This window comes from Arthrobacter sp. Soil736 (assembly GCF_001428005.1).
Classification (GTDB): domain Bacteria; phylum Actinomycetota; class Actinomycetes; order Actinomycetales; family Micrococcaceae; genus Arthrobacter.
The window spans coordinates 1-57,671 of the sequence record NZ_LMSB01000016.1; the positions used below are offsets into that span (position 1 = coordinate 1).

Genomic DNA, 57,671 nt, shown 5'->3' on the forward strand with positions numbered 1-57,671 from the left:
CCGCCCAGCCACAACCGCCCGCCAGAACCAATGGCGAGACGACAACGAACTTTCTCCTGCCACGGCGCGGCAGCGACGCCTGACCGCTAGGTAGCAGCACGCGCCGTTCTCAGGGCTGAAAACGGCGCGAGCTGCTACCTAGTTGGGTGGGCTGGCGGCGGAGTCGGGCTGGAGGAGGAGCTGGGTGGCGCTGGTGGGGCGCCTAGTTCAGCAGGGCGTCGACGAAGCCTTCGGCCTCGAACGGGGCGAGGTCGTCAGCGCCCTCGCCGAGTCCGATGAGCTTCACCGGCACGCCGAGGGACTTCTGGATGGCGACGACGATGCCGCCTTTGGCGGTCCCGTCCAGCTTGGTCAGGACGATGCCGGTGATGTTGACCACTTCGGAGAAGACGCGAGCCTGGTTCAGGCCGTTCTGGCCCGTCGTGGCGTCCAGGACGAGGAGGACCTCGTCAACCTCCGCCAGCTTTTCGATGACGCGCTTGACCTTGCTGAGCTCATCCATGAGTCCAACCTTGTTCTGCAGGCGTCCGGCGGTGTCGATCATGACGACGTCGACCTCCTGGTCGATGCCCGCCTTGACCGCCTCATACGCGACGGACGCCGGATCCGCGCCGTGGATATCGGACTTCACGGTGGGGACCCCCACGCGCTGGCCCCATGTCGCCAGCTGTTCCGAGGCCGCGGCCCGGAAGGTGTCGGCGGCACCGAGCAGAACGTCCTTGTCCTCGGCGACAAGTACCCGGGCCAGCTTGCCCACGGTGGTTGTCTTGCCAACTCCGTTGACGCCCACGATCATCATCACGGCCGGCTTGCCGTCGTGCCGTTCGATCCGCAGGCTCCGGTCCATGTCCGGGTCCACGAGCTTGATGAGTTCCTCACGGAGCAGGGCCTTCACGTGCTCGGGATCGCGCGTGCCCAGCACCTTCACGCGCTCGCGCAGGGCATCGACCAGCTGCATGGTGGGTTCGGTGCCGAGGTCGGCGAGAAGCAGCGTCTCCTCCACCTCATCCCAGACGTTCTCGTCAATCTTGTCGCTGGAGAGCAGCGCCAGCAGCCCCTTGCCGAGCACGTTGTTCGACTTGACCAGGCGCTCCCGCAGCCGGGTGAGGCGTCCCGCCACGGGCAGCGGCGTCTCCACCGCTATGGTTTCCAGGCCGGCGACGTCGTCGGGGACCTCGGCTTCGAGGCCTTCGAAGCCTTCAAGGTCGACGGCGTCCGGCGCCTTGCGCTCGGCAGGCGCCGCCGGGCGGTCCTCAAGGAGGGTCCCTCCGCCGCCGAGCGGCGCCGCCGGATCGTTGGCGTCCCGGGTTCCGGAGTATTTGGTTCCGGACTTCCGGACCTTCATCAGTACCGGAACCAGGCCGCCGATGATCGCCAGGGCAGCAAGAATGGGCAGAAGAATAGGGAGGATGTCGTTCACTCCCCTAGCTTCTCACAACAGCCGCGGGCGGTGCGGACAACGCCTGCTGCCTAGACTTCGGCTCCCAGGCGCTGGCTGATGACGGTGGAGACGCCGTCGCCCCTCATGGTCACGCCGTAAAGCGCGTCCGCCACTTCCATGGTCCGCTTCTGGTGGGTGATCACGATCAGCTGGCTGGACTCGCGGAGTTCTTCAAAGATCGTAATGAGCCGGCCCAGGTTGGTGTCATCGAGCGCAGCCTCGACCTCGTCCATGACATAGAACGGCGAGGGCCGGGCCTTGAAGATCGCCACGAGCAACGCCACCGCGGTCAGGGAACGTTCGCCTCCGGAGAGCAGTGACAGCCGCTTGATTTTCTTCCCGGCGGGCCTGGCTTCGACCTCGATGCCGGTGGTCAGCATGTCGCCGGGGTCGGTCAGGACGAGCCTGCCTTCGCCGCCGGGAAACAGCCTGGCGAAGACGCGCACGAACTGGGCCGAGGTGTCGGCGAAGGCTTCCGCGAAGACCTTCTGCACGCGGTCGTCGACTTCCTTGATGATGTCCAGCAGGTCCCTGCGGCTGGCTTTGAGGTCTTCCAGCTGCGTGCTCAGGAACTGGTGCCTCTCCTCCAGCGCCGCGAACTCCTCCAGCGCCAGGGGGTTGACCTTCCCCAGGGATGACAGGTCGCGTTCCGCTTTGCGGAGCCGCTTTTCCTGCTCCGCGCGGACAAAGGGCCTGCCTTCCCCGATGGGCTTGCCGTCGTCATCAACCGGCGCCCTCAGTGCCGCCCACTTGTCCGCGGACGCGTCCGGCGGCACGGGCACCGGCTGGTCCGGCCCGTAGTCCGCCACCAGCTGGTCCGCGGTGAGCCCGAGCTCCTCCACCGACTTCGTCTCCAGCGCCTCTATCCGGAGCCTCTGCTGGGCCCGCGCCAGCTCGTCGCGGTGCACGAAATCCGTCAGTTCGGCCAGTTCCCGGGCCAGGGCGTCGTTGGCCGTGCGGACGGCTGCCAGCTCGCGGTCCCGCTGTTCCCTGTTCTGCTCGGCGAGGTCACGCTCGTGTCCGGCGAGTTCGACGGAGACGTCGCTGAACCGGATGATCTGCTCCACGGCTGCGGACACGGCTGCCGCCCGGCGGGCCTGGATCCGTCGACGGCGGGCCCGCTCGGCTGCCTCCTGCCGGGCCCGGCGTTCCGAAGCCGCCGCCCATTCCAGGGACGACGCCCTGTTGCGGATTGCCGCCAGCTGCTCTTCGCCGCTGCGCAAAGACAGCCGGGCGTCCATCTCGGCGGACCGGGCCAGGGACGCGGCGAGCGCCAGTGCGTCACGGTGTTCGGTGGACGGCTCTTCCTCGGCCGGCGCCTCCTGGGCCGCCGCCAGCCGGGCGGCGATCCCGGCCAGGGCTTCCTGCTCCGCCACGATGTTGTCCTCGGCCCGCGCCAGGGACGCGGCCAGCCGTTCGCTCTCCCCCACGGCGCTGCGCAGGACGGAGTTCAGGTGTCCCAGCCGTTCGGCCACTGCCGCGAGCCGCGCGTCGGATTCGTGCAGCCTTTCCAGTGCGGCGTCCGCCCGGTCCTGCGCCTCGGCACGCCGGGCCTCCGCGGCGGCGAGCGCAAAGCGGCTTTGCTCCAGTGCGGCCGTGACGGCCTCCAGCCGTGACCCGGCGTCGTCGACGGCGGCCTGCACCTCAAGCAGCGACGGCGCCTTGGCGGAACCGCCGGTGACAGTCAGTGACGTGAACACGTCACCCGCATGCGTGACGGCTGTGAGGTCCGGCCGCCCGCCGATCAGGCCCGCCGCCGCGTCCAGGTCCCCGACGACGGCGGTCGCCGCGAGCAGGTTTTGCACCGCCGCCGCAGAAGCACCGGCGGCGTCGACCAGGTCCGCGGCCCAGCGGGCACCTGCCGGCAACGTCCCGCGGTCCGCGGTCCGGTCACCAGCGGAGTATGCGCCCGGCGGCGATTCGAGCAGGAGCGTGGCCCGGCCGGCGTCGTCGTCCTTAAGCAGCCGCACCAGTGCCGCAGCCGTTTCGCCGTCCTGCACGACCACCGCGTCCGAGGCGCTGCCGAGGGCAGCGGCCACGGCTGCCTCATACCCGGCTTCCACGGTCAGGGTCGTGGCCAGCGATCCCACGATGCCCGGCAGCCCTGCCCCGAGGGCATGCTCGGAGCCGTCCTTGCGGTTGAGGCCGAGCTGCAGGGCGTCGCGCCGGGCCTTGAGGGCGTCGCGTTCACGCACGGCTTCCCGCTCCGAGCTCCGGAGCGATTCGATCTCGGCGAGGACGCCATCCAGTGCGGCGCTGGCGTCCTCGTACTCCGCGTCGAGGGACTCCTCGCCGTCTTCGACGCCCGCAACCTGGGATTCAAGCGCCGTGAACTCGCCCTGTGCCCGGCGCCGCCGCTCATCGCCGGCGGCCAGCGATTCGCGGAGCCTACCGACTTCAGCCTGCGCCGATTCCACGCGTGACCTCGCCGCGCCCACCTGGCCGGCCAGCCTGGCCAGGCCTTCACGACGGTCTGCCGCCGCGCGCAGCGTTGCCGTGAGGCGCTTCTCTTCCGCGGCTGCGGCGTTTTCCGCTTCGGTTTTCGCGGCCGTGGCCGCCTCGAGGGCACTGCGCCGGTTGACGATGTCCCGTTCGAGCTCCGCCTGCTCGTCCCGGACACGGGCGGCCTGCTTTTCCAGCTGCTCGGGGTCGCGGCCGGGATCCGGCGCCGCGTCCGCCGAGCCCAGCAGGCGGCAGCGTTCCTGGGCCAGTGATCCTAGCGAGCGCAGCCGCTCCCGGCCTGCGGAGAGCTGATACCACGTGTCCCGGGCGGCATTGAGGCGGGGCGTCGCTTCCGCCGCGAGCCGCTCCAGCACGGCCTGGCGCTGCCGGCCTGCCTCCAGGTCCTGCTCCACGACGGCGCGGCGTGCCTTGAGCGCGGATTCGTCGGCGACGTCCTGGGCGAGGGTGGTCCGCAGCTGGACGAGGTCATCGGCCAGCAGCCTGGCCCGGGCGTCCCGGACCTCGAACTGGACGGTCTGGGCGCGCCGGGCAACCTCCGCCTGCTTGCCCAGCGGCGTCAGCTGCCGCCTGATTTCACCCGTGAGGTCGCTGAGCCGCTGAAGGTTGGCCTGCATGGCCTCCAGCTTGCGGACGGTCTTCTCCTTGCGGCGCCGGTGCTTGAGGATGCCGGCGGCTTCCTCGATGAAGCCCCGCCTGTCCTCGGGCGTGGCATGCAGGACCTTGTCCAGCTGGCCCTGGCCCACAATGACATGCATCTCGCGTCCCAGGCCAGAATCGGAGAGCAGCTCCTGGATGTCCAGCAGGCGGCAGCCGGCCCCGTTGATGGCGTATTCCGAGCCGCCGGTCCGGAACAGCGTGCGGGAGATCGTGACTTCGCTGTATTCGATGGGAAGTGCGCCGTCAGTGTTGTCGATGGTGAGCGAGACGTGCGCCCGGCCCAGCGGCGGCCGGCCGGAGGTTCCGGCGAAAATGACGTCTTCCATCTTTCCGCCGCGCAGGGTCTTGGCACCCTGCTCCCCCATGACCCAGGCCAGGGCGTCCACCACGTTTGACTTGCCCGAGCCGTTGGGGCCCACCACAGCGGTGACTCCGGGCTCAAAGTCGAAGGTCGTTGCGGATGCAAACGACTTGAAGCCACGGACGGTCAGACTTTTGAGGTGCAAGGTTTTTCGGATCTCCTGAGTGGCGGCAGCGGCTGCTTGTGCTGCCCTAAATCTACTGCCACGCGGCCCGGATCCCCGGATTTACGGCCCGGAAGGGCCGGTGGCAATGGTCACCAGCGGCCGTTCCGGGGGCGCGGCTGGCACACGGGGCAGGTGTAGGAGGACCGGTTCATGAACTGCTCGCGCTTCATCAGGCTGACAATTCCTGCTGCGGCGCAGCGCCGGCATTCCTCCCCCTCCCTGCCGTAGGCATTGAGGGACCGGTCGAAGTAGCCCGACGCGCCATTGACGTTCACGTAGAGCGAGTCGAAGCTGGTGCCGCCGGCATCAAGGGCATCGACCATCACCTCGCGGGCCGCTTCGAGAACGCGCATGGCATCCGCCCGGCGCAGCGTGTCAGTGGGACGGGCGTAGTGAAGCCTGGCCCGCCACAGTGCCTCGTCGGCGTAGATATTGCCGATTCCGGAGACCAGGCCCTGGTCCAGCAATGCGCGTTTGAGGCCGGTCTTCCGGTTCCGGAGCCTGCGGTAGAAGTCTTCGAAGGAAAAGAAGGGGTCGAGGGGGTCGCGTGCAATGTGGGACGCTTCCTCGGCGATGACCGGCAGCGGTTCCTCGGCCAGTCCGCCGGGGCCGCCGTCGTCCGTGGGGATCAGCGAGGTGACGAACAGGCCGCCGAAGATCCTCTGGTCAACGAACCTCAATTGCGCGGGCATGCCGTCGCGCGGACTCAGCCGGAGGCGGACCTTCAGGTGTTTTTCATCCGGGACGGCGTCGTCCTGCATCAGCAGCTGGCCACTCATGCCAAGGTGGGCCATCAGCGCCACGGCGGGAAGGCCGGGCGCAGTGCCGGCCGTTTCCGTGCGGGGTGTACCGCCGGCCTTGCCGTCCTCCTGCAGGGGCATCCACAGGAATTTGCCCCGGCGGACCACGTCAAGGACTTTTGCGCCTTCAAGGTTCCCGGCGAAATCCTCGGGTCCCAGGGCATGGCGCCGGATGGACCTCGGATCCAGGACCTCGACGCCGGTGATGGTCCGGCCGCGGACCCAGCTCACCAGGCCGCGGCGGACCACCTCGACCTCGGGAAGTTCAGGCACCGGTCGCCTAGCTCCCGGCGGCGGATTCCGGCGGCTCCGCGGCGGTGTCCATGCCGGAAAGCTTGCGCCAGGCGTCGGCGGCCGCTTCCTGCTCGGCTTCCTTCTTGGAGTGGCCGGAGCCCGTGCCGTACGGCGTCCCGCCGATCTGCAGTTCCGCGACGAAGGTCCGCGCGTGGTCCGGGCCGGAGCCTTCCACCGCGTAGTAGATGGTGCCAAGCTGGCGGCCGGCCGCCAGCTCCTGGATGCTCGTCTTCCAGTCAGTGCCGGCGCCGAGCGCGGCTGCATCCTTGAGGAGCGGTCCGATCAGGCGCATGACGAGCTGGCGTGCGGTCTCGATGTCGTTGGAGACGTACGTCGCCCCGATGAGCGCCTCCATGGTGTCAGCCAGGATTGAGGCCTTGTTCTTGCCCTCGGTGAGCTTCTCGCCCTGGCCGAGGTAGATGTAGTCGCCGATACCGAGGCTGCGTCCGATGCCGGCAAGTGCCCGGGTGCTCACGACGGCGGACCGGCGCTTGGCCAGGTCCCCTTCGGGGAGCGAGGGATTGTCACGGTACAGCGCGTCGGTAACGGAAAACCCCAGAATGGAGTCGCCGAGGAACTCGAGGCGTTCGTTGGTGGGTATGCCGCCGTTTTCGTAGGCATAGGAACGGTGTGTCAGAGCAAGACGAAGCGTCCCGGCGTCAATTGAGACACCGAGACGCTTCAGAAGCTCTTCAGTTGAAGACATCCTAGTCAGCTTGTAGGCCGATTAGACGTCCGCGACCTTGCGGCCCTTGTACTCAAGGAACAGCGCAGTGCCAGCCGAGTCGGTGACGACCTTTGCCTGGTGCGGCAGGCTGTAAGTAACCTGGCCGTTCTCAATGGTCTTCACCAGGTGGGGGGCAGTCGCCTTCCACTGGGAGCGGCGGGCGCGGGTATTCGAGCGAGACATTTTCCGCTTGGGAACAGCCACGGCTAACTCATTTCTCTCTAGAAAAACACTTACAAATCAATTTTGCCGGTCAGGCTTAGCCAGATCAGCTAGGGCGGCCCAGCGAGGATCTACGACCTCGTGGTGGTGCCCCGGCTCGTCTTCCAGACGCGCTCCACATTCGGAACACAGGCCCTGGCAGTCTTCCCGGCACACCGGCTGGAACGGCAGCATGGTGACAACTGCGTCCCGCAACACCGGCTCAAGATCGATCAGATCGTGCTCGACTCGACGTTGCTCTTCATCGTCTTCCTCGTCGGAAGGCAAGGCGCCTTCGTAGAAGAAAAGTTCTTGCACATTGACCTCAAGGTCATACGCAAGGGGATCCAGGCATCGGCCGCATTCACCGGTTACTTCGGCGATTGCGGTTCCTGATACCAGAATTCCTTCGTGTACGGCCTCAAGCCTCAGGTCGAGTTCGATATCCGAGCCCTTCTGAACGCCAATGAGCGCCACGCCAAGATCTTCCGGCGCGGGTACATGTTCCGTCAGCGTACGCATGCTCCCCGGACTGCGTCCGAGGTCCTTGACATCAAGCATCAAGGGTGAACTTGCATCTCGTTTAATGAGAACTCCTGTTGAACATATGACCGACGTATTATCTTAGCCTGAACTCCTTGGCGGACTCAAACCGGACGCGTCCCCCGACAGGCGGGAGAATCACCGTCCAACCGGCCGGGGCCGGAATGTACCGCATAAGCCTACCCTCTTGGCGGCTGGCCGGGCGCAGGCGGGCCCGCGACAAGGCGTTTCAGGACCGACCTTGGCACGTACTCGGACACGCTCCCGCCCAGGCTGGCCACTTCCTTGATCAGCGTGGAGGACAAATGGAGGTAGTGCGCCTCCGCCGGCAGGAACACCGTCTCGACGCCACTGAGCTGGCGGTTCATGGTGGCCATGGGCAGTTCATAGTCAAAGTCCGACGACGACCGGAGCCCCTTGACGATGGCGGACACCCCTCGCTGCCGGCAGTACTCGGCCAGGAGCCCTTCGCCGACCGGCTCCACCACGATCCCGCGCAGCGAGGCCAGCGTCTCCTTGGCCATCTCAATCCGTTCCTCCAGCGGAAAACGGTACTTCTTGGCGTAGTTCGTTGACACGGCAACGATGACTTCATCAAAGAGGCTCGCGGCTCTGGCGATGACCTCGAGGTGTCCGTTGTGGATGGGGTCGAAGGAGCCTGGGCATACGGCGCGTCTCATGCTCCGAACCTACCGTATCTGGCGGCCGGGATACCATGACTTGATGCATCAGCCGCACCTGACAGCGGGGCTGAACGGACAGGCAGGAAAGCAATGACAGAGACACTTCCGGCGCCCTGGCAGCGTGCGGCCACCGGCGCCAACCTCCTGGCGGCCGACGGAACCCTGGGCGTCACGATCTTCGAAGAGATGACCACGCTGGCGGTCCGGACCGGCGCCATCAATCTCGGCCAGGGGTTCCCGGACGAGGACGGTCCGGCGGAAATCAAGGCAGCGGCCCAGGCCGCCATCGCCCAAGGTTCAAACCAGTACGCTCCGGGCAAGGGCATCCCGGAACTGCGCAAGGCCATCTCCGCGCACCAGAGCCGGTTCTACGGCCTCGAGCCGGATCCCGACACGGAAATCATCGTCACCACGGGTGCCACCGAAGCGATCGCAGCCTCCCTGATGGCGTTCGTCGGCCCCGGCGACGAAGTCCTGACCTTTGAGCCGTTCTACGACTCGTACGGCGCCATCATCGGACTGTCCGGGGCCACCCACGTCACGGCGCCGCTGCTGGCGCCTGATTTCCTTCCCGATCCGGTGGCCCTCGAGGCCGCCTTCAGCGCCCGCACCAAGGTGGTGCTGCTGAACAATCCGCACAACCCCACCGGTGCCGTGTTTCCCCGGGAAGTCCTCCAGCGCGTCGTCGACCTGGCGCGAAAGCATGACGCGCTCATCATCACCGACGAAGTTTATGAGCACCTCACCTTCGGCGTGAGCCACGTCCCGGTGGCCACTCTGCCGGGAGCGGCGGACCGGACCATCACCATCTCCTCGGCCGGCAAGACGTTCTCCTTCACCGGCTGGAAGGTCGGCTGGCTGAGCGGACCCGAGCAGCTGGTGTCCGCCGTCCGGACCGTGAAGCAGTTCCTCACCTACAGTTCCGGCACCCCCTTCCAGAGTGCGATCGCCACCGGCCTCGCGCTGCCCGATGCTTTCTATGACGGCATCTCCGCCACACTGGAGAAGAAGCGGGACATCCTCAGCGACGGCCTCCGCGCGGCAGGGCTGGACGTGTTCACGCCGAAGGGCACGTACTTCGTCAACGTAGACACCTCGCCGCTGGGGATCCTGGATTCCGTGGAGCTCGCCCGGCGCCTGCCGGCCCTGGTGGGCGTGGCTGCCATCCCCGTACCCGTTTTCTGCCACCCCGAGGGCGCGGAAAGGACGCGGAGCCTGCTGCGGTTTGCCTTCTGCAAGAGAACCGAGGTCCTTGAAGAAGCGGCGTCCCGGCTGGCCACGCTCCGGGACAGGCTCTGACGGTGGCTGAGGGCTCCTCAGCGTCACGATTCCTGCGGACCACGGGCCAGCATGCAGTCATAGAACCGGACACCTACACCGAGGGCGGCTTCGTGCTCAGCATCGGCGGGGCGGAACAGTCGCACGTCGATCTGGCCGACCCATCGGACATCTTCTACGAGTACCTCCGCCGGATCGGCCACATGGTGGACCTGGCTGCCCCCTGGGGTGAGCCGGTCACCGCCCTGCACCTCGGGGCGGGTGCCCTGACCCTGGCCCGGTACATCCAGGCGACCCGCCCGGGTTCGCTGCAGTACGCCGTGGAGCTGGAGCGTGAACTGCTGGACTTTGTGCTGGAGCAGCTGCCGCTGCCCGAGGGAACGCGGCTGCACACGATCATCGGCGACGCCCGCGGCGCGCTGGCCGAGCTGCCCGCGGACCTCCGTTTCGACGTCGTCATCCTCGATATCTTCTCCGGCCCCGAGGCTCCGGAGCACCTTGCCTGCACCGAGTTCTACGAGGAGGCCGCGGCCCTGCTGACGGAACGGGGCGTGCTGATCGTGAACGTGGGTGACGAGCCGGGCCTGACACTGGTCCGCAGCCAGGTGGCGGCCCTGCGGCGCGCCATGACGGACGTCGCGGCCTTCGCCGAAGCCGGCATGTTCACGGGCCGGTACCCGGGGAACATCATCCTGGCCGGCACCCGGAAGCCGTGGCCGGCCGAATGGACCGCAGCACTGGCGGCACGCGGACCGCACCCTGCCAAGGTGCTGGCGGGGGTCGAACTGGATCAGTTGTCGGCCTGACGGGCCTGAGGACGGCTCAGCCTTGGGACGGGCTCAGTCCTCCGGCACGGGTCCGACGTTGACCTGCTGCCCGCTGGCCGGTTCGGCGAACCACAGCCTGGTCTCGCCGTACTTCTTGTCCGCAAACCGTTCCAGTCCCGCCGGCCACTCCGGCTCATGTGACCGCGAGGACCGCTCCACCACAACCACGGCACCGGCCGCGAGGTGCGGGGCCAGCTTGCCCAGGACCGCGGCGAGCGCCGGCTGGTCCAGGGGGTAGGGCGGGTCCAGGAACACCACATCCCAAAGGGTTTCTTCAGCTATCCGGTCGAGGAAGGACTCAACCCGGGAACGGTGCACGGTGACGGTCTTCCGCCCCAGCACGCCGTTGATCAGGTCCGCGTTCCGCTGGCAGACGGCGCTGGCTTTGGCATCGAATTCCACGAGGTCGACGGCGGCCGCGCCCCGGCTGGCGCTCTCCACGCCGAGCGACCCGGAACCGGCGTAGAGGTCCAGCGCGCGCGAGCCGGACAGGACATTGAACGCGTCCAGCCGGGAAAACAGGGCCTCTTTGACGCGGTCCGTCGTGGGTCGCGTCAGGGACCCGGGCACGCTGACAAGCGGCGTTCCCCCGGCAGCACCGGCCACGATCCGGGTCATGCGGTAACCCGATTTCCGATGCGATCCGCCGGGACGTCCATGGTTCTAGCCGCGTTCAAGGAACGCCTCCTTCTCGGGGTTCAGGTAGTCGTCGATGGCCTCGGCAAGGGCCGGGTGGTCCAGCAGCGACGGGTCGCCGGCCACGATCTCCTGGGCATCCTGCCGGGCGCGGGCAATGATGTCCTCATGTTCCAGGACCCTGAGCAGCTTCAGCGTGGACCGGCCGCCCGACTGCGAGGCGCCGAGGATGTCGCCTTCGCGGCGCAGCTTCAGGTCCTCCTGGGACAGTTCGAAGCCGTCGGTGGTGGCGGCGACGGCGTCCAGCCTGCGGCGGCTCGGGTGGCCGGGCTCAAGCGTCGTCACCAGCAGGCACGTGCCCGGCAGGCCTCCGCGGCCCACGCGGCCACGGAGCTGATGGAGCTGCGAAATGCCGAACCGGTCCGCGTCCAGGATGACCATCAGCGTGGCGTTGTGTACGTCCACGCCCACCTCGATCACCGTGGTGGAGACCAGCAGCTTGGTCTTGTTGGCCGTGAACGATGCCATGGTCTCGGATTTCAGCGCAGGATCCTGCCGCCCGTGGAGCGGGGCCAGCGGAATCCCGTCCAGCGAAGGCTCCTCCCTGAGGTGTTCGACGACGGCGGTCACCGACGCCAGTTCGCGCCCGGGGCCGTCCCCCTCCAGTTCCCCGGGGGCTGGCTCCGCTTCGCCGGGACTGAAATCGCCGTCGTCGTCCGTCCCGATCTTCGGGCACACGACGTACACCTGATGCCCGGCGTCGATCTCTTCCCGTGACCGGGACCAGATCCGTCCGGCCCAGGCAGGATTTTCCGCGAGGCCCACGACGTGGGTGGTGATGGGTGCCCTGCCGGCCGGCAGTTCGTCCAGCACGGAGGTTTCGAGGTCGCCGAAAACGGTCATGGCCACGGTCCTGGGGATGGGGGTGGCCGTCATGACCAGCAGGTGCGGCGGCCTGCTGGCCTTGGATCGCAGGACATCGCGCTGCTCCACGCCGAAGCGATGCTGCTCGTCCACCACAATCAGGCCGAGGTCATAAAAGGAAACGTTATCGCTCAGCAGGGCGTGCGTGCCGATGACAATCCCGGCAGTTCCTGACGCGGCGTCCAGCAGTGCCTGCTTGCGTGCCGCCGTGGGCATGGAACCGGTGAGCAGGCTGACCTGGACGGTGTGGTCGCCGAAGCCGCCCAGCAGTCCGTCCCGGGCCAGCGTGCCGAGCGTCCGCCGGATGGAGTCGAAGTGCTGTGCGGCGAGGACTTCCGTGGGCGCCAGGAGGGCCGCCTGTCCCCCCGCGTCGACAACCTGCAGCATAGCGCGGAGCGCCACGATGGTCTTCCCCGAGCCCACCTCGCCCTGCAGCAGCCGGTTCATGGGTCCGTCCTGGGACAGTTCGTCGGAAAGCGTCTTGCCCACGGCGGCCTGCCCTGCGGTCAGCGTGAACGGCAGCTGGCGGTCGAAGGCGGCCAGGAGTCCGTCGGGCACGGGACGCCGGGCGGTTGCTTCCTCCGCGGCCAGCAGGGCGCGGCGGCGCGCCAGGGCGGACTGCAGGACCAGCGCCTCCTGGTAGCGGAACCGGTCCCTGGCCTTGCGCCAGTCCCCGGGTGTCTGCGGCGCGTGGATCAGGCGGTAGGCCTCGGGCATCGGCAGGAACCTCTCGCGGGCCGAGATGTCCGCGGGCAGCGGGTCCTGCAGGGCGTCCAGGTCCACGGTGTCCAGAAGGGTGGAAATGACCTTCTGGATGGACCAGCTGGTGAGTTTGGCGGTTGCCGGATACACGGGGATGGGCATGGCCGCGAGCTTTTCCGGGTCCATGCCGGGGGTGTCCGGGTCCTCGTCCAGCAGCAGGAAATCAGGGTTGGTCAGGCCGAGCGATCCCGCGAAGCGGGTGACCTTGCCGGAAAACATCGCCCGGCGGCCCGGCTGGAGCTCAGCCTTGGCCCGGAAGCCGTTGAAGAAACTGATCTTGAGGGTTCCGGGCAGGGCCGAGCCCGGCTGCCGCGGACCGCCCGCGTGGGCGCCGGCGTCGTCGGAAATCACGACGTCGGTGATCGATCCGCGCCGGGCCCGCATCTGCCGCGTGCTGTTGGAAATGACGCGCGCAATCAGCGTCACTTCCTCGTCCAGCGGGACCTCGCTGATCGGCGTGAGCTCCCCCCGGCTCAGGTAGCGGCGCGGAAAGTAGTTGAGCAGGCCGCCAACGGTGATGATGCCCAGATGTTTTTCGACGACGGCCGCGGAGCGCTTGCCTATCCGGCGCTCCAGGCCGAGTTCCAGCTCCGTGTTCATCGTCCCTCGCGGCTCCCGGCATCAGCCTCCACCGGATTGGGGTCCCGCGGAAGCGCCAGTTCGCTGACCGACACGTCCGCCGGATCTCCGAGTGAACTGATCGTCTCCAGCGCCGGCCCCGAATCCAGGACGTGGACGTGCACGCGCCAGCGGTACCGGCCGTCCGCGTCCGGGGAGGGGCCCACCTGGCTCATGATCACGGAATCACCGAGTTCATCCAGGCGCTGCCTGAGGGTGGCGGCATCGAGCGGCGACAGGCTGATGGTGCACATGACCTCCACGCCGTCGTCGTCCGGCATGTCCGCGTGGATATGCGGGTCCTGCAGATCGTAGCCGTGCAGGCCGTCCAGGAGTTCGCTCTGGAGCTCCACGCCCAGCACCGCGGACCGCAGGCAGTCGAGGATCAGCAGCATGCCAACGCCGCCGGCGTCCACGACGTGTGCGGCCTGCAGGGCGTCCAGCTGCGCTTCGGTGCGGACCACGGCCACAAGCGCTGCTTCGACCGCGGCGTCCAGGGCCAGGCCGAGCGCGTAGTTGCTGTCATTGCCGTTCTGGCCGGCGTCGACGGCGGCGGCAGCCCGCGCGGCCGCCTCCATGACCGAGAGCATGGTGCCGGGAACAGGATCGCTGAGCGCCGACCAGGCCCGGATCTGTGCCCGGTTGAGCGCGGCGGCGAGAGTCGTTGACGTGAGTCGGGTGTGCCCGGACAGCGGTTCGGCGGCCGCACACAGGAACACGGAGAACAGGGTTCCCGAGTTTCCCCTGGCCTGCTCCATGGCGGCCTGCCCGGCCTTGGCCAGGACGGCGCCGACGTCGTTCTGCGCCGGGTCCGGGGCCTGGCGCAGGTCAGGCGTCCGGGCGGGGTCCTGCATCTGGGCGGGATTCTGAATCCGGGCGGGGACCGGCGCGGCGTCCTGGAGCGAACGTGCGGCCGCCCTGACCGTGAGGTAGAGGTTGGTGCCAGTGTCGCCGTCGGCGACCGGGAAGATGTTGATCGCATTGAGGCGGTCGCTGTGGTTGCCCAGGGCGGTCTCGGCCTTGCCCAACCACCGCTTCATCGCTTGCGCGTTCGCGGCAATCTTAATCTGCAAAGTGATCCCATCCCACGGAGTCAGCGGGCCGGCCCGCGATTGTCACGCCTGCCGCTTCATTTGAACTGCAGGCCTGTACTGAGCCTATCCCAGCGAACCCCGGGGGCAGCTGAACGCCGGCGGGGAAAGTGGCGAGCAGGCCATGGTCCTCGCCGCCGCCAAGCACCCACGCCAGCGGGTCCGCGTTCAGGATGCCGGCGGCCGGCTGCAGGGGCGCGGCCAGCAGTTTCAGCGCCTTGGGGTCAAGGTCCAGCACCACGTTGCTGGCCAGAGCGAGCCTGGTGCCGTCGCGCACGAGGCCGTCGGAGATGTCCATCATGGCGGTGGCGCCGGATGTCCGGGCAAGGGGGCCAGCATCCAGCGGCGGCTCGGGACGGCATTGCAGGTCCAGGAGCGAGCGCAGTTCCGGCGTCAGGGAGCCCACCGGATGCTCCGACTCCAGCAGGGCCAGCCCGGCCGCGGCCGAGCCCGCCCGGCCGGCGATGGCCAGGGTGTCCCCGGCCCGCGCCCCTGACCTGAGCACCGGCTGCCCGCCGCTGAGCGTCCCCAGGACTGCGACGGTGACGGACAGCTCGCCGCCGCGGCCAAGATCGCCTCCCGCAACGGAACATGCCCCGGCACCGAGTTTGCCGATGGCGGCGGCGAGTCCGTCCGCCAGGTCCTCGACCCAGTCCACGGGGGTGTCGGCGGGCATGGTCAGGCTGACCACCAGGGAGGTTGCGGACCCGCCCATGGCATTGATGTCGCTGAGGTTCTGGGCTGCCGCCTTCCAGCCCACGTCATAGCCGGTGGTGCGGTAGCCGTTGTTCCACTGAAGCCGGAAATCCTGGTCCTGCACCTGGGTGTCGATGCTGATGACTGTCCGGCCGTCGGGCACGGCAACGATGGCGGCGTCATCGCCCGGCCCGAGGAGCACGGCGGCGCTGTGCAGGGCGTTCAGTTCCAGGCGCGGGAAGATCCGGGCCAGAAGCTCGGCTTCGGACAGTTCGGCGACAGTCGGTGGTGATTGGGGCACGCCACTACGCTACCGCCACGGACCGACATTGTTTCCCGGATGGCGTTTCCCGGAGGCGCCGGGGCTGGGTTTGGGACTGTCAGATGCCCTGCCGTCGGAGCGATAGGCTTAATGTATGCACCGCGTCCGCACCCCCGCCCCTGTCCGTCGGCTGAAGGTAGCGGCCGCGGTGGCCCTCACGGGACTTGCGCTGGGCGGCTGCGCCTCCGCCGTCGACGTTCCCCCTGCCGCGGATGCCGCGAACCCCGCGTGCGCCCCCATGATGGTGGCGCTGCCGGACGCCATTGGCGACGCCGGCCTGCGCAAGACCAACAGCCAGGCAACGGCCGCATGGGGCGATCCCTCCAAGGTGATCCTGCGCTGCGGCGTCAACGTCCCCGGGCCCACAACGGACCGGTGCGTCAGCGTCAACGATGTGGACTGGGTCATCAAAGAGGGCAATCCGGTGTGGACCTTGACCACATTCGGCCGGGAGCCCGCCACCGAGATCCTGATGGATCCGGACAAGATCAGCTCGGCCACGGTGCTGGCCGACCTATCCGCGGCGGCAGCCAAGATCAAGGCAAGCCGCAACTGCGTGGGCCAGGAAGATCTCCGGGACCTGCCCACGAGCAAGTAGGTCTCGACAGGCTCGACCAGCAGACCCCGGGCCTCGACCAGCGCACTTCTAGCGGAGGCCGGTCTTCCGGTTCAGGGCCAGGTGGATCAGTTCGTCGATCAGTTCCGCGTAGCTCAGCCCTGACGCCGCCCACATCTGCGGGTACATGCTCTTCGGCGTGAACCCGGGCATCGTGTTGATCTCGTTGATGATCAGCGCGCCGTCGGCCGTGTAGAAGAAGTCCACCCGGCTCAGGCCCTCGGCTCCGACGGCGTCGAACGCCACCGCGGCAAGCTCGCGGACCCTGGCAATCGCCTCGTCCGGCATGTCCGCGGGGCAGCTGAGGGCGGCTGCGTCATCCACGTACTTGGCGTTGAAATCGTAGAATTCGTGTTCGCCTTCGGCCACGGAGATTTCGCCGGGCAGCGACGTCCGCGGCGCGTCTGAGCCGCGGCCCTCCAGCACCGCGCACTCGATCTCCCGGCCCACGATGCCGGCCTCGATCACGAGCTTGGGGTCGTGCTCCCGGGCAGCTTCGATCGCGGCGTCAAGGTCCTCGAGGGAGTCCACTTTGGAGATGCCCATGGACGATCCCGCGCGCGCAGGCTTGACGAACACCGGGAACCCGAGCAGATCCACGCGCTTGCGCACCGACTCCGGATCGTTGCGCCACTGCCGGTCCGTGACCGCAATGTACGGCCCCACGCGCAGTCCAGCAGCCTCGAAGACCACCTTCATGAAGTGCTTGTCCATGCCCACGGCCGACGCCAGGACTCCGGCACCCACGTAGCGGGTATCGGACAGCTCCAGCAGGCCCTGGATGGTGCCGTCCTCGCCGAACGGGCCGTGAAGCAGCGGGAAGACGACGTCAACGGTGCCCAGTTCCTGGGGAACCTCGTTGGGGGACGCCACGATCAGCTGGTGTTCCCCGCCGATCTGCGCCAGGGTCACCGTCTGGGACGACGGCGCAACTTCGGGCAGCAAGGATGAGGACAGCGACCATTGCCCGGTGTCCCCGGCCGCGAGGACCCACTGGCCGGACTTGGCAATCCCGATGGGAATCACGTCGTATTTGTTCCGGTCGATGGCGCCCAGCACACCGGCCGCGGTGACGCAACTGACCGCGTGCTCGCTCGAACGCCCGCCGAAGAGGACGGCGACTCGGGGCTTGCTCTGGGTTGGCTTGTCCGCTGCGGTCAAGTTTTCTTCCGACACTGTTAGTAATCGCCTTCGGATTTAAGTTCCCGGGCCAGCAGCAGCGGCCCCAGTTGGTCAACGGACAATTTTCCGGCCAAAACGGCGACGACGGCCGCCGTGATGGGCATCTCGACGCCGAGCTTACCGGCAAGTTCGTGAACTGCCTGCCCTGACTTGATACCTTCGGCCGTCTGGGTCATTTTTTCGGCCACTTCGTCCAGGGTGAGGCCCTGGCCGAGCAGGCGGCCGGCGGTGTGGTTCCGGGACAGCGGCGACGAGCACGTGGCCACGAGGTCTCCCAGCCCGGCGAGGCCAGCCATGGTGTGGGCTGAACCGCCCAGGGCGAGGGCCAGGCGCGAGGTCTCGGCGAGTCCCCTGGTGATCACCGAAGCTTTGGTGTTGTCGCCCATCTGCTTTCCCTCGCAGATTCCGACGGCCAGGGCAATGACGTTCTTGACGACCCCGCCGATTTCAACGCCCACAATGTCGGTGGTGGTGTAGGGGCGGAAATACGGGGCCGTGCAGCTCCTCGCGATCCAGCCGGCCACCGCGGAATCAGGGCAGGCCACCACCGAAGCGGTGGGCTCTTCCCGTGCGATTTCCATGGCCAGGTTGGGCCCGGACACCACGGCGATGCGGCCGGCGGGGATGTCCAGTTCCTCGCAGATCACTTCGCTCATGCGGGCGTCGGTGCTGAGCTCGAGGCCCTTCATGAGGGACACCACCAGGGCATCGGGCTCCAGGAAGGGCTTCCATTCCCGCAGCTGCAGGCGCAGCGACTGCGCGGGAACAGCGAGGACCACGAGGTCGGCTCCGGTCAGTACCTCAGCGACGTCAGTGGACGCGGTGATGCTGGGCGGAAGTTCGACGTCGGCCAGGTACTGGGGGTTGCGGTGGTGCAGGTTGATTTGCTCCACGACTTCGGCCCGCCGGCCCCAGAGCCTGATGCGCCGCTCGACGCCCGAGGCCGTGGCGGCGTCGGCCAGGATCTTGGCGAAAGTGGTGCCCCATGAACCAGCGCCGAGCACCGCCACGGACACCGCGGAGCCCGACCCGCTCTGCACTGGCGTCACTTGCCGCCCCGCTCAACATCGCGGCCGTGCTTCTTCTGGTTATGGGCAGCCGGGTCCCAGCGCTGGGCCGGCGGCTGCTCTGCGCGGAGTTCGGCCAGCAGGCCGGTGACGGCGACCATGATCACCTCGGTCGCCTCCATGAGGGTGGCCTTGTCCCGGGGACGGCCCTCGAAGCGGGACAGATCCACGGGATCGCCGATCAGGATTCGGGACGTTTTCCTTGGAAACAGGTGGAACCTCTTGGCGTACCGGGGGAAGACCTCGTGGGCGCCCCAATGGGCCATGGGCACCACCGGGATCCCGCCTTCAAGCGCCAGCCGGGCGGCGCCGGTGTGGCCCTTCATGGGCCAAAGGCCCGGATCCCGGGTCAGCGTGCCCTCCGGGTAAATGACGATGGCGCCGCCCTCGGCCACGATCTCCTTGGCGAGCTGCAGCGAGCGGTTCGCACCCGCCGTCGAGCGTTCCACCGGAATCTGCTTGACGGCGTGCAACAGCCTGCCGAGCACGGGCACCTTGAAAAGGCCGGCCTTCGCCAGGAAATGCGGGGCACGCTTCTGGTTGTACAGCATGTGTCCGACCACCAGGGGATCAATCTCGGTGCAGTGGTTGGGCGCGGCGATGAATCCGCCGGCGGGAAGTTTTTCGGTGCCTTCCCACTTCTTGTTCATCATCAGGTTCAGCAGGGGCCGGGCAATGCCGGCAATAATCACGAATGTGATGTGGCTCTTGGCCGATTCCTTCACAGGGGCACCGCTACTTCGCCGACGTGATGTCGAAGTCGGCGCCGAGCCCTGCCAGCTTTTCGGTGAACCGCTCATAGCCGCGGTTGATGATGTCGATCCCCGTCACCCGCGACGTGCCGGTGGCCGCCAGGGCGGCAATCAGGTGGCTGAAGCCGCCACGCAGGTCCGGAACGTCGATGTCCGTGCCCTTGAGCTGCGTCGGACCGGAAATGACGGCTGAGTGCAGGAAATTCCGCTGGCCGAAGCGGCACGGCACGCTGCCCAGGCACTCCCGGTGGACCTGGATGCTGGCGCCCATGCGGATGAGGGCGTCCGTGAAGCCGAAGCGGTTCTCGTAGACCGTCTCGTGAACGATCGAAACGCCCTCTGCCTGCGTCAGTGCGACCACCAGCGGCTGCTGCCAGTCGGTCATGAAGCCGGGGTGGACGTCCGTTTCAAGCACCAGCGGCGAAAGCTTGCCGCCGCGGTGGTAGAACCGGATGCCGTCGTCGCCGATGTCCATGCCGCCGCCCACCTTGCGGAAGGTGTTCAGGAAGGTCATCATGTCCCGCTGGCAAGCGCCCTCGACGAAGATGTCGCCGCGGGTCACCAGGGCGGCGGAAGCCCACGACGCCGATTCGTTGCGGTCCGAGAGGGCCCGGTGGTTGTAGCCGCCGAGGTCGCGGACTCCCTCGATGCGGATGGTGCGGTCCGTCTGGACGCTGATGATGGCGCCCATCTTCTGCAGCACGGCGATGAGATCGACGATCTCGGGTTCGGTGGCCGCCCCCGAGAGCTCCGTGATGCCTTCCGCGCGGGTTGCGCTGAGCAGGACCTGTTCCGTTGCGCCCACCGACGGGTAGGGAAGGGAGATTTTCGCCCCGTGCAGGCCGCGGGGGGCCGAGATGTGGATACCGCCCGGCCGCTTTTCCACGACGGCGCCGAACTGGCGCAGCACGTTCAGGTGGTAGTCGATGGGACGGTCGCCGATTTTGCAGCCGCCGAGATCCGGAATGAACGCTTCGCCAATGGCGTGGATCAGGGGCCCGCACAGCAGGATCGGGATGCGCGAGTCACCGGCGTGGGCGTCAATCGCCGTGCTCGGCGCCGTCTTGGCGTCCTTCGGGTCCAGGGTCAGATCGCCGGTCACGGGATCCTTCACCACGGTCACGCCGTGGAGCTGAAGCAGGCTGGTGACAACCTCGACGTCCTTGATTTCCGGAACGTTCCGGAGCACAGAGGGCTCGTTGCCCAGCAGCGCGGCCACCATTGCCTTGGGCACCAGGTTCTTGGCACCGCGGACGCTGACACGGCCAGTTAGCGGGACGCCTCCGCGGATTGTCAGAACACTACTCATTTACCGGTTTCCTCACGACTACTCGCCCCCAAATCCTTACAAAGGCTCCAGCTAAGCATATGAGCTTGCGTTACCGAACCGAAATACGGGACGCACCGGGCGCGGCCCGGCGGGAGGCCGGTGCGGATTTCCGGTGCAGCAAAAAGGCCCGCCGCAGGTAGCTGCGGCGGGCCCCCTGAATGGAACTCCGGCGGTCAGGACAGCCGGGCCGGCAGCGTCTTGGGCTTGAACGACGGCCGGGTGGCTTCGTACGCGGTGATGTCTTCCTCGTGCTGGAGGGTCAGTCCGATGTCGTCGAGGCCCTCGAGCAGGCGCCAGCGCGTGTAGTCGTCGATCTCAAACGGAGCTACCACGTTGCCGCAGATCACGGTCTTGGACACGAGGTCAACCGTCACCTCGGTGCCGGGCGCGTTTTCCAGCGTCTTCCAGATGAGCTCGATGTCGTCCTGGGCCAGTTCGGCGGCCAGGAGCCCCTGCTTCCCCGAGTTGCCGCGGAAAATGTCCGCGAACCGGGACGAAAGCACAGTCTTGAAGCCGTAGTCCTTGAGCGCCCAGACGGCGTGCTCCCGTGAGGAGCCCGTGCCGAAGTCCGGCCCGGCCACCAGCACGGAACCGGCGTTGAACGGTTCCTGGTTCAGGATGAAGGACGGGTCCTTGCGCCAGGCCGAGAACAGGGCGTCCTCGAATCCGGTGCGGGTGATCCGCTTGAGGTACACGGCGGGGATGATCTGGTCCGTGTCGACGTTGCTCTGGCGCAGCGGGACGCCGATTCCGGTGTGGGTGGTGAACTTTTCCATGGAGTCTTCCTAGGCTGCGTCGGTCGTCTGAAGGGCTGCGGATTCCGGGGCAGGATCAAGGTCCGACGGCGAGCTCAGCGTTCCGCGCACGGCCGTGGCGGCCGCCACCACCGGCGACACCAGGTGGGTGCGTCCGCCCTTGCCCTGGCGCCCTTCGAAGTTTCGGTTGGACGTGGAGGCACAGCGCTCCCCCGGCTCCAGCTGGTCCGGGTTCATGCCCAGGCACATGGAGCATCCGGCGAACCGCCACTCCGCGCCAAAGTCCTTGAACACGCGGTCCAGGCCCTCGGCCTCTGCCTCAAGGCGGACACGGGCCGAGCCCGGCACCACCAGCATGCGGACCTTGGGATCCTTCTCGCGGCCGCGGATGACGTCCGCCGCCGCCCGCAGGTCCTCGATGCGGGAGTTCGTGCAGGAGCCCAGGAAGACGGTGTCCACCCGGATGTCCTTCATGGGGGTTCCGGCCTCCAGGCCCATGTACTGCAGGGCGCGCTCGGCAGCGGCCTTGGCGTTCTCATCGCCGAAGTCGTTGGGCGAGGGCACCTTGTCGGAGAGCGAGACGCCCTGGCCCGGGTTGGTGCCCCACGTGACGAACGGCTCCAGCGTGTTGGCGTCGAGGTCTACCTGGGCATCAAAGACGGCGTCGTCGTCGCTGCGAAGCGTGCTCCAGTACTCGACGGCGGCATCCCACTCCGCACCCTCCGGCGCGTGCGGACGGCCCTTCATGTATGCATAAGTGGTCTCGTCCGGCGCTACGAGGCCCGCGCGGGCGCCGGCCTCGATGGACATGTTGCAGATGGTCATCCGGGCTTCCATCGACAGGGCGCGGATGGCCGAGCCGCGGTACTCCAGGACATAGCCCTGGCCGCCGCCGGTGCCGATCTTGGCGATGACTGCCAGGATGATGTCCTTGGCCGTGACGCCGGGGCGGAGGGTGCCTTCAACGTTGATGGCCATGGTCTTGAACGGCTTGAGGGACAGCGTCTGGGTGGCCATGACGTGCTCCACCTCGGACGTGCCGATGCCCATGGCGAGCGCGCCGAACGCGCCGTGCGTGGAGGTGTGTGAATCGCCGCAGACCACTGTCATGCCCGGCTGGGTGAGCCCGAGCTGCGGACCCACCACGTGCACGATGCCCTGTTCGGCGTCGCCCAGGGAGTGCAGGCGGACCCCGAACTCCTGGCAGTTGTTGCGCAGCGTCTGAATCTGCGTCCGGCTGGTGAGATCGGCGATAGGCTTGTCGATGTCCAGCGTCGGAGTGTTGTGGTCCTCGGTGGCGATGGTCAGGTCCGGGCGGCGCAGTTTGCGGCCGGCCAGGCGGAGTCCCTCGAAGGCCTGCGGCGACGTTACCTCGTGGACGAGGTGGAGGTCGATGTAGAGAAGGTCCGGCTGGGCGTTGGCGCCGTCGCCGTCGCCTTTGCGCACCACGTGCGCGTCCCAGACTTTCTCGGCCAATGTGTTCGCCATGACCATCTCCCTTCACTGCTGTTGACTGTTACTTCCACTGAAACAGCAGAGCCCTGTAATACGCCAGCCAAATGATTTGCATCTCAGATATTGAGACGGCAATATCATTACATGGACAATTCTAGTGGCGTCGGTGTCATTGATAAAGCGGCCCAGGTGCTGGATGCACTCGAGGCCGGGCCCACCACCCTGGCGCAGCTGGTGGCTGCCACCGGACTGGCACGGCCCACGGTGCACAGGCTTGCCCTGGCCCTTGTCCACCACAGGCTCGTGAGCCGTGACATCCAGGGGCGCTTTGTGCTGGGCAGCCGCCTGGTGGAGCTTGCGTCCGCCGCCGGCGAGGACAGGCTGATCGCTTCCGCGGGGCCGGTGCTGATGCAACTCCGCGACGCCACCGGCGAAAGCGCGCAGATCTTCCGCCGGCAGGGTGACTGGCGCGTCTGCGTCGCGTCGGCGGAACGTCCGATCGGCCTCCGCGACACCATTCCGGTGGGTACGCAGCTTTCCATGAAGGCCGGTTCCGCCGCGCAGGTGCTGCTTGCTTGGGAGGACCACGACAGGCTCCTCGAAGGACTGCAGGCCGCGCGCTTCACGCCCACCGTCCTGGCCGGAGTACGACGGCGGGGCTGGGGCCAGAGCCTCGGCGAACGTGAGCCGGGGGTCGCCTCAGTCTCTGCACCCGTGCGCGGACCCTCCGGACGGGTGATCGCCGCGGTGTCCATTTCCGGGCCCATTGAGCGACTCACCCGGCAGCCTGGCCGGCTGCATGCCGAAGTTGTCTGCAACGCCGCCCGCGTCCTCACGGAAGCACTCCGCAAGAACAACGACTGACGCTTCCCGGCGCCGGCCGCGTCGGCTCCCGGCGGGTTTCCGCTGCCAGTAGTCTGGGCGGATGACGAGCTACGCAGTGTTCCTCCGCGGCATCAATGTGGGCGGCATCAACATCAAGATGGCGGACCTCAAGGAGGCCCTGAAGTCCCGGCCGTTCGCCAACGTGAGGACGCTCCTGGCCAGCGGCAACGTGGTGCTGGCCAGCGAACTGAAACCGGCCGCGGTCAAGAAGGAATTCGAGGCATGCCTGCGGGAGGCCTTCGGCTACGACGCCTGGGTGGTGGTGCTGACGGCGTCCCGGGTGGCGGAGCTCGTGGAAGCCTGCCACTACCCGGCGGACGACAAGACCACGCACACCTACATCACGCTGGCTTCGGACACCGCCGCGCTGGACGAGCTCTTCACCGCCGGCGAGTCGCTCGGCGGCGTGGAGCAGACCCGGCTGGGCCCGGAGGCGTCGGCCTGGCTTGCCCCGGCAGGCGGGACCCTGGACAGCCCGTTCAGCAAACTCTCTGCCAAACCGAAGTACAAGGCCTCGACCACAACGCGTAACCTCCGGACCATGGTCAAGGTCCGGGACGCCGCAGCGGCCATCGAGCCCGCCGCAGGCTGAACCGCACCCACACCACAGTCCAGGCAGAAGGACCCGCTGTCAGTGACGGCGGGTCCTTCTATTGGTGGTTCGTGCGGTATCAGCGTACGTCCGCACCCCGGGCTGGCAATGCGCTTACGCGCCTGGCTGGTCGAACCGCTGCCCGGCCGGGTTGGACGGCAGAATCATGAACACCAGCAGTGCAAGTGCGCCCAGGAATGGCACCAGTCCGACAAGCACCAGCCAGCCGCTGAAGTTGCCATCGTGCAAACGGCGCACGACGAGTGCCAACGACGGAACGATGGTTGCCAGCCCCCAGATGACGAGCAGGATGTAGCCGAAGATGGCACCAGGGCCGGGAGCCGGGGCGCTGCTGAGGCTTGAGGCCGCCGTCGTCGCGGCGGCGCCCGCTCCGATGATGATGTTCAGGACGATGCTCACTGCAACGGCTACAAGGGTCCACCACCAGTATTCGCTCCGGCTGGCCCGGCCGGAGAACGTGGCGTACTTCTTAAAGAACCGTTTGATGGCTACCGGGAACGGTGCCCCATAGTACGGTGCCCAGAGCGGCGGTTCGCCGCCCTGCCACGACTGCGGTGCCTGTTGCTGCGGGTATTGCGGATAGCTCATGGTGTTCCCCCAATGGTTTCAGAGTGATGAGACGAGCTCATCGTACGGTCCGCCGGGGGCAGACCACCGTTTTGATGGACAAAATTTACTACGATTTACGATTGCCCGGACGAAGGGCGGCACCGTGGCGCCGCGCCCGTGTGGGCGAGGACTACTTGACGAGGCGGAGCACCGGGCGGCGGAAGCGGGTGTAGGCGGGCCGGTCCAGGGGAGATCGCGAAACGGGCCGCGTCGAAAGGTGCGGCGCCCTCAGCTGTGTCAGCGGTCTGTCGGTATGGACGAGGTCAGATCGGTCGAGCGTGCGACGTGAAGCGTTTCCAGCTCCGGGATGCCTCCACTTCGGAAAGGATCCGGGAGGGCCCTCCCCTAGTGCGCGCTGTACAGGTATGCGAGGTCGTTGAGGGTCTGGAGCGTCAGTTCCTGTGCACGGGCGACGGAGACTTCCTCCTCGTTTGTGAGGGCCTTGAGGTGTTCAACATCCAGGGCAGCCCGAACCATCTGCGCTTTGAAGAAAATCTCGCGTACCGTCAGAAGGGCGGAACGGAGGTGCCTTCGCTCCCGTCGAAGCCCGGTCCGCCAGGCAATCCCGAAGACCGCAGCACCCTGCTGTGCAGCTGGCACGGTTTGGTTCCCAACGAAGAACTCAGGCAGCCAGCCCCGCTCCGGGTGCTCTACCCACCGGTACCCCACGAGGATGAGCCCAAGCCTACGGGTCCGGTAGAGGGCAGTGACGTTGAGGATCTTCCGTCCGTCATCCATTTCCGAATATCCGAGTACCACGCTGCTGAGCTTCTCGTGCTTGCAGGCCTCGATGAACTCCTGAACGTCCTTGTCCCACAGACGGTCCGTTACGCCATTTTCCATAAGTTTGCCCATCCCCCCGAATCAACGATACCGGCCCGCTTGCGGCAAGATTCGGAGACTCGCCATCATGACTCACGGTGCCATTTTCGGGGACCGACGCCGTCCCCGCCGCACACATGAGCTGGCGCCCTAGGCCGCTGCGGCGGCCTTCACGGCGGCGTTGAAGGATTTCAGGCGGCTGATTTCCACCTCCACGGGCTCCACCACAAGCTTCCCGGCGACGGCGGCGACGGCGGACTTGAGCCGTTTCCTTGCGGCGGCAGCACGGAGGCGTGCCGCTGCGGCTGTGATGAATTTTGCGGTGATCGCGAGGAAAATGCCCAGCGCCGCTCCCCCGGCAATCATGAGCGTAGGAAGCGGCCAGCCCTCCACCCGGGGCACGTCCGGGACCGGAAGCTGAAGGTAGCCGAGGACGGCCAACACGCCCAGCCATCCCAGCCCGCCCACGGCGGTGAGCAGCGCGAGCCACTGGATCACGTTGAAAACCGCCCACCACCATGATTTCTGCCCGGCTTTCAGGTCGGCACGGGCAATGGCCTGGTCCAAAGCGTCCGGCAGGCGTTCCCTGCCCTCACGGGCTGCCCCCCGGATGGACGCCCGCCACGGGCCGGGAGCCCCGTCGCTCGCTGCATCGGCGAAGTCCCGGACCGCAGCATCGGTCCGGGCGCGCTCCGGCGCTCCGGCGGGAGGCAGCGAGGTCCGGCTGACTTCGGCCTTGGAAGTGCTGCGCAGATTGAGCCGGCGGAGCGGATCCGGCCGAAAGCGAACCAGCCATCTGGTGACGGGCCAGCCCGTGCGCCTCGTGGACTCGTGCTTGTACGACCGCGGCACGGCATCAACCACCAGGGGCACGTTGGCCGCACGGGAGAGTTCTTCCGCCAGCCGCGCCCCGGTTCCGCTCTTTACGCCCGCGGGCTCGCCGGGCCCCGAGGCGTCCATCAGCCGCCCGGCTACCTGGGACACATCGGCCGATAGCCGCAGCGCCAGGGCTTCGCGCCGGGCAACCACCTGGCGGATGGCTGCCCGGACCTTGTCCACTCCGGCACCGGTCAGCGCCGAGGCCGCCAAAACCTGCACTTTGCCGAGTCCGTCCCGGGCCAGGATTCCCCTGAGCGACTCCATGACAGGTTTGACGTCGGCTTCGGGGAGCCGGTCGATCTGGTTCAGCACCACCAGCGTCACTGCGCCGTGAGACGCCAGCGGCGCCAGGAAGTCATCATGGACGGCGGCGTCAGCATACTTCTGCGGATCCAGCACCCACACCAGGACGTCCACCATGCCCACCAGGCGCTCCACGGTCTGGCGGTTGGCAGCCCGCGTCGAATCAAAATCGGGCAGGTCGAGGAGGATGAGGCCGCTGGCCTCATCGGCGAAGCCCTCCACGGCGTCGGCATGATGGCGCTGGCGCACGTCCAGCCAGTCCAGCAGCGGTTCGCTGCCGTCCGCTCCCCAGACACTCGCCAAAGGTTCCGACGTGGTGGGCCGGCGGGCGGCCGCCGTCGCGATTTCAGCTCCGTTGACCGCGTTGAACAGGGTGGATTTGCCGCTTCCGGTGGCACCGAAAAATCCCACCACTGTGTGGTCCGCGGACAGGGACCGCCGCGAACTGGCGCGCTCCAACACGTGGAGTACATCGTCCAGGGTGGCGTCCGGCAGGACACCTTCGGCCAGCTCCCGGGCGTCATTGAGCGCCTCGAGGCGGCGCTGCAGCCGGGATGCTTCCTTGGTTCCGCCGTGGCGGCTCATGCGGCGCCCGCGAGCCGCTTCAGTGCCTCTGCGTGCCCTGCGAGGACGTCGGCCCCGGCGCCCGAGTCCGGGTCCAGCCGGTCCAGGAAGCGACGCTGCTCGGCCTGCAGCAGATTCTGGCATCGGGTGTGCAGGTCGTCCCGGGTGGTCCGCGCAAGGCGCCGCACGGCGTCTTCACCGAAAACCGCTTCCAGCAGTTTTTGTCCGACGACGGCGGTGCCTCCTGCGACTCCGATCTCAAGGCCCGTCAGTCCGGCAGTCATGGAGAACACCACGATCATGAGTGCCGCACCCAGGCCGTTGACGCCGAAGGACAGCCACCTGGCCTGCGCCCGCTTGCCCTGCCCCTCTGTCCGGATAAGCTCCATCAGGCTCCCCTGCCACGCCCGGATCTCCTCGGCCACCGCGTCGGCAAACCCCGGGCTGGTTCCTGAAAGGTCATCCGCGCCCAGGAGTCGGCGGCCCGCGGGGTCCGAGCGCCAGCGCTGGTCCGCGTCCTCCGCCGCGTTGGCGGCTTCATCGACGATGACTGCCTGCAGTCCCGTTTCAATGGCGGTTTCCACCCTGATGGCCGGCGTCGGTTCGCCGCGGAAGAAGGCGCCTACGCGGTCACGAAAGCGGCCGATGTTCTGCTCCAGGCTGCGGAAGAACTCCCCGGTGCCGACGAAATCCTGCCAGCGGGCCAGCACCTCACCGCGCAGCAGGGCGCCGTCCTTGGTGGCATCGAGGATCCTGGCGACGGCGTCCCGATAGGCGGCCCGGGCGTCCGCACCCAGGCGCCCGGCGGCCCGCCCTTGTTCCGCCGACTCCTCGGCCACGAGCCGCACCCTCTGACTTAGTGCCTTGACTGTCCCGTTGAGCGTCCGCCGGGCGATGTCCGCCCTTCCCGCGGCATCCGCGGCGAGATTCCGCAGCCACGTTCCAAGGGCTTCGGTGGCCGCAGCGGGCAGCATGCCAAGCCTGTCGAGGGCCACCTCCGGGATGACGAAGAGGCCGGCGTTGCCAAGGCCTTCCCTTTCCAGCATGGCCCGGAGGTCCTCACTCACTTCAGCTTCCGCCGCTGGCGGGACGCGGTCGAGCACCACCGCGACCATGATGTCCCTCGAGGCTGCGTCCAGCAGCAGCTTCCAGGGAACGGCGTCCGCGTAGCGGTTTGCGGTGGTGACAAAGACCCACAGATCGGCGGCCGCCAGGAGTTGGCCGGCAAGCTTCCGGTTGTCATCGGAGATGGAGTCGACATCCGGCGCGTCAAGCAGGGCGATCCCTTCCGGCACGGCCGGATCCCCCACCAGCACCAGCGACGAAATCGGGGCCGCATCGGGAGCTGGCCCCGCCTGGCTGGCCGGCACGGGGGCAGCAACCACGGCGCCCCGGATCCGGCCGAGGCTCTGCAGGACGCGTTGATCCTCGAACCAGGGGGCATCTGCGGGATGGTGCAGGAGAATGGGCTGGCGCGTGGTGGGCCGGATGGCTCCCGCCCGGGTCACCGGGTGGCCTACGAGCGCGTTCACGAGCGTTGATTTGCCAGCCCCCGTAGAACCGCCGACGACGGCCAGCAGCGGAGCGTCCAGGCTGCGGTACCGCGGAAGGATGTAGTCATCGAGTTGGGCCACGCAATTGCGGATGTCCACCCGGGCCCGCTCGACGCCGGAAGCTCCAGCGGCAGCGATGCGGAGGACAGATCCCGCCGAACGGCTTCCAAGAGGGCGACGGCGGCAGCGGACTGCGCTTCCTTCTTCTGCCCGTTGGCCGGAGGGCGCTCGTTGGAGGAGATCACAGCATCATCATGCCAGTTCAGGCACTGCTGTGGATCAGGCGGGCCGTGGCGGCAGAACAAAGAAAAACCGGCCCCGGGCAGATGCCCGGAGCCGGTTAATTGGTGACCCCAGCGGGATTCGAACCCGCGTTACCGCCGTGAGAGGGCGGCGTACTAGGCCGCTATACGATGGGGCCGTGTACCTTCCAACCAGCAATTCTGCCGGTCAAGCTAAGTGATTGTTTCACACACTCAGCACGTGTTTCAAATCGAAAAGCTTGACTTGAAACTCCCGATAATCTGCGGAATTCCGCGGATTTTCAGAGCTGGGATACCAGGACTCGAACCTAGAATGACGGTACCAGAAACCGTAGTGTTGCCAATTACACCATATCCCAATGGAACTTTCGGGCCGGTCGAAAAGGCCTAAACCTTCGCTCCGAGCGCCTCAGCACGAGTAATTACTTTACCCGAGAGTTTTGCCCCGCACAAATCGGCCCCGGCATCCCTCTGGATACCCCGCGCCGGGACGGACTTGGCCGTCCGCGCCCCTCTGAAACAAGGAAAAACCTTGCAAATCCGGCGTTAATAAGTTTACGCTCGGTAAGTTACCAGCGAGTAACCACCTTCTCCCCGATGTCATAGCGGGCCGACCTGCGAGCAATCGCGGTTGTTAGCTGCATCACAGTTGCGGGATATGGCCGGCGGCAATGCCGCCGCCGGCAGGACCGTCGAGAGGAACCACCTGTGTCGGAACCATCTGTGTCGAAATCGCTTGTGCCGGTACCACTTATGCCGGAATCGCCTGTGTCGGAACCGTCCGGGCCGGAACCGCGTCAATCGACGGGCCGTGCCGCCGTGGCGGGCAGGCCCTGGCCCCGGACCCAACAAGTCGCCATCGCGATCCTTGCCCTGCTGCTCGTGGCACTGCTGGCGTTCTATACGCTCGTGACCGGACGCGTCGCCGACGGCTCGGCCAGGCTGCGGGACGGGGCCGGCCTGGCCTCCACGGGCGCCGAACAGTTGAAGACAGGCGCCGGCCAGCTCGCCAGCGGTGCCAGCCTGGCGGACGCCGGTGCCGTAAAGCTCGCGGAAGGCGCGGACAAGATCCACTCAGGAATCAGCAGCAAACTCGCTCCGGGGGCTGACAAGCTTGAGGCCGGCGCTGCCCGGCTCGCCGCAGGCGCCGTGAAAATCGAGAACGACGTCAACAGCAAACTCGCCCCGGGCGTCTACAAGGTCGACGACGGCGCCCACAAACTCGCTGCCGGAGCCGTCCGGTTATCCGCCGCCCTGACACCGACAGCGGCGGGCAATGCCCCGGACAACCTGGCGGACGGCGCCACCCGGCTCGACGGCGGAGCAGCGCGGCTGGCGGACGGAACCGCTGAACTGGCCGCCGGCACCAGCCTGCTGGCGGCCGGCACAGTCCAACTCAGGGGCTACCGCGGCGCGAACGGCGACCCCGCGGCAGGCACCGGGACGGCTGCAATCGCACAGGCGCTGGAACTGTTGGAGGCAGCTGCCTCAGATCCCGCGCAGGGCCTGGTTCCCTTGTCCGTGGTCAAGGACAAGATCGCAAAGATCAGGGCAGGTGCGCAGAAGCTGGACGCCGGCGCTTCCCGGCTGCAGTCCGGAGCGGCACGGCTCAACGCGGGCGCGGCACGGCTGGACTCGGGTGCCGGAGAGCTCCATGCAGGAACCGGAAGGCTGACGGCAGGATTCGCCACCCTGGCCGGCAGGCTCAACAGCCGGGACCCGAAGAGCCCCGGCGTGGTGATGGGCACCGAACTCCTGGCCGAGGGCACGTCCAAACTCCGGGTGGGCATGGACGGCGTTCCCGGCAACTCCGCACGTCCCGGACTGCTCAAGGCCGCTGCCGGGATGACCGAGGGCAGCCAACGCCTGGCCGACGGCACTGTGGCACTGAACGCGGGCATCAAGGGAGATCCGGCTAATCCGGGCAGCCCCGGCCTGCTCAGCGGTTCCCAGACCCTCGCTGCCGGCGCCTCCAAGCTGTCAGACGGCAACACCAGGCTTGCCGCCGGTTCCACACAGCTTGCCACCGGCGCGGACAGGCTCGCTGACGGCAACGCCCGGATCGCCGAAGGCACGGGCACCCTGTATTCGGCGGCCGCGGCGGTGTCTCCCGGAAGCATGGTCCGGCAGTCCGATGCCGCCCTGGCCCTGGGCCTCGTGGGCGTGCTGGGCCTCGGCTCGGTCGGCGCGTTCCTGGCCCTGAAGTCAAGGCGGCCGTTGCGGAAAACCCCCTAAACCGCCCGGGGCCGGGCACGGGCACAACCGTGCCCGTGCCCGGTCCCATCGCGGCCGCGCAGGTCCGGGGCGTGCCTTACTCCGGCAGTGCCAGCCACCCCAGCAGCTCCAGCAGGGAGCCGATCTCGTGTCCCTGAAAATCCGGCTCCGGCTCCCCGCCGCGGTTCAGCCAGACGCCCAGGAGGCCTGCCGCCGTCGAGCCTTCAGCGTCGAGCAGCCGGTTGTCCCCCACGTAAAGGGTTGTGTCCGCGGAACTGCCAAGAAGCCGGACACCCTCCAGATAGATGGCGGGGTCAGGTTTGGGCACACCCACGGTGTCCGTCCCCACGAGGATGCCGATGCGTTCCAGTCCGGCGCTGTCCAGCTTGACGCGCTGGTAGTCATGGACGTTGTTGCTCACCGCACCATAGGGAACTCCTGCCGAGTCCAGTGCGTCCAGGAGCGGGGCGACGTCCTCGAACGCCCTGACATAACTGGGCTGGAGGCGCGAATACGAACTGAGCCAGTGCCGGGACTCCTCACCTTCGCCGAGCTCGACGCCGAAGTGGCCCAGCGCCGCCCGACCGCGAAGCAGCCGCTGCTCGTTAAAGGTCAGTTCGCCGGCAAGGTAGCGGTCGTAGTAGTGCGTGGTCTCGTGCGTGAAGATCCTGCCGAACTTCTCCCACCCCGACTGGTCCAGCCGGGGCAGGAGGTGTTCGCTGACATCGCGCAACGCCGTGGTCATGGCGTACGCAAGGTCCACCAGCGTGTCGTCGATGTCGAACAGGACACCGCTGACGGCACCGGGCGGCCGTCGGTGCAGGGCGCCGCCGGTTTCCGCGGCAGGTCGCGTCATCAGCCGAGGAAGGCGCGCAGGCGCGCCAGCGACGAGTCCCTGCCCAGGATCACCATGGATTCGAACAGCGGCGGAGAGATCCGCCGCCCGGAGATTGCGGTGCGGACGGGTCCGAACGCCAGCCGCGGCTTGATGCCAAGATCCTCCACGAGCGCCTGCTTCAGCGCGGACTGGATGTTCTCCGCGCTCCAGTCCTCGACGGGCTCGAGGGCGGCCAGCGCCGCGTCCAGCACTTCAGCCAGGTTTGCCGGCAGGCCCTTACGTGCGTCATCCGCGATGTCGATCGCGTCGTCGTTCTTGAAGAGGAAGGCGAGCATCTCCGGAGCCTCACCCAGCAGGGAGATGCGCTCCTGGATCAGCGGCGCAGCCTCGGCGAGGATCTCCTCCTGCCGTGCGGTAAGGCTCTCGCCCACGAATCCGGCGGCGCGCAGGTACGGGACGAGGCGTGACCGGAAATCCTCCGGCTCAAGCATGCGGATGTGCGTGCCGTTGATGGCTTCGGCCTTCTTGATGTCGAAGCGGGCCGGATTGGCGAGGACGTCGTTGACGTCGAAGTGCTCGATGAGCTGCTCCACCGTGAAAATGTCCTCGTCGGCGGACAGGCTCCAGCCAAGGAGGGAGAGGTAGTTCAGCAGGCCTTCGGGGATGAAACCGCGGTCCCGGAGCAGGAACAGGTTGGACTGCGGGTCGCGCTTGGAGAGCTTCTTGTTCCCCTCGCCCATGACGTAAGGCAGGTGACCGAAGACGGGCATGTAGCTGGCCACGCCGATTTCCATCAGCGCGCGGATCAGCACCACTTGGCGGGGTGTGGAGGAGAGCAGGTCCTCGCCACGGAGGACGTGCGTGATGCCCATCAGCGCATCGTCGACGGGGTTGACAAGGGTGTATAGCGGGGACCCGTCGGCACGGACAATGACGTAGTCCGGAATGCTGCCGGCCTTGAACGTGATGTCGCCGCGGACCATGTCAGCGAAGGTGACATCCTCGTCCGGCATCCGCACGCGGAGCACGGGCTGGCGGCCCTCGGCCTTGAACGCGGCAATCTGTTCTGCCGAGAGGTCTCGGTCGAAGTTGTCATAGCCCAGCTTGGGGTCCCGGCCGGCGGCGCGGTGGCGCGCCTCGACCTCCTCGGGCGTGGAGAACGCCTCGTACGCGTAGCCGGCGTCGATCAGCTTGGCGACCACGTCTTTGTAGAGGTCCAGGCGCCGCGACTGGCGGTACGGTTCGTGCGGTCCGCCGACCTCCACGCCCTCTTCCCAGGTGATTCCGAGCCACTTCAGGGCCTCCAGCAACTGCTGGTAGCTCTCCTCCGAGTCGCGGGCAGCGTCCGTGTCCTCGATGCGGAACACGAAGGTGCCGTTGGTGTGCCGGGCATGGGCCCAGTTGAACAGGGCCGTGCGGATCAGTCCGACGTGCGGGGTGCCGGTCGGCGAGGGGCAAAACCGGACACGCACCGGGGTTTCGGCGGTGACTTCGCGGCTCATTTCACTGGGGGCGGAGCTGGAGACGGGGTTGGGCGCAGAGGGAGTAGTCATAGTGACACCAACTTTACCGCGTGCACCATGCCGGACTGGCGGCTGAACCCCGCTGCGAAACAGGACAGCCGCCACGTGGATCAACGTGGCGGCTGTCCTGAATCGGCGCGTGGGTCAGCGACGGACCACCGGGTTCGACAGGCGGCCGATGCCCTCGATCTCGACGTCGTACCGGTCTCCGGCCTGCACCAGGTCCACGCCGGCCGGCGTTCCCGTCATGATGACGTCACCGGGCAGGAGCGTGAAGGCGCTCGAGACGATGGAGACGAGTTCCCGGACGCCGCGGATCATCTGGTTGGTGCTGCCGTCCTGGCGGAGCTCCCCGTTGAGCCAGCCCTTGATGGACAGGTCTTCGGGGTCCAGTTCGGTTTCGATCCACGGGCCCAGCGGGGCCGAGGTGTCGAAACCCTTGGCGCGGGCCCACTGCAGGTCGGTTTTTTGGACATCGCGGGCAGTGAGGTCGTTGCCGCAGGTGTAGCCGAAAATGACGTCATCCACGCGTTCCTCGGGAACGTCCTTGCAGATGCGGCCGATCACGACACAGAGCTCAGCCTCATAGGAGACCTCGTCGGAGAACTCCGGCAGCACGATGGGATCGTTGGGGCCCACCACCGAGGTGTTCGGTTTCAGGAACAGGAGGGGCTGCTGCGGCACCTCGTTGCCGAGTTCGCGGGCGTGTTCGACGAAGTTCCGCCCCACCCCGATCACTTTGCTGCGCGGAATGATCGGCGCCAGCAGGCGGACGTCCTCCAGCTTGTGGCGGACGTGCGTGCGCTCCACACCGTGGAAGAAGGGGTCGCCGTTGATGACAGTGACTTCCTCACTGCCAGGCTGGCCTTCAACAATGCCGTAGAGGGGATCAGAATCGACTACAAACCGGGCAATACGCATGGTTCCAAGCCTACAGTCTCCGCTCTGCTCTCCTGCCGCACCGCCTCAGGTCCGGTCACGCAGGGAGCGCAGGTATTCAAGCTGGGCCGCAACGGAATTCTCGGCTGCGCGCCGGACTGAGGGATCGACGTCGGAATAGACAACGTCGGTGACCTCAGTGACGCCGGCGTCCCCGCCGAGGTCCGAGAGCGCCGCCCTGATCTGGGCAAGCCGGTCCAGCCGGTGGTCACGGTAGGCGCGGACCACGGAATCGAGGGCCGGCAGGACCGGCCCGTGAGCCGGCAGGACGGTGACCGGGCCCAGCAGTTCCAGCCGGTCCAGCGAGGACAGGTAGTCCCGCAGCGTGCCGTCCGGGTGATCCAGCATGGTGGTTCCACGGCCCAGGATGGTGTCGCCGGTGAGCACAGAGCCGGAAGGGCCGTCGAAGGGAAGATGGAAGCAGACGGAATCGGAGGTGTGTCCGGGGGTGGCCACCACCCGGATTTCGGTCCCCCCGGCCGCGATGGTCTCCCCGGGCAGCAGCGGTGCCCCCGCGTGGCAGTGCGCCGGATCGGCGGCGCGGACGGGAGCTCCGGTGAGTTCGTGCAGCCGTGCCGCCCCCGCCGTGTGGTCCGCATGCCGGTGCGTGACCAGGATAAGCTCCACCGAACCGCTGGCGGCCAGTTCCTGAAGGTGCCGCTCGTCGGCCGGCCCCGGGTCCACCACGACGGCAGCCGCATGACCTGCCTCGGCAATGACGTAGGAGTTGGTGCCGTCCAGGCTCATCGGCCCCGGGTTGGGGGCCAGGCGGTACCTGGTCAGCTGACTGCTGACGGTCAGGGCGGGCGTGGTGTCCGGATTCACGCTCTTATTCTTGCATTTCCGCTAACACCACTCCGCCAATGCGACGGCGGGTGGCCGGCGGGCCGCCGTCGCAGCTCCGCCGGCCACCCGCCGTCGTACTTATGGGAAATCCTCAGGCCAGCCGGGTCAGCCAGCCGTGCGTGTCCGCGACCTTGCCGGTCTGGATTCCCAGCAACTGCTCACGGATGGCCATGGTGGTTTCGCCCGCCTTGGCATCCTCCGAACCGATGAACTCGGTGGCATCCTTGAGCACGCCGATGGGCGTGATGACAGCGGCAGTACCGCAGGCGAAGACCTCGGCGATGTCGCCGGAGGCAACGCCGTCACGCCATTCATCCAGCGTGATCTTGCGTTCGGCAACCTCGCGGCCCATGTCCTTCGCCACCTGCATCACCGAGGAGCGGGTGACGCCCTCCAGGATGGTTCCGGTCAGTGCCGGCGTAACGAGCGAGCCGTCCTTCATCACGAAGAAGACGTTCATGCCGCCGAGTTCCTCAACAGCGTTGTCGTTGAACTGGTCCAGGAACAGCACCTGCTTGCAGCCGTGGGACTCGGCTTCCTGCTGGGCGATCAGCGACGCCGCGTAGTTGCCGCCGCACTTCGCAGCGCCTGTGCCGCCGCGCCCTGCCCGCGCGTACTCGCGGGAGATCCAGATGGAAACCGGCTTCAGCTCGCCGCCGAAGTAGTTGCCGGCGGGTGACGCAATAACCCGGAAGGAGACCTCACGGGCTGCGCGCACACCCAGGAACGCCTCGGTGGCAATCATGAACGGACGCAGGTACAGGGCTTCGCCGTCGCCGGACGGGACCCATTCCTTGTCCGCGGTCACGAGTTCGCGGATCGCTCCGAGGAAGTACTCCTCCGGAAGCTCCGGGAGGGCCAGTCGGCGGGCGGACTTGTTCAGGCGGGCGGCGTTGGCCTCGGGCCGGAACGTCCAGATGGAGCCGTCGGCGTGGCGATAAGCCTTGAGCCCTTCGAAGATTTCCTGGCCGTAGTGGAGCACAGCAGCGGAAGGGTCCAGGGAGATGGGTCCGTAGGCCTCAACCCGGGCATCATGCCAGCCGCCCTTGCCCTCGGCGTCGACGCTGTAGTCGACGATGGCGGTGTGGTCGGTGAAATAGTTGCCAAATCCCGGGTTCGCCAGGATGGCAGCACGTTCTTCAGCGGACTTCGGGGTTGCCGAGAGCTGCTGGGTGAATTCGACGCCATGGGCAGTCTGAGTCATGGTTCCTCCACGGTCGGCTGCCTGGTATCTGAACGTGGTTCAGCGTCGGACCACGGCAGCAATTGGTGATTCAGGTCAAGCTTACGCCTGCTGGCAGGGGCTAAACGGCCGCGGCGATGGCATCGCCAATGGCGCTTGTGCTCCGCGATTCGCCGTTGCGGCCTTCGACGTCTGCCAGCACCGCGGACTCGATCCTGCGGGCCGCAGCGGAGTAGCCCAGGTGCTCCAGCAGCAGCGCGGCGGACAGGATGGCGGCCGTGGGATCCGCCTTCTGCCGGCCCGCGATGTCCGGCGCCGAGCCGTGCACCGGCTCGAACATGGAGGGGGCAGTCCGGTCCATGTTGATGTTGCCCGAGGCTGCCAGTCCGATGCCGCCCGTCACCGCCGCCGCGAGGTCTGTGATGATGTCCCCGAAGAGGTTGTCCGTGACGATCACGTCGAAGCGGGCGGGATCGGTGACCATGAAGATGGTGGCGGCGTCAATGTGCAGGTAGTCGTGCGTGACCTCCGGGAACTCCTTTGCCACAGCTTCGACCGTGCGCTTCCACAGGTGGCCCGCGTAGACGAGCACGTTGTGCTTGTGGACGAGGGTCAGCTTCTTGCGGGGCCGTTCGTTAGCGCGCCGGAACGCGTCGCGGACCACGCGCTCCACGCCGTACGCGGTGTTCAGCGATACTTCCGTGGCCACTTCGTGGGGCGTTCCGCCGCGCAGGGTCCCGCCGTTGCCGACGTACGGGCCCTCGGTTCCTTCGCGGACCACAATGAAATCGATGGTTCCCGGATTGGCCAGCGGGCTGCCCACGCCGCCGAAGAGCCTTGAGGGGCGCAGGTTGACGAAGTGGTCGAGGCTGAAGCGCAGCTTGAGGAGCATCTCACGCTCGATGATTCCGGAGGGAATGCGCGTGTCCCCCGGTGCCGCACCGACAGCGCCGAAGAGGATCGCGTCGTGGGTCCTCAGGTCTTCGAGAACTGCGTCGGGGAGCGTCTCGCCCGTCTCCAGCCAGTGCTGGGCGCCCAGCTTGTAGCGGGTCTGTTCAAGGGTGACGCCTTCGGCGGCAACGACCTTTTCCAGGACCTTAAGGGCTTCTGCGATGACCTCGGGGCCAATGCCGTCGCCCGGGATGACAGCAAGATTGATGGTGGATGCGCTCATGTTTTTCAGCGTAGCCAAGTGATCCACATTCTGGTCAAACCGTCTCATTATACGAACGCGTCCTTGCGTCGGCGGCCTGGGGTCCACGGCCGCCCGCCGACTACCGGCGCGGAACCGGCGATGCGACCACCGCCACGTTCTTGCCCCACAGATCTCCGGTGTAACAGCTGATCAGGACCAGCCGGTTGGGAACGACCGACCAGATGGGGCTGTCCTTCAAGGCCGACTTTGTGTACGTGGTGACTGAATCGACCTTGTATGTCAGTACCCCGGCGGACGTTCTAACGGTGAATGTCTGGCCCGGAGCCGCGGCCGTGCTCAGGTGGTTGAACGGCGCATCCGCTCCTTCCCAGCTGTGGCCGATGACATACGTGGTGTTGGCCGAGCCTGCACCCAGCTTGCCGAAAGGTGTGAGCCAGTAGGCGTCCATCGTCTCCGGCGGCACGATGGTCTGGCTCTTCTTGTCTCCGCTGCTCGGCTTCAGGGGATGCACCACGACGTCAAAGTCCGCCGCCGGATATGAGATGTGTACGGGAGCATAGGCCGGCCGCGGAGGAGCCACCGGGGCAGCGGGAGCCGCGGTCTTACCAGAAGGAGTCGCCAGGGCTGTTGCCGTCGGCGTCGGAAGGCCTTGACCCTCCTCGTCGGATATTACTGCTGACGCGTCCTCGGGGGGCCTTTCGTGGTGGCCGCCGGAACCGGCGCCATAGACAAGCCAGGCCGCCAGCAGTCCCATTCCGCAGATCGCCAGCACAATCAGGTCCGCAAACTGCAGCAGCCGCCCGCGCGTTCCGGTGGCACGCGTGGCGGTGCCTCGCGTGCCGGGCCTGCCGGTGAAACGCCTGGCAAATGAGCTCAGCCGCCAGCTTCGCGGCCACCGGAAACGGCGATGACTGGCCATGCGATGACTCCTTGGCTCAGAATCGGGCGGATCAACAACCGGGCGGATCAACAACAGGCGGGCGCGGGTGCCGCGTTCCGACTCGCGGCACCCGCCAGGCATGGTGCTGCTCAGCCTTCAGCCTCGTTGGCACCCTCTTTCCTTCTCCACAGCACCAGCACGGACACGCCCACGAACAGGCCTGTCGCTAGGGCAAGCCCCGCGGGGATTTCCGCGTCCGTCCTGCCTACTGCTGTTTCAAGGTTGAATCCGACGTTCGGCGCCGCGGGAGCGGCAGCGGGGACGCTGACTGCCGCCGCGGGCTTGGCCGCCGACTTGGCTGCCGGCTTGACTACCGGCTTGACTACCGGCTTGACCACCGGCACCTCGGCGGCCGGCTCCTCGGCGGGCGGCTCTTCGGCCGGCGGCTCTTCGGTGCCGCCGCCCGGCTCCTCCGGGTCGCAATCCTGGTGGCCGACGCCGTTGCCGTTGCCGCCGGCATTGCCGTTCTCGCCGCCGTTACCGTTGCCGCCGGCATTGCCGTTCTCTCCGCCGTTACCGTTACCGCCGGCGTTGCCGTTCTCGCCGCCGTTACCGTTACCACCGGCATTGCCGTTCTCGCCGCCGTTACCGTTACCACCGGCATTGCCGTTCTCGCCGCCGTTACCGTTACCACCGGCATTGTTCTCGTGGCAGACCTTCTCGTGATCGCCCTGCCCGTTGCCCGGCGCGGCACCCGCCGGAATCGTGACGCCCAGGAGTCCAAGACCCAAAAGCCCCACAGCCGCGATAGTTCGTCTCATTTCGTGTCCCTCCATACTTCTGGTTCAAACCGACCAGACCACGGGGTATTTCTGCCTTCCAAGGGACCACTGTTCGAACTCAAACGGTGGGATCAAGGGTGATGGATACTCCCAAGGGTGTGGTTAGTCTGCTTGCCTTTTCAGCGTAGGATGCGTCGCTGCACCAGTCCCGAGTAGCCAGTACGCCTTCTTTGACGGCCAAGTACTTGGTAGTGGCGGGTTTGTCACCCACTTGTACTTGGCCACCACTTGGAAACCGGCCGAATAGGCATGCAGACGAAGAAAAAACGCCCCCTTGCCCAGGTAAACCGGGGCAAGGGGGCGGGGGACGGCAGGGACGTGCCGCCGGAAAAGGACAGGGTCAGACTTCGGCCGGCTCCTCGTATTTCGGGAAGACCGGCGCGGGTGCCGGCAGTTCGGTGCCCGCAGCGATCGGCGTCGAAATGGCGGTGAACTGCCGGGCGTCGCCCTCCGGCTGGCCGAGCGTCGCCAGCAGGGCGGCCGTCGCCGTCGGCATCACCGGCTGCGCGAGGATGGCCACGATTCGCAGTACCTCAAGGGTCACGTACAGCACCGTCTGCATGCGTTCGACGTCGGTCTTCCGCAGGACCCAGGGGGCCTGCTCGGCGAAGTAGGCGTTGGTGTCCCCCAGTACGCCCCAGATCGCTTCGAGCGCGCGGCTGAATTCCTGCTTGTCGAAGGCGGCGCGCGCCTGGTCCAGGAGGGCGTTGGCCCGGGCCAGAATGGCCGTGTCCTCAGGTGTGAACTCTCCGGGAACAGGAACGCGGCCTTCGCAGTTCTTGGCCACCATGGACAGCGACCGCTGGGCGAGGTTTCCGAAATTGTTTGCCAGGTCCGAGTTCATCCGCCCCACAATGGCTTCGTGGTTGTAGCTGCCGTCGGCGCCGAAGGGAACCTCACGCAGGAAGAAGAACCGGACCTGATCGAGGCCGTACTGGGCCACGAAGTCGGCCGGCGCCACCACGTTGCCCAGCGACTTGGACATCTTGACGCCGTTGTTCTGCAGGAAGCCGTGGATCATGACGCGTTTGGGCAGCTCGAGGCCCGCGCTCATCAGGAATGCCGGCCAGTAAATCGCATGGAACCGTGAGATGTCCTTGCCGATCACGTGCACGTCGGCGGGCCAGTACTTCTTGAACGATTCCGAATCGACGTCAGGGTAGCCGGCACCGGTGAGGTAGTTCGTCAGGGCGTCGACCCACACGTACATGACGTGCTTTTCGTCCCCGGGAACGGGCACGCCCCAATCGAACGTGGTGCGGCTGATGGACAGGTCTTCCAGGCCGCGCCGGACGAAGCTGATGACCTCGTTGAAGCGGGACTGCGGGGCACCGAATTCAGGCTGTGCCTCGTACAGTGCCAGCAGCTTGTCCTGGTAGGCGGACAGCCGGAAGAAGTAGCTCTCCTCGGCGGTCCAGGTCACCGGGGTGTCGCTCTCCTTGGTGTACCGGGCGCCGTCCTCCTTGACCACGGTGTCGTCTTCCACGTAGTAAGCCTCGTCGCGGACGGAGTACCAGCCCTCGTACTTGGACAGGTAGATGTCGCCGTTGGCTTCCATCCGGCGCCAGATTTCCTGGCACGCGGCGTAGTGGTCCTCGTCCGTGGTGCGGATGAAGCGGTCATGGGAAATGCCCAGGTCCTGCTCCATCTGCTTAAAGGCCGCGGAGTTCCGGTCCGCCAGTTCCTTGGCCGTCAGGCCTTCCTTCTCCGCCGACTGCTGCATCTTCAGCCCGTGCTCATCGGTGCCGGTCATGAAGAAGACATCGTGGCCGTCCAGTCGCTTGAACCGCGCCATGGCATCGGTGGCAACGACCTCGTAGGCGTGGCCGATGTGCGGCACGCCGTTGGGGTAGCTGATGGCCGTGGTGATGTAGAACGGGCGCTTTTCTGAAGAAGTCACGGGCGGGAAATTACCTTTAGTGCGGAGGGATGAAGCTAGATCAGTTCGGTCAGGGTATCGCTCAGCCGGACCAGTTCGTGGTCATGTGACGCAACCAGTACGGCAATACCGTCGGACGTCGTGTCCTTCAGGATGCTGATGATGCGGTTGGCCGAGGCCCGGTCAAGGCTCGCGGTGGGCTCATCAACCACCAGGACGCGCGTACCGAGGATCAGGGCGCGGGCAATCGCAACGCGCTGCCGTTCGCCGCCGGACAGCTGCGCGGGGCGGTGCCGCATCCGCCGGCCGAGGCCTACGAGGTCCAGCAGGTCCTTGGCCATGTCGCGGCGCTGTTCCACTTCGCCGTCCGGGACGGCGGGCAGAAGGACATTTTCGAGGGCGCTCATGCCGTCGATCAGTGCCCCGCCCTGGTCAACGTAGCCGATCAGGGCACGCCGCCGGTCGGCGATCTCGTCGTCGCCCATGCTTTCGAGGGACTCGCCCTCCCACAGCACCCGGCCCGACGTCGGCAGGGTAAGCCCCGCACCGACGGTCAGGATGCTGGTCTTGCCTGAGCCGCTCCGGCCGGCAACGCAGTGCATCTCGCCTGCGTGGAGGGTCAGGTCGAAGCCCTCCACCACGCTCACGGCTTCGGCTCCGCCTTTTCCGCCGCCGTAGCGGATGGTGATATTGCCCAGCTCGAGCGGGGTACCGTGATCGGCGGCCTTGACGAGGGTGTTGGCGCGCGTCTGGAACGAGCCCCCGCCGTCGTCGTTCCCGCGCTCCCGGCGAAGGTTCAGGTCGTTAGTCATTGGACCACTTTCGTTGCAATCGGAATCCAGCAAAGTACAGCCACGAGCCCGGCCACGGCGGCCCAGAGTGCGGCATAGGGGGCAAGGAGCAGGCCGACGCCGAGGGCACCGAGCACGCCCAGCGGAACCGCCACCGCTCCCACCAGGGCATTTTCGAAGAACCGGACCTGGCCGAGCATGTCGGGGTTCCAGCCCATGGCCTGCAGCGTTCCGAGGTACTGGCGCTTGGCCTGCAGCTCGAAGCGGCCTGTGACGAGGGTCAGCACGAGCCCTACCGCCACTCCGGAGAGGCCCAGGACGATGCTTGGCAGGGCCACGCTGGCGGCGGCCAGTCCGCTGAGCGCGCTGGCTCCGGCGGCCCGCGGTATGTCGATCAGCAGGGCGACGAGACCGCCCACGGCGGCACCGAACACGCCGACCGCAACGGCGAGGGAAATCGCGTTGAAGCGGTTGGTGGTCAACTGGCGGTTGGCGAAGGTCAGCGGCGAATCGACGGCGATGAGCCGCTCGTCATGCTGCGGTTCCTGGTCAACTTCCTCGCGGTGGCGCAGCATCTGGGCGGCGAAGAAGGCCGCGGCCAGATAGAGGACCAGCACGGATGCCGAGACAATCACGGTGGCGAGGTTCCAGCTGAGCAGGCTCAGGACGACGCCCGCGACTGCCAGCAGCCCCGCGCCCACGGCGAATTCCTCCAGAACCCACGAGCGGATGCGCCGCTGGGTCCAGCCCATGGCGCGCAGGGTTCCCGCCTCGCGGCGCCGTTGCCGGATGTAGCTCACAGTCGATGCGCCGGTGAGGAGCGCGGCACCGCAGAGAGTCAGGAAGAGCAGGGTGAGGTTCGTGGCGGTCAGTGAGCCGGACACGGCGTCGGCAGCGTCCTGCCTGACCCACGACTGCTGGACGGTGCCCAGCGCAGACTCCTTGCCGGCGTCGTCCCTGGAGTAGCCGGGAACGAAGATGTTGGCGTCTTCTCGCGCGGAACCGGCCACAACCGTGGCTTCCAGGCCCATGTCCCGGATCTCGTTGGCGAGCTTCTCCACGTCCGGCTGCGCCTGCTTCCAGCTGCCCGGGGCGCTGGCGCGCACACGCACGGCGTCAATGACTGACGCGTTCTTCTCGTAGCCGCGGGCAGCCGCCAGGCCGTAGTAATCCGTGATGGCCCCGGCGGACTGGCTGACCAATCCGGTGGCGCTCAGGGACGGCTTGAGCGCGGCATCCGGGACATCCTTGCCCTCGGCGTCCTTGGTCAGGGTCATCGGCGTCGGGTCGTAGCCGCCCAGGGGAAGCCGGTTGACGTCCCCGGCCGCCGCCTGCACGGCGGCGGGATCGAACGTGCCATAAACCATGGCGAGGGGCGTCGCCAGCTTCTTGCCCGTTTCGAGGTTCTCCCGGTAGGAGCGCTCGTCCACGGGGTTGCGCTGGGTCTGGTCCACCGGTTCCCCGCCGGCCGTCTTCTCCGGAAGCCGGTTGACGGTAACCCATTCACCGGGCGTCGCGGTCTTCTCGGTAGCGCCGTTGCCCGCGGTTGAGCCGTCGGTGTACTTGGGCGCGGAGGCGAAGTTGGTGCTCCACGTTGCGGGGCTGTAGAGCCCGCGGCTGAAGTTCGCGGAGTTGCCGAGCAGCTTGGAGTAGTCCGTGGAGCCGGGCCAGGACAGCGCGAAGGGCGACTTGGACACGAACGGAAGGTAGTCCTTGTCCAGGGAGCGGTCCGCCGTCCCGATCTCCTTGACCACGTTCCCCGAGTCATCGATTTCCTCGATCTTCACGGAGTACTTCAGGTCAAGGGAAGTGCCGGAGCGGACAATCAGCGGAATGGCCTGGGAATCCTCGGTCAGCTCGCCGCTGCGCTTCGCCTGCTGGTACTGGGTCATGAGGGGCGCCCAGTACTTGAGCTTGACGCCCAGGAAGTCCGGGCCCTCTTCGAGCTCCTGCATGCCGATGCCGTTGGTGAAGAGGCTTTCGAAATGGCGGCCGATCGCGGCGGCGCTGCGGGCGTCCGCCGGCGGCGCCTTCTCCAGCGGGGCCAGGAAGTCTCCTGAGGTGCCGAGCAGCGCGCGCTCGGAAACGGGGTCGACGGCGACCACGGACTCGGTGACCTCCGGCGCCATGGGCAGGGCAACGGAAAGATTGAAGAGGTTGTGCTCGGAGCCTCCGGCAGGTGCCGGGAATTTGATGCCCGTCTCCCCTTCGGGACCGGCGATGCGGATGCTGTTGCCGCCCTCGACCTGTTCTTCCACGAGCCGGGCCTTGCCGAGTGTTCCTTCGGCCGTCGACTTGAAGAGGGTCTTTTCGGATGCGCCGTCGGAACTCGTGGCGCTGGCAGTCAGGCGGTACTTCTTGGGGGTCTCGCTCAGCACGGACTGGGCGGCGGGCCACTTGCTGGGGTCGGTGCCCCCGGGCTGGCCGGCCGTGGCCGTGCCGACGAGGCCTGCGTTGAAGCCGAGATAGTCCATGGCTTCAAGGCGGGGAGCTTCAAGGTTCTGCGTGACACGCGAGACCAGGCTGATGGGCGCGGCCACCGAGGTGCCCGACAGGTCCCGGATGCCCTGAAGCTGGTCGAAACTGATCCCGCCCTGGCCGTTGGCGATGTCCGGCTGCACCAGGGCACCACCGGACCCCGCCTTGGCCTGGACCAGGATGTCATAGAGCCCGCGCGAGTTCTCGTCCACAGTCCGATTCAGCGCTGCCTGCGACTGGTTCTGGACGAGGACGGACAGGCACATGGCGACGATCAAAATGGCAGCGGTCAGCAGCAGCACTTTGCTTCTGATGAACCTCTGGACGGCGTTCATTGAGCTCCCTGAAACCTGGATTGCGTGTGCACGCCACGATCACCGGTGGATGTGGGGGGTGGTCCCTTGCGGGCGTGCAAAAAGTATTGGCCGGCCTGCCGGCAAGATCCTGAAATTTCGGACCTAGCCATTGTACGCAGACCGGCCAATCATACTTGTCCAAGGTGTACTCCAAGCGACGCGGAGTTCACCTTGGGGAAGGACCCTAGTCTTCGAGGTCCACTTCACGTACCATTTCGGCGCCGATTCCGGCCTTGATGGCGTCAAGCACCTGCTGCGGAACGGAGGTGTCGATGGTGAGCAGCGCGAGCACCTGGCCGCCCTCAGCCTGCCGTGCGACCTGCATCCCGCCGATGTTGATGTTGTTCATGCCCAGGATGTGACCGATGGTGCCGATGACGCCGGGCCGGTCCGCGTAGGAGACCACGACGAGGTGTTCGCTGATGGGGATTTCGACGTCGTAGCCGTTGACGCCGACCAGCTTCTGCACCTGCTTGGGGCCCGTCAGGGTGCCGGCGACCGAGATCTGCGAGCCGTCGCTCAGCGCGCCGCGCAGGGTCAGGACGTTGCGGTAGTCCTCGGCCTCGAGCGTGGTGATCAGGCGTGTGTTGATGCCGCGCTGCTCGGCGATCACGGGGGCGTTGACGTAGGAGACCTGTTCGGTGACGACGTCGGCGAAGATTCCCTTGAGGGCCGCCAGCTCCAGGACCTTGACGTCCAGGGCGGCGATTTCGCCGGCAACCTCGACGTCGATCTGGGTAAGGGAGGCGTGGGTCAGGGCGGTGAAGATCCGGCCCAGCTTCTCGATCAGCGGGATGCCCGGGCGGACATCGGGGGCGATCACGCCGCCGGCAACGTTCACGGCGTCGGGGACCAGTTCGCCGGCCAGGGCGAGCCGGACGGACTTGGCCACGGACACGCCGGCCTTTTCCTGGGCTTCGTCCGTGGAGGCGCCCAGGTGCGGCGTCACCACGACGTTGTCCAGCTTGAAGAACGGCAGGTCCGTGCTGGGCTCCTGGACGAAAACGTCCACGGCGGCTCCGGCGATCTGGCCGTCCTGGAGGGCGGTGTAGAGGGCCTCCTCGTCAACGAGGCCGCCGCGGGCAACGTTGATGACGTAGGCGGTCTGCTTCATCTTGGTGAAGGCATCGGCGCCGAGCATGCCAACGGTTTCCGGGGTCTTGGGCATGTGGATGGTGACGAAGTCCGAATGGGCCAGCAGCTCGTCGAGGCTCACCAGCTTCACGCCGAGCTGCGCGGCCCGGGCGGAGGTGATGTAGGGATCGTAGGCCAGGATCTCGGTGTCGAAGCCCTGAAGGCGTGCGGCCACGAGGGCGCCGATGCGGCCCAGGCCGATGATGCCGACCTTCTTCTCGAACAGCTCGATGCCCGTGTACTTCGAGCGCTTCCATTCGCCGTCCTTGAGGGCGGCGCTGGCCTGCGGGATGTGGCGGGCCAGGCTCAGGATGTGGCCCACGGTGAGTTCGGCGGCGGAGACGATGTTCGACGTCGGGGCGTTGACCACCATGACGCCGGCCAGCGTGGCGGCCTTGATGTCAACGTTGTCCAGGCCGACGCCGGCGCGGGCGATGACCTTCAGGTTCTTGGCCGCGGCGATGGCTTCGGCATCCACCTTCGTGGCGGACCGGACCAGGATGGCATCCACATCCGCAATGGCAGAGAGCAGCTGGGAACGGTCGGCGCCGTCGATCTGGCGGATTTCGAAGTCCGGGCCAAGGGCCTCGACTGTGGCGGGCGAAAGTTCTTCGGCGAGCAGTACTACGGGTTTTGACACGGCTGATCCTCTGCGTTGCAGTCCTGGGGATGAATCAAGTCTAGGCTGACGGAAAGGCCGGGCTCACATTGTTAAGTGTGAACCCGGCCTCACTGTCGCATTCTGAACGGCGCCTAAACGGCAGCCTTAGCGGGCTGCAGAGCCTTCAACGTAGTCCTGGTCCTGCTGCTGCCAGGAGAACAGGGAGCGCAGCTCGCGGCCAACAGCCTCGATCGGGTGCTGCTCTGCCTTGGCACGCAGTTCCTTGAACTCGACGCCGCCGTTGTCCTGGTCTTCAATGAAGCGCTTGGCGAAGGCGCCGTTCTGGATGTCGGCGAGGACAGCCTTCATGTTTTCCTTCACCTCGGGGGTGATGACGCGCGGGCCGGAGACGTAGTCGCCGTACTCTGCGGTGTCGGAAACGCTCCAGCGCTGCTTGGCAATGCCACCTTCCCACATGAGGTCAACGATGAGCTTCAGCTCGTGAAGCACCTCGAAGTAGGCGATCTGCGGCTGGTAGCCGGCCTCGGTCAGGGTCTCGAAGCCGTACTGGACCAGCTGGGACACGCCGCCGCACAGGACGGACTGCTCGCCGAAGAGGTCCGTTTCGGTCTCTTCGGTGAAGGTGGTCTTGATGACACCGGCGCGCGTGCCGCCAATGGCCTTGGCATAGGACTTGGCCAGCTCCCAGGCGGAACCGGAAGCGTCCTGCTCCACGGCAATGATGTCGGGGATGCCGCGGCCGGCTTCGAACTCGCGGCGTACCGTGTGGCCCGGAGCCTTCGGAGCGATCAGGATGACATCAACGCCCTCCGGAGCCTGGATGTAGCCGAAGCGGATGTTGAAGCCGTGGGCGAAGGCGAGCGCCTTGCCGGCGGTCAGCTTGTCCTTGATGGAGTCGTTGTAGATCGAGCGCTGGTGCTGGTCCGGTGCCAGGATCATGATGACGTCGGCCCATTCGGCGGCGTCGGCAACGTTCTTGACCGTGAAGCCTGCTTCCTCGGCCTTGGCGATCGACGTCGAGCCTTCCTTGAGGGCGATGACAACCTCGACGCCGGAGTCGCGCAGGTTCAGCGCGTGGGCGTGGCCCTGGGAGCCGTAGCCGACAATGGCCACCTTGCGACCCTGGATGATCGACAGGTCGGCGTCGTCGTCGTAGAACATTTCAGTCACTTGGGTGTCTCCTTTGAGTGGATTCTTTGTAGTTAGGTGTCTCTGGTGCTGCGGTTACGGGCGGAGCGTGCTGCTTGGGCAATGCCTAAGCGGAGCGCAGCGCCCGGTCACTCATGGAGCGGGATCCCCGTCCAACGGCCAAGGTGCCGGACTGCACAATTTCGCGGATACCGAACGGCTCCAGCACTGAAAGCAGTGCCGTGAGCTTTTCGGGATGGCCAGTTGCTTCAATAACCACGGAGTCGGTGGAGACGTCGACCACTGAAGCGCGGAACAGGTCTGCAGCCTGGGTCACCTGCAGACGAGTTGCGGCATCCGCACGTACCTTGACCAGGATGTGGTCGCGCTGTACGGAAGATTCGGAAGTCAGTTCAACAATCTTGATCACGTTGACCAGCTTGTTCAACTGTTTGGTGATCTGTTCGATCAGGTCACCGTCGGCGTCGACGACGACGGTCATCCGGGACATGCCCGGAACTTCGGTCGGGCCGACGGCCAGGGAATTGATGTTGAAGGCCCTGCGGGCGAAAAGGCTCGCCACGCGGGTCAGCACACCGGGCTTGTCTTCGACCAGAACGGACAGTGTATGGCGGCTCATGATCAGTCCTCCTCTTCCCATTCCGGGGTCATGTTGCGGGCAACCTGGATCTGGTCGTTGCTGACCCCTGCGGGCACCATCGGCCACACCATGGAGTTGGGGCTGACAACGAAGTCAATGACCACGGGGCGGTCATTGATTTCCAGGGCCTTCTGGATAGTGGCGTCGATGTCCTCATCGCGTTCGCAGCGGAAGGAGGCGCAGCCGTAGGCCTCGCCGAGCTTGACGAAGTCCGGGATGCGGACGGTGTCGTGGCCGGTGTTCAGGTCCGTGTTCGAGTAGCGCCCTTCATAGAAGAGCGTCTGCCACTGCCGCACCATGCCCAGCGAGGAGTTGTTGATGACGGCAACCTTGATCGGGATGTTGTTGATGGCGCACGTGGCCAGTTCCTGGTTGGTCATCTGGAAGCAGCCGTCACCGTCGATGGCCCAGACCACGCGGTCCGGCTCCCCCACCTTGGCGCCCATTGCGGCCGGAACAGCGTAGCCCATGGTGCCGGCGCCGCCGGAGTTCAGCCAGGCGTGCGGGCGCTCGTACTTGATGAACTGCGCGGCCCACATCTGGTGCTGGCCAACGCCGGCAACGTAGATGCCTTCGGGGCCGGTGAGGGCGCCGATGCGCTCGATGACGCGCTGCGGTGCGCTGAGTCCGTCTTCGGGCTCGGTCCACCCCAGCGGATAAGTTTCCTTCAGGTTGTTCAGGAAGGCCCACCAGCTGGCCAGGTCCGGCGTGCCCGAGGTTGCGAACTGGGTGCGCACGGCTTCGGTCAGTTCCGGAATGATTTCCTTGACCGATCCGACAATCGGGACGTCCGCCGTGCGGTTCTTGGAAATCTCGGCGGGGTCGATGTCGGCATGGATCACCTTGGCGTTGGGCGCGAAGGTCTTCAGGATGCCGGTCACGCGGTCGTCAAACCGGGCGCCCAGGGTGATGAGGAGGTCCGACTGCTGCAGGGCCGTCACCGCGGACACCGTGCCGTGCATGCCGGGCATGCCGACGTGCTGGGGGTGCGAGTCCGGGAAGACGCCGCGGGCCATCAGGGTGGTGACCACCGGCGCGCCGGTGATTTCCGCCAGCTCACGGAGCTCGGCCGAGGCGTGGGCCTTGACCACACCGCCGCCCACGTACAGCACGGGCTTGCTGGCGGCGGCGATCAGCTTTGCCGCCTCACGGACCTGCTTGTTGTGGCCGCGGACCACCGGCCGGTAGCCGGGCAGGTCGATCTTCGGCGGCCAGGAGAACGTCATCTGACCCTGCTGGGCGTCCTTGGCAACGTCAACAAGGACAGGACCCGGGCGGCCCGTCGAGGCGAGGTGGAACGCCTCGGCCATGACGTGCGGGATGTCGTTGGGGTCCGTCACCAGGAAGGAGTGCTTCGTGATGGGCATGGTGATGCCCACGATGTCCGCTTCCTGGAAGGCATCGGTGCCGATCACTCCGCTGGAGACCTGGCCGGTGATGGCCACAATCGGAACGGAGTCCATGTGAGCATCCATGATGGCGGTGACGAGGTTGGTGGCACCGGGGCCCGAGGTGGCGATGCAGACGCCCACCCGCCCGGTAACCATGGCGTAGCCTTGCGCGGCGTGGCCGGCTCCCTGCTCGTGACGGACCAGAATGTGGTTCATTTTGGAGGCCATCAGAGGGTCATAGGTGGGCAGGATCGCGCCACCGGGCAAACCGAAAATATCGTCGACGCCGAGTTCTTCGAGCGAACGGACAATTGCTTGCGAGCCGGTCATCACCGTCGGGGGTACGACGTTGTTCGGCCCAAGTACAGGAGAGGCGGTTGCAGCAGTGTCGACGCCGACGGCGGTTTCAGCCGTCCGGTCGGCGCGTTCCGGAGCCTTGGGGGCTCCAGCGGACTTAGTAGCCATCAGCGAGGGGCTGATCGGCGATCCTTTGCTCATCGGACTCTTCCTTAGTGGATCTTGAATGGGCGGTGCTGGGTGAAGCTGAACGCTGCCACGCTGGAAAATAAAAAAACCCCTCAGCCTGGCGGCTCTTCGAGGGGTTGCGCGTGACAGTTCGTTACCAGTCGGGCTATTGAGCCACGCGCTTGGTAAGGACGACGACGGCGCCGGCGGTAACGAATGCGATCATGCGTTCAGTTTTCCCTCTGGTGAGAAGCGTGTCAACGAGCACGGCCCGCGTCTCACCATTTGGACTTCATTGTCCACAGACTGGCCCTCATCAGTCCATCCGGCCACCCGGCCGCGCTGGCGGCAGGGCTTAATAGCGGTGATCCCGAGGGCCCCTGACGATGCGGCGGCCGCGCCGCATCGTCAGGGTAGGGATCGCCCGCTACCCGCAGTATGCGCCGGTGGAGGCGCTGTGCACCAGCTTGGCGTACTTGGCCAGGACGCCCTTGGTGAACTTGGCCGGCAGCGGTTCCCAGCCGATCTTGCGGGACTCGAGCTCGGCGTCGTCCACCAGCAGGTCGAAGCTGCGGGCCGCGATGTCCACGCGGATGCGGTCGCCGTCCTTGACGAAGGCGATGGGCCCGCCGTCGACGGCTTCGGGAGCGACGTGGCCGATGCACAGGCCCGTGGTGCCGCCGGAGAAACGCCCGTCGGTCAGGAGCAGGACGTCCTTGCCCAGGCCCGCACCCTTGATGGCGCCGGTGATCGCGAGCATCTCGCGCATGCCCGGGCCACCCTTGGGACCTTCGTAGCGGATCACCACGACGTCGCCCTTTTGGATGGCGCCGTTATCGAGTGCGTCCAAGGCGCCCTGCTCGCGTTCGAAGACGCGGGCGGTGCCTTCGAAGACGTCGGCGTCGAAGCCGGCGCTCTTGACCACGGCGCCCTCCGGCGCCATGGAACCGTGCAGGATGGTAATGCCGCCGGTCTTGTGGATCGGGTTGTCCAGCGCGCGCAGGATCTTGCCGTCCAGGTCCGGCGGGTTGATCGACGCAAGGTTTTCCGCCAGGGTCTTGCCGGTGACGGTGAGGCAGTCACCGTGCAGCAGCCCGGCGTCGAGCAGTGCCTTCATGATCACCGGAACGCCGCCGATCTTGTCGACGTCGGTCATCACGTAACGCCCGAAGGGCTTGAGGTCGCCCAGGTGCGGGATCTTGTCCCCGATGCGGTTGAAGTCATCGAGGGTCAGCTCGACCTCGGCCTCGCGGGCGATGGCCAGCAGGTGCAACACGGCGTTGGTGGAGCCGCCGAACGCCATGGTGACGGCGATGGCGTTCTCGAAGGCCTTCTTGGTCATGATATCCCGGGCCGTGATGCCCAGGCGCAGCAGGTTGACCACGGCTTCGCCGGACTTGCGGGCGAATTCGTCGCGGCGGCGGTCCGCGGAGGGCGGAGCGGCCGAACCCGGCAGGGACATGCCGAGGGCTTCACCGATGCAGGCCATGGTGTTGGCCGTGTACATGCCGCCGCAGGCGCCTTCGCCCGGGCAGATGGCGCGTTCGATGCGGTCCAGGTCGCCCCTGCTCATCTTGCCGGCCGCGCACGCGCCCACCGCCTCGAATGCGTCAATGAGCGTGACTTCCTTTTCGGAGCCATCCTCGAGCTTGACCCAACCCGGCATGATCGAGCCGGCGTAGAGGAACACGCTGGCGAGGTCCAGGCGCGCGGCTGCCATCAGCATTCCCGGAAGGGACTTGTCGCAGCCGGCCAGCAGCACCGAGCCGTCAATGCGCTCGGCCTGCATCACAGTTTCCACGGAATCGGCAATGACTTCGCGGGAGACGAGGGAAAAGTGCATGCCCTCGTGGCCCATGGAAATACCGTCGGAGACGGAGATGGTGCCGAACTGCATCGGGAATCCGCCGCCGGCGTGGACGCCTTCCTTGGCGCCCTGGGCCAGCCGGTTCAGGGAAAGGTTGCAGGGGGTGATTTCATTCCAGGAGCTCGCGACGCCGATCTGCGGCTTGGCGAAGTCGTCATCACCCATGCCGACGGCCCGGAACATCCCGCGTGCCGGAGCCGCATGGATGCCGTCTGTGACAACCCGGCTCCGGGGTTTGATGTCAGGCTTGTTGTCGGTTGCGATCTGGGTGTCCTCACTCATGGGTCAAAGTCTATGACTCCGGCGAGGGAGCCAACTACCGGGAGCGGCCCGTTAAGCGGAAATTCGGGAATATTTCGATCAGATAGTGGACTCTTGTCTCACATAATGAAACGCCGCTGGGGAATGCTGCGCTTTCGTGGCCGGGATCACGTCCGCTCCAGGCTGTCCGTCAGGCACCTGGCCTCCTCGGTCAGCATGCCCAGGACCTGCTGGATGGTGGACCGCGCCGCCACCTCCGGCCGTGCCAGCGCCACGATGCTGCGGCGCGCAGTTACTCCGGTCAGCGGACGGAGGACGAATCCGTGCCCCTGGTTTCCAAGTGACGTGTAGCGCGGGAGCAGCGACAGCCCGTGGCCCGAACTGACGAGGGCCTCCAGTACACGCAGGTCGGCAAAGAGCTGGGCGCGCACGGCGGTGGCGCCCGCCTGCGCCTCAATCTGCTGGAGGACGGTGTCGAAAGGGAACCCTTCAGGGACTCCCATCCAAGGAAAGCCGACAACGTCCCGGGACGTCAGGCTCGTCTTGGAGGCCAGGACATGGCCGGCCGGAATGGCCACGTCCAGGGGCTCATTGAGCAGCGGCACAACCACCAGGCCACGGCGCGCAAAGACGTCCGGCCCGTCGACGCTGTGGGCCAGGACGATGTCGTAGTCCGCGGCGAGGCTGGCGAAACCGGCCACCATGGGATCCTCCAGATGCGCCTCGAAGTGCAGCCCGTCAATGGCTTTCACCCGGTGCAGCAGCCCGGGCAGCAGCATTTCCGCGGCACTGGGGAAGAAGGCGGCCTTGACCTGGGTCTGCCAGCCCCGGCGGTACGTATCAACCGTTGCCTCGGCGCGTGCCATCGCGACGGCGACTTCCGCCGCCGCGCGCGCCATCGCCGCCCCTGCCTCCGTGAGCCTCACGCCCCGGCCGGACTTCTCCACGAGCACAACGCCAAGTTCGTCCTGCAGGGTCTTCAGCTGTTGCGAAACGGCGGAGGGCGTGACGCCCAGCGCCTCGGCCGTGGCACCCACCGATCCCCGGTCGGCCAGTTCCCTGAGTATGCGGAGCCGCTTGAAGTCCATGAAGCGAGGCTACGTCACGGAGGGATGACTCTTGAATGGTCCTTATCCATAACGGCGCGTGCGCGCCAGGTCATGACAAACCTAGACAGCCGTATTGACAGCGACGTACCGTCAAGCAACGGCAACCTCGCCTCGTGGACAGAAGGGCTTTGCTATGGAGTGGATTATCTGGGTCATCGTCATCGTATTGATCATCGCCATCGTCTGGTGGCTGCTGAACCGCAATTCGGGCAATACGGCGGCAGCCCAGGATTCGGCCCGCACTGACCAGGTAACGTCCGCGGCTTCCACCGGCACCCAGGGTGACGTCACCGCCTCTGAGCGTCCGCAGGCCGGCGGCACCGCCGCGTCCGCCGCCGCAGCGTCGGCTGCTGCGGCCACCACCGGAATGGCAGCCGGCGCCGGCCGGACGACTGGGCCGGACGCCGGCCCCGCAGCCGCCGAAGCGCCGGCACGGCAGGGCTCCCCTGTGGCCGCCCAGGCCGAGCCTGAGGACCTTGAGCCGGACATCGAGTCATGGGACGCCGCCACGCCGCGCCCCTCGGCAGAAGAGCCGGCCACGGGTGCGTCCGGCACTGCGACGACGGGCGAGGCACCTGCCGCCGCAGCCGCCGACGCATGGGAAAGCCCCTCCTCGGCTCCCGGCCGCTCCCCCGCGGGCGGCGACGTCGATGATTGGGATGATGACGAGGACAAGGCCGAATGGGACGCCCAGTGGTCCGATGCCGGCGGGGCACCGGCAGCAGAGTCCGAACCCGCCCTGGCAGCCCAGCCCGCCACTCCTGTGCATCACGCCGAGTACACGGAACCGCACGCCCCCACCCTGCCCGGCGCCGAATCAGCTGCGGCCGAGGCATTCGATGCCGAGGCAGAAACCAAGCAGCGGATCGCGTCCTCCGCCGCCACGGAGGCCGCCGCGAGCCATGAGGCCGAGCCTTCCGGCCACGCGGCCGAGGGTACGGGAGGCGCCTCGGGCTTGGATCAGGAGCCGATCCCGGGCACGGAGCCGGCACTGGGCGCGGAACCGGGCCAGCCCTACGGCGAAGGGTCGGCGGCAGCGGCGGCGGACGGCAGCGCCCCGGACGGTTACGTCGTGAAGGGCGACATCGGCTCAATGACCTACTACGACGAAGACAGTTCCGGCTACGAGGAGGCCAGGGCCGAAGTGTGGTTCCTGACCGCGGCGCATGCCGAGGCTGCCGGCTTCCGCGCACCGCGCCGGTCGAGGCGCTGAGGAAGAAGGGCTGCCGGCTGATAAAGGGGCAGCGAGAGGGGCAATGATGACGGGCACCACCACCACGGTGCAATAACAGTGGCAGCGGCGGGAGCGAGAAGGACCGCGGAAGGCCTGGTCAGCGCGCGGGGTTCTGCCGTGCCAGACGGCCGGGTGCCCGTCGACTTGCGCCCGGCTCCCTCCAAGCGTTCCGGCGCCGTGGCTGTGGCACTGGCACTGGGGGTCATGCTGGCCGGATGTACGGGTGACGGCGGCGGCGCACCGACGACCGGCAACAACGGCACTCCGGCCGCAAGCACCGCGGGCAGCGCCACCGGCCCGGGCGGGAGTGCATCAGTCAGCCCCGGCGCGGCCTCCTCCAGCGGACCCGCGGCACCAGTGGTCCGAACCAGGATTGACGGCCTGCAACTGCCTTGGTCAACCGTGTTCCTGCCTGATGGGTCCGCCCTGATATCGGAACGGGATTCCGCCCTCCTCAAGTCCGTGAAGGGCAACGAAATCCGCACCATCGGCCAAGTCCCGGACGTAGTTCCCGGTGGCGAGGGCGGCTTGATGGGCCTGGCTTTGTCGCCCGACTTCGCGTCAGACCGGCTCCTGTACTTCTACTTCACCGCGGCCGATGACAACCGGATCGCCCGCGTGCGGCTCGACGAAGCCGGGACGGGATCGAACCCGCAACTCAGGCTGGGCGCCCCCGAAGTCATCTTCTCCGGCATCCCGAAGGCCTCCACGCACAACGGCGGCAGGCTCCGCTTCGGCCCCGACGGTTTTCTCTATGTGGGGACGGGCGACTCCCAGCGACGGGAACAGCCCCAGGACCGGAATGCGCTGGGCGGGAAAATCCTGCGCCTTACCCGGGACGGCCAGCCGGCGCCGGGTAACCCGTTCCCCGGAAATCCCGTTTACAGCCTGGGGCACCGGAATGTGCAGGGACTGGCCTGGGACAGCGACGGCCGGCTGTGGGCCAGCGAGTTCGGTCCCGAAGTCAATGATGAGCTCAATCTGATCCAGGCGGGTGGAAACTACGGCTGGCCGGAAGTCACCGGCGCACCTCACCGTCAGGGATTCATCGATGCAAAGGTTGTCTGGCCGTCCACGGCCGAATCATCCCCCAGCGGCCTGGAAATCGTGGGCGGCACGGCCTATCTGGGCGCGCTCAGGGGCCAGCGAATCTGGGCCGTTCCGCTCCAGGGTGAAAACGCCGGCACCCCTGTGGGCTATTTCACACGGCAATACGGCCGAATCCGGAGCGTTTCACTCGCCCCGAACGGGGATCTGTGGGCTCTGAGCAACAACCAAAACCCTGATTTTGTGCTGATTTTGGGCCTTCCGAACTAACGTGCGGGACCTCCTGACGGCCCGATTTCACACTGGCCAAAAGTTCGTGTAGAGTTTCATGTCGTTGCGGAGATCAACGAGGGAAAGAAAAGCCCACGATTGAACGAAACAGCAGATGCACCTCTAGCTCAATTGGCAGAGCAATTGACTCTTAATCAATGGGTTCCGGGTTCAAGTCCCGGGGGGTGCACAGGTGAGAAACCCCGTCTTCATAGGCCACAAGCCATGAAGGCGGGGTTTCGTTTTGCCCGCGAATGCCACGAAGCGCCAGACCCGTCGCGGCCGCACAGCAGGTTTCTTGATTCCGCCTCCGTTGAGCGCGCGCCACCAGCACCGGGTGCTCAGGAGCGTCTGCTTACAATCGAACGTCATCAACTACTGAGGGAACCCATGAAGAAACTCACCACCGCCCTGCTCACCGCCGGCCTCCTCCTCTCCGCTTCGGCCTGCGCCTCACCCCAACTGACCACCGCAGAAACCTGCGACCGGATTAAGATCGTGGTGTCGAACCCCACGAACAGCCTGGGCAAGACAGGAATGACGCGCCTTGCCAACCAGATCCGGCCCATCGAGGCCGTGTCCTCAGATGACCTGAAGCCGGCGCTGCAGGCGATCCTGGATTACACGGACGAGTCCGTCAAGGAAAAACCGGACACCGAAAAGCTCAACGCCCTGAAGGCCGACTACGAGCAGGCCGGCAGCACCTACAGCAAGTTCTGCAGCTAAGGGCTGCAGCAGCAGGCTGCAGCTGCAGGCTGCAGCTGCAGGCCACGGAAAGGATCTCCGATGCCGTGGATCCCGAAATTGCTTGCGACGCTCTGCGGACCAGCCAGCAGCCAGGCCTAATGAGCCTTGTCCCCTGATGGGCCTCGTCCGGTACTCCCGGACGAGGCCCATTCTGTTGGCCGGCAAACGCCGGGGGCAGCGGCAGACCGCACCGAAACACTGCAACTCGGCGCGCCGGACCTGCCCGAGTTCCGGACCGTCACCGAGCTGGCTCCGGGGCTGACCCGGACCTCGATCACCCGGGGAGCTGCAGACCCCTCCCTCGTATGGACGGCCGAAGTCGCCATCCCGTCAGCCTCGCCCGATCCGGACGCTCCCGGCTCCGCGCAACGCCCGGAAACTCGGCAGCCTGGACACGGTCGGCGCGCGGCTGAAGATCGACGCAGGACTCGTCAACGGCGACGGCGAGACCCTAATGTCCAACGGCGCCGAGAACATCACGGCAAAACGGGACGGCTTTGTCCACGGCGGCGACAGCAACGGCTTCTATTGCGGCTGGGTCCACAACGCAACCCCCCGCACCATCGCCGGCGTCGATGCCCGGGGACGCACTCTGCTGGTGGTCAGTGGCCAGGTGGTCAACTCTCCGTCGGACACGGCCGGCCAACGGCCCGTCGGCGATGCCCTTCTGGT

General features: G+C 66.8%; 47 protein-coding genes, 3 tRNA genes and 1 pseudogene (1 of these 51 running past the window's edge). 11 read left to right on the forward strand and 40 right to left on the reverse strand.

The genetic code is table 11. The annotated features are described in order from the left end of the window. Positions 1-202: 202 nt before the first annotated feature. From ftsY to coaD, 7 genes are all read right to left on the reverse strand, one after another. Positions 203-1,420, reverse strand: coding sequence for a signal recognition particle-docking protein FtsY (gene ftsY, locus ASG92_RS11315; RefSeq protein ID WP_056628057.1), 1,218 nt, complete (start codon positions 1,418-1,420; stop codon positions 203-205). Between the two features lie 50 nt (positions 1,421-1,470). Further along, positions 1,471-5,067: a chromosome segregation protein SMC gene (gene smc, locus ASG92_RS11320; RefSeq protein WP_200951949.1), complete on the reverse strand. Its 3,597-nt coding sequence runs from the start codon at positions 5,065-5,067 to the stop codon at positions 1,471-1,473. A gap of 110 nt (positions 5,068-5,177) precedes the next feature. Further along, positions 5,178-6,161: a bifunctional DNA-formamidopyrimidine glycosylase/DNA-(apurinic or apyrimidinic site) lyase gene (gene mutM, locus ASG92_RS11325; RefSeq protein ID WP_056628059.1), complete on the reverse strand. Its 984-nt coding sequence runs from the start codon at positions 6,159-6,161 to the stop codon at positions 5,178-5,180. 7 nt (positions 6,162-6,168) lie between these two features. Then, positions 6,169-6,888, reverse strand: coding sequence for a ribonuclease III (rnc, locus tag ASG92_RS11330; RefSeq protein ID WP_056628061.1), 720 nt, complete (start codon positions 6,886-6,888; stop codon positions 6,169-6,171). Positions 6,889-6,909: 21 nt separating this feature from the next. After that, positions 6,910-7,113, reverse strand: a complete 204-nt coding sequence (gene rpmF / locus ASG92_RS11335) for a 50S ribosomal protein L32 (protein WP_003806041.1) — start codon at positions 7,111-7,113, stop codon at positions 6,910-6,912. Between the two features lie 36 nt (positions 7,114-7,149). Beyond that, positions 7,150-7,674, reverse strand: coding sequence for a YceD family protein (locus ASG92_RS27295; protein WP_157372188.1), 525 nt, complete (start codon positions 7,672-7,674; stop codon positions 7,150-7,152). Positions 7,675-7,832: 158 nt separating this feature from the next. Then, positions 7,833-8,333: a pantetheine-phosphate adenylyltransferase gene (gene coaD, locus ASG92_RS11345; protein WP_056628065.1), complete on the reverse strand. Its 501-nt coding sequence runs from the start codon at positions 8,331-8,333 to the stop codon at positions 7,833-7,835. Between the two features lie 93 nt (positions 8,334-8,426). On the opposite strand from coaD, the gene ASG92_RS11350 reads away from it, so the two are divergent. Then, positions 8,427-9,635, forward strand: a complete 1,209-nt coding sequence (locus ASG92_RS11350; protein ID WP_056628066.1) for an aminotransferase class I/II-fold pyridoxal phosphate-dependent enzyme — start codon at positions 8,427-8,429, stop codon at positions 9,633-9,635. A gap of 2 nt (positions 9,636-9,637) precedes the next feature. After that, a complete protein-coding gene (locus tag ASG92_RS11355) occupies positions 9,638-10,420 on the forward strand; it encodes a fused MFS/spermidine synthase (protein ID WP_200951950.1) in 783 nt (260 codons plus the stop codon). A gap of 33 nt (positions 10,421-10,453) precedes the next feature. Here the strand turns inward: ASG92_RS11355 and rsmD are convergent, their stop codons facing one another. From rsmD to ASG92_RS11375, 4 genes are read right to left on the reverse strand one after another with little or no spacing between them, the layout of a single operon-like run. Beyond that, positions 10,454-11,059, reverse strand: a complete 606-nt coding sequence (gene rsmD, locus ASG92_RS11360; protein ID WP_056628069.1) for a 16S rRNA (guanine(966)-N(2))-methyltransferase RsmD — start codon at positions 11,057-11,059, stop codon at positions 10,454-10,456. Between the two features lie 45 nt (positions 11,060-11,104). Next, positions 11,105-13,363: an ATP-dependent DNA helicase RecG gene (locus tag ASG92_RS11365; RefSeq protein WP_056628071.1), complete on the reverse strand. Its 2,259-nt coding sequence runs from the start codon at positions 13,361-13,363 to the stop codon at positions 11,105-11,107. After that, on the reverse strand, positions 13,360-14,421 hold the full coding sequence (locus ASG92_RS11370; RefSeq protein WP_056628073.1) for a DAK2 domain-containing protein: 1,062 nt from the start codon (positions 14,419-14,421) through the stop codon (positions 13,360-13,362). Before ASG92_RS11370 ends, ASG92_RS11365 begins: the two co-directional genes overlap by 4 nt. Before the next feature lie 22 nt (positions 14,422-14,443). Further along, on the reverse strand, positions 14,444-15,469 hold the full coding sequence (locus ASG92_RS11375; protein WP_056628075.1) for a thiamine-phosphate kinase: 1,026 nt from the start codon (positions 15,467-15,469) through the stop codon (positions 14,444-14,446). A 115-nt stretch (positions 15,470-15,584) separates the two neighbouring features. Between ASG92_RS11375 and ASG92_RS11380 the strand changes: the two genes are divergently transcribed. Then, complete coding sequence (locus tag ASG92_RS11380; protein ID WP_056628077.1) at positions 15,585-16,088, forward strand: DUF3515 family protein; 504 nt, start codon at positions 15,585-15,587, stop codon at positions 16,086-16,088. Positions 16,089-16,136: 48 nt separating this feature from the next. Here ASG92_RS11380 and ASG92_RS11385 read toward each other — a convergent pair whose 3' ends face one another. The 6 genes from ASG92_RS11385 to leuC all read right to left on the reverse strand — a co-directional run bounded on the left by ASG92_RS11385 (position 16,137) and on the right by leuC (position 22,680). Further along, positions 16,137-17,282: a D-alanine--D-alanine ligase family protein gene (locus ASG92_RS11385; protein WP_056628079.1), complete on the reverse strand. Its 1,146-nt coding sequence runs from the start codon at positions 17,280-17,282 to the stop codon at positions 16,137-16,139. Positions 17,283-17,284: 2 nt separating this feature from the next. Further along, complete coding sequence (locus tag ASG92_RS11390; protein WP_056628081.1) at positions 17,285-18,337, reverse strand: NAD(P)H-dependent glycerol-3-phosphate dehydrogenase; 1,053 nt, start codon at positions 18,335-18,337, stop codon at positions 17,285-17,287. Beyond that, positions 18,334-19,080 (reverse strand): lysophospholipid acyltransferase family protein, encoded by a 747-nt coding sequence (locus tag ASG92_RS11395; protein WP_056628082.1) that lies wholly within the window; start codon positions 19,078-19,080, stop codon positions 18,334-18,336. Before ASG92_RS11395 ends, ASG92_RS11390 begins: the two co-directional genes overlap by 4 nt. 10 nt (positions 19,081-19,090) lie before the next feature. After that, positions 19,091-20,416 carry a UDP-N-acetylglucosamine 1-carboxyvinyltransferase gene (gene murA, locus ASG92_RS11400; protein ID WP_056628087.1) on the reverse strand — a complete coding sequence of 442 codons (1,326 nt, stop codon included), beginning with the start codon at positions 20,414-20,416 and terminating at the stop codon, positions 19,091-19,093. Between the two features lie 194 nt (positions 20,417-20,610). Further along, the gene (gene leuD / locus ASG92_RS11405) at positions 20,611-21,213 is read right to left on the reverse strand and encodes a 3-isopropylmalate dehydratase small subunit (RefSeq protein ID WP_056628090.1); all 603 of its coding nucleotides are present in this window, start codon (positions 21,211-21,213) and stop codon (positions 20,611-20,613) included. A gap of 9 nt (positions 21,214-21,222) precedes the next feature. Further along, entirely contained in the window at positions 21,223-22,680 is a 1,458-nt protein-coding gene (leuC, locus tag ASG92_RS11410) for a 3-isopropylmalate dehydratase large subunit (RefSeq protein WP_056628196.1), read from the reverse strand. Between the two features lie 111 nt (positions 22,681-22,791). On the opposite strand from leuC, the gene ASG92_RS11415 reads away from it, so the two are divergent. Both ASG92_RS11415 and ASG92_RS11420 read left to right on the forward strand, forming a co-directional pair. Next, positions 22,792-23,511, forward strand: coding sequence for an IclR family transcriptional regulator (locus ASG92_RS11415; protein ID WP_056628093.1), 720 nt, complete (start codon positions 22,792-22,794; stop codon positions 23,509-23,511). A gap of 61 nt (positions 23,512-23,572) precedes the next feature. Beyond that, positions 23,573-24,124, forward strand: a complete 552-nt coding sequence (locus tag ASG92_RS11420) for a DUF1697 domain-containing protein (protein ID WP_056628094.1) — start codon at positions 23,573-23,575, stop codon at positions 24,122-24,124. Between the two features lie 114 nt (positions 24,125-24,238). Here ASG92_RS11420 and ASG92_RS11425 read toward each other — a convergent pair whose 3' ends face one another. The 6 genes and pseudogenes from ASG92_RS11425 to ASG92_RS11450 form a co-directional block, all read right to left on the reverse strand. Beyond that, entirely contained in the window at positions 24,239-24,733 is a 495-nt protein-coding gene (locus tag ASG92_RS11425) for a DUF805 domain-containing protein (protein ID WP_056628097.1), read from the reverse strand. A gap of 366 nt (positions 24,734-25,099) precedes the next feature. After that, the gene (locus tag ASG92_RS11430) at positions 25,100-25,597 is read right to left on the reverse strand and encodes a hypothetical protein (protein WP_082579462.1); all 498 of its coding nucleotides are present in this window, start codon (positions 25,595-25,597) and stop codon (positions 25,100-25,102) included. Positions 25,598-25,726: 129 nt separating this feature from the next. Further along, the gene (locus ASG92_RS11435) at positions 25,727-27,343 is read right to left on the reverse strand and encodes a GTPase (RefSeq protein WP_056628102.1); all 1,617 of its coding nucleotides are present in this window, start codon (positions 27,341-27,343) and stop codon (positions 25,727-25,729) included. Continuing rightward, positions 27,340-29,117, reverse strand: a pseudogene (locus tag ASG92_RS11440) (dynamin family protein). The gene ASG92_RS11435 and the pseudogene ASG92_RS11440 overlap by 4 nt, the downstream one beginning before the upstream one ends. Positions 29,118-29,220: 103 nt before the next feature. Then, positions 29,221-29,296 (reverse strand) — tRNA-Glu (locus ASG92_RS11445). 129 nt (positions 29,297-29,425) lie between these two features. After that, positions 29,426-29,497: transfer RNA gene (locus tag ASG92_RS11450), tRNA-Gln, on the reverse strand. 409 nt (positions 29,498-29,906) lie between these two features. Between ASG92_RS11450 and ASG92_RS11455 the strand changes: the two genes are divergently transcribed. After that, complete coding sequence (locus ASG92_RS11455) at positions 29,907-31,373, forward strand: hypothetical protein (protein WP_240987099.1); 1,467 nt, start codon at positions 29,907-29,909, stop codon at positions 31,371-31,373. Positions 31,374-31,449: 76 nt separating this feature from the next. Here ASG92_RS11455 and ASG92_RS11460 read toward each other — a convergent pair whose 3' ends face one another. From ASG92_RS11460 to ASG92_RS11540, 17 genes are all read right to left on the reverse strand, one after another. Next, positions 31,450-32,208 carry an HAD family hydrolase gene (locus ASG92_RS11460; protein ID WP_056628108.1) on the reverse strand — a complete coding sequence of 253 codons (759 nt, stop codon included), beginning with the start codon at positions 32,206-32,208 and terminating at the stop codon, positions 31,450-31,452. Continuing rightward, positions 32,208-33,743 (reverse strand): glutamate--tRNA ligase, encoded by a 1,536-nt coding sequence (gene gltX / locus ASG92_RS11465; protein WP_056628111.1) that lies wholly within the window; start codon positions 33,741-33,743, stop codon positions 32,208-32,210. Before gltX ends, ASG92_RS11460 begins: the two co-directional genes overlap by 1 nt. A gap of 114 nt (positions 33,744-33,857) precedes the next feature. Continuing rightward, the gene (locus ASG92_RS11470; protein ID WP_056628115.1) at positions 33,858-34,634 is read right to left on the reverse strand and encodes a fumarylacetoacetate hydrolase family protein; all 777 of its coding nucleotides are present in this window, start codon (positions 34,632-34,634) and stop codon (positions 33,858-33,860) included. Between the two features lie 45 nt (positions 34,635-34,679). Beyond that, a complete protein-coding gene (locus tag ASG92_RS11475; RefSeq protein ID WP_056628119.1) occupies positions 34,680-35,477 on the reverse strand; it encodes an MBL fold metallo-hydrolase in 798 nt (265 codons plus the stop codon). Positions 35,478-35,589: 112 nt separating this feature from the next. Beyond that, positions 35,590-36,702, reverse strand: a complete 1,113-nt coding sequence (locus ASG92_RS11480; RefSeq protein WP_056628122.1) for a branched-chain amino acid aminotransferase — start codon at positions 36,700-36,702, stop codon at positions 35,590-35,592. A gap of 100 nt (positions 36,703-36,802) precedes the next feature. Then, positions 36,803-37,855: a 3-isopropylmalate dehydrogenase gene (locus ASG92_RS11485; RefSeq protein WP_056628199.1), complete on the reverse strand. Its 1,053-nt coding sequence runs from the start codon at positions 37,853-37,855 to the stop codon at positions 36,803-36,805. Between the two features lie 100 nt (positions 37,856-37,955). Beyond that, positions 37,956-38,756, reverse strand: coding sequence for a class F sortase (locus ASG92_RS11490; protein ID WP_240987100.1), 801 nt, complete (start codon positions 38,754-38,756; stop codon positions 37,956-37,958). Positions 38,757-38,866: 110 nt separating this feature from the next. Next, positions 38,867-39,538 carry a hypothetical protein gene (locus tag ASG92_RS29240; protein ID WP_200951951.1) on the reverse strand — a complete coding sequence of 224 codons (672 nt, stop codon included), beginning with the start codon at positions 39,536-39,538 and terminating at the stop codon, positions 38,867-38,869. 361 nt (positions 39,539-39,899) lie between these two features. Next, complete coding sequence (gene metG / locus ASG92_RS11500) at positions 39,900-41,459, reverse strand: methionine--tRNA ligase (RefSeq protein ID WP_056628128.1); 1,560 nt, start codon at positions 41,457-41,459, stop codon at positions 39,900-39,902. Between the two features lie 35 nt (positions 41,460-41,494). Then, complete coding sequence (locus ASG92_RS11505) at positions 41,495-42,250, reverse strand: ATP-binding cassette domain-containing protein (protein ID WP_056628131.1); 756 nt, start codon at positions 42,248-42,250, stop codon at positions 41,495-41,497. After that, entirely contained in the window at positions 42,247-45,042 is a 2,796-nt protein-coding gene (locus ASG92_RS11510; RefSeq protein WP_056628134.1) for an FtsX-like permease family protein, read from the reverse strand. Before ASG92_RS11510 ends, ASG92_RS11505 begins: the two co-directional genes overlap by 4 nt. Before the next feature lie 205 nt (positions 45,043-45,247). Next, a complete protein-coding gene (gene serA / locus ASG92_RS11515; RefSeq protein ID WP_056628137.1) occupies positions 45,248-46,837 on the reverse strand; it encodes a phosphoglycerate dehydrogenase in 1,590 nt (529 codons plus the stop codon). Positions 46,838-46,963: 126 nt separating this feature from the next. Continuing rightward, positions 46,964-47,989, reverse strand: a complete 1,026-nt coding sequence (gene ilvC, locus ASG92_RS11520) for a ketol-acid reductoisomerase (RefSeq protein WP_056628140.1) — start codon at positions 47,987-47,989, stop codon at positions 46,964-46,966. An 85-nt stretch (positions 47,990-48,074) separates the two neighbouring features. Further along, positions 48,075-48,587 (reverse strand): acetolactate synthase small subunit, encoded by a 513-nt coding sequence (gene ilvN / locus ASG92_RS11525; protein WP_056628144.1) that lies wholly within the window; start codon positions 48,585-48,587, stop codon positions 48,075-48,077. 2 nt (positions 48,588-48,589) lie between these two features. Continuing rightward, positions 48,590-50,497, reverse strand: coding sequence for an acetolactate synthase large subunit (locus ASG92_RS11530; protein ID WP_056628147.1), 1,908 nt, complete (start codon positions 50,495-50,497; stop codon positions 48,590-48,592). A 394-nt stretch (positions 50,498-50,891) separates the two neighbouring features. Beyond that, positions 50,892-52,613 carry a dihydroxy-acid dehydratase gene (ilvD, locus tag ASG92_RS11535; RefSeq protein WP_056628152.1) on the reverse strand — a complete coding sequence of 574 codons (1,722 nt, stop codon included), beginning with the start codon at positions 52,611-52,613 and terminating at the stop codon, positions 50,892-50,894. Between the two features lie 146 nt (positions 52,614-52,759). Beyond that, positions 52,760-53,680: a LysR family transcriptional regulator gene (locus ASG92_RS11540; RefSeq protein ID WP_056628155.1), complete on the reverse strand. Its 921-nt coding sequence runs from the start codon at positions 53,678-53,680 to the stop codon at positions 52,760-52,762. A gap of 154 nt (positions 53,681-53,834) precedes the next feature. Between ASG92_RS11540 and ASG92_RS11545 the strand changes: the two genes are divergently transcribed. From ASG92_RS11545 to ASG92_RS11565, 5 genes are all read left to right on the forward strand, one after another. Continuing rightward, entirely contained in the window at positions 53,835-54,914 is a 1,080-nt protein-coding gene (locus ASG92_RS11545) for a hypothetical protein (protein WP_056628158.1), read from the forward strand. A 225-nt stretch (positions 54,915-55,139) separates the two neighbouring features. Continuing rightward, a complete protein-coding gene (locus ASG92_RS11550; RefSeq protein ID WP_056628205.1) occupies positions 55,140-56,252 on the forward strand; it encodes a PQQ-dependent sugar dehydrogenase in 1,113 nt (370 codons plus the stop codon). A 117-nt stretch (positions 56,253-56,369) separates the two neighbouring features. Continuing rightward, positions 56,370-56,442 (forward strand) — tRNA-Lys (locus ASG92_RS11555). A 200-nt stretch (positions 56,443-56,642) separates the two neighbouring features. Continuing rightward, on the forward strand, positions 56,643-56,978 hold the full coding sequence (locus tag ASG92_RS11560) for a hypothetical protein (RefSeq protein WP_056628161.1): 336 nt from the start codon (positions 56,643-56,645) through the stop codon (positions 56,976-56,978). Between the two features lie 475 nt (positions 56,979-57,453). Next, positions 57,454-57,671, forward strand: partial view of a hypothetical protein gene (locus ASG92_RS11565; protein WP_056628165.1) — the 5' portion only. 22 nt of this gene lie beyond the right edge of the window; only the first 218 of its 240 coding nucleotides appear in the window; it begins with the start codon at positions 57,454-57,456; its stop codon lies beyond the right edge, outside the window.

Coding starts and splice junctions, on each gene's coding strand:
- rnc (WP_056628061.1), bottom strand. CDS start 6,888: ATGTCTTCAACTGAAGAGCTTCTGAAGCGTCTCGGTGTCTCAATTGAC.
- coaD (WP_056628065.1), bottom strand. CDS start 8,333: ATGAGACGCGCCGTATGCCCAGGCTCCTTCGACCCCATCCACAACGGA.
- ASG92_RS11350 (WP_056628066.1), top strand. CDS start 8,427: ATGACAGAGACACTTCCGGCGCCCTGGCAGCGTGCGGCCACCGGCGCC.
- rsmD (WP_056628069.1), bottom strand. CDS start 11,059: ATGACCCGGATCGTGGCCGGTGCTGCCGGGGGAACGCCGCTTGTCAGC.
- ASG92_RS11365 (WP_056628071.1), bottom strand. CDS start 13,363: ATGAACACGGAGCTGGAACTCGGCCTGGAGCGCCGGATAGGCAAGCGC.
- ASG92_RS11370 (WP_056628073.1), bottom strand. CDS start 14,421: ATGAAGCGGTGGTTGGGCAAGGCCGAGACCGCCCTGGGCAACCACAGC.
- ASG92_RS11380 (WP_056628077.1), top strand. CDS start 15,585: ATGCACCGCGTCCGCACCCCCGCCCCTGTCCGTCGGCTGAAGGTAGCG.
- murA (WP_056628087.1), bottom strand. CDS start 20,416: ATGAGTAGTGTTCTGACAATCCGCGGAGGCGTCCCGCTAACTGGCCGT.
- leuD (WP_056628090.1), bottom strand. CDS start 21,213: ATGGAAAAGTTCACCACCCACACCGGAATCGGCGTCCCGCTGCGCCAG.
- leuC (WP_056628196.1), bottom strand. CDS start 22,680: ATGGCGAACACATTGGCCGAGAAAGTCTGGGACGCGCACGTGGTGCGC.
- ASG92_RS11415 (WP_056628093.1), top strand. CDS start 22,792: ATGGACAATTCTAGTGGCGTCGGTGTCATTGATAAAGCGGCCCAGGTG.
- ASG92_RS11420 (WP_056628094.1), top strand. CDS start 23,573: ATGACGAGCTACGCAGTGTTCCTCCGCGGCATCAATGTGGGCGGCATC.
- ASG92_RS11425 (WP_056628097.1), bottom strand. CDS start 24,733: ATGAGCTATCCGCAATACCCGCAGCAACAGGCACCGCAGTCGTGGCAG.
- ASG92_RS11430 (WP_082579462.1), bottom strand. CDS start 25,597: ATGGAAAATGGCGTAACGGACCGTCTGTGGGACAAGGACGTTCAGGAG.
- ASG92_RS11435 (WP_056628102.1), bottom strand. CDS start 27,343: ATGAGCCGCCACGGCGGAACCAAGGAAGCATCCCGGCTGCAGCGCCGC.
- ASG92_RS11460 (WP_056628108.1), bottom strand. CDS start 32,208: ATGACGCGACCTGCCGCGGAAACCGGCGGCGCCCTGCACCGACGGCCG.
- gltX (WP_056628111.1), bottom strand. CDS start 33,743: ATGACTACTCCCTCTGCGCCCAACCCCGTCTCCAGCTCCGCCCCCAGT.
- ASG92_RS11470 (WP_056628115.1), bottom strand. CDS start 34,634: ATGCGTATTGCCCGGTTTGTAGTCGATTCTGATCCCCTCTACGGCATT.
- ASG92_RS11480 (WP_056628122.1), bottom strand. CDS start 36,702: ATGACTCAGACTGCCCATGGCGTCGAATTCACCCAGCAGCTCTCGGCA.
- ASG92_RS11485 (WP_056628199.1), bottom strand. CDS start 37,855: ATGAGCGCATCCACCATCAATCTTGCTGTCATCCCGGGCGACGGCATT.
- ASG92_RS11490 (WP_240987100.1), bottom strand. CDS start 38,756: ATGGCCAGTCATCGCCGTTTCCGGTGGCCGCGAAGCTGGCGGCTGAGC.
- ASG92_RS29240 (WP_200951951.1), bottom strand. CDS start 39,538: ATGAGACGAACTATCGCGGCTGTGGGGCTTTTGGGTCTTGGACTCCTG.
- ASG92_RS11505 (WP_056628131.1), bottom strand. CDS start 42,250: ATGACTAACGACCTGAACCTTCGCCGGGAGCGCGGGAACGACGACGGC.
- ASG92_RS11510 (WP_056628134.1), bottom strand. CDS start 45,042: ATGAACGCCGTCCAGAGGTTCATCAGAAGCAAAGTGCTGCTGCTGACC.
- ilvN (WP_056628144.1), bottom strand. CDS start 48,587: ATGAGCCGCCATACACTGTCCGTTCTGGTCGAAGACAAGCCCGGTGTG.
- ASG92_RS11530 (WP_056628147.1), bottom strand. CDS start 50,497: ATGAGCAAAGGATCGCCGATCAGCCCCTCGCTGATGGCTACTAAGTCC.
- ilvD (WP_056628152.1), bottom strand. CDS start 52,613: ATGAGTGAGGACACCCAGATCGCAACCGACAACAAGCCTGACATCAAA.
- ASG92_RS11540 (WP_056628155.1), bottom strand. CDS start 53,680: ATGGACTTCAAGCGGCTCCGCATACTCAGGGAACTGGCCGACCGGGGA.
- ASG92_RS11545 (WP_056628158.1), top strand. CDS start 53,835: ATGGAGTGGATTATCTGGGTCATCGTCATCGTATTGATCATCGCCATC.
- ASG92_RS11550 (WP_056628205.1), top strand. CDS start 55,140: ATGCTGGCCGGATGTACGGGTGACGGCGGCGGCGCACCGACGACCGGC.
- ASG92_RS11560 (WP_056628161.1), top strand. CDS start 56,643: ATGAAGAAACTCACCACCGCCCTGCTCACCGCCGGCCTCCTCCTCTCC.